The sequence below is a fragment of the Aeromonas sp. S13(2024) genome, assembly GCF_041402405.1.
In the GTDB taxonomy this organism is placed as follows: Bacteria; Pseudomonadota; Gammaproteobacteria; order Enterobacterales; family Aeromonadaceae; genus Aeromonas; species Aeromonas veronii.
Genome location: NZ_JBGLRA010000018.1, coordinates 1 through 57,671 on the forward strand (window position 1 = coordinate 1; position 57,671 = coordinate 57,671).

48 protein-coding genes, 1 tRNA gene and 1 riboswitch (1 of these 50 running past the window's edge) are annotated in these 57,671 nt (G+C 58.6%); of the genes, 28 read left to right on the plus strand and 21 right to left on the minus strand.

Features of this window, described 5'->3' with window-relative positions; all coding sequences use genetic code 11:
- The first annotated feature begins 33 nt into the window (after positions 1-33).
- From ACB042_RS18105 to hemB, 12 genes are all read left to right on the plus strand, one after another.
- Positions 34-109 (plus strand) — tRNA-Thr (locus tag ACB042_RS18105).
- Between the two features lie 252 nt (positions 110-361).
- Positions 362-1,606 (plus strand): cytosine permease, encoded by a 1,245-nt coding sequence (codB, locus tag ACB042_RS18110; protein ID WP_371178857.1) that lies wholly within the window; start codon positions 362-364, stop codon positions 1,604-1,606.
- A complete protein-coding gene (locus tag ACB042_RS18115) occupies positions 1,600-2,865 on the plus strand; it encodes a cytosine deaminase (protein WP_058056817.1) in 1,266 nt (421 codons plus the stop codon). The genes codB and ACB042_RS18115 overlap by 7 nt, the downstream gene beginning before the upstream one ends.
- 95 nt (positions 2,866-2,960) lie before the next feature.
- Positions 2,961-3,338, plus strand: a complete 378-nt coding sequence (gene crcB / locus ACB042_RS18120) for a fluoride efflux transporter CrcB (protein WP_005339378.1) — start codon at positions 2,961-2,963, stop codon at positions 3,336-3,338.
- Positions 3,339-3,403: 65 nt separating this feature from the next.
- Positions 3,404-4,156 carry a bifunctional demethylmenaquinone methyltransferase/2-methoxy-6-polyprenyl-1,4-benzoquinol methylase UbiE gene (gene ubiE, locus ACB042_RS18125; RefSeq protein WP_005342396.1) on the plus strand — a complete coding sequence of 251 codons (753 nt, stop codon included), beginning with the start codon at positions 3,404-3,406 and terminating at the stop codon, positions 4,154-4,156.
- Between the two features lie 8 nt (positions 4,157-4,164).
- Complete coding sequence (locus ACB042_RS18130) at positions 4,165-4,773, plus strand: SCP2 domain-containing protein (protein ID WP_005339380.1); 609 nt, start codon at positions 4,165-4,167, stop codon at positions 4,771-4,773.
- The gene (gene ubiB, locus ACB042_RS18135) at positions 4,773-6,413 is read left to right on the plus strand and encodes a ubiquinone biosynthesis regulatory protein kinase UbiB (RefSeq protein WP_371178858.1); all 1,641 of its coding nucleotides are present in this window, start codon (positions 4,773-4,775) and stop codon (positions 6,411-6,413) included. The genes ACB042_RS18130 and ubiB overlap by 1 nt, the downstream gene beginning before the upstream one ends.
- 42 nt (positions 6,414-6,455) lie before the next feature.
- Entirely contained in the window at positions 6,456-6,707 is a 252-nt protein-coding gene (gene tatA / locus ACB042_RS18140) for a Sec-independent protein translocase subunit TatA (RefSeq protein ID WP_005339385.1), read from the plus strand.
- 3 nt (positions 6,708-6,710) lie between these two features.
- The gene (gene tatB / locus ACB042_RS18145; protein ID WP_005342398.1) at positions 6,711-7,175 is read left to right on the plus strand and encodes a Sec-independent protein translocase protein TatB; all 465 of its coding nucleotides are present in this window, start codon (positions 6,711-6,713) and stop codon (positions 7,173-7,175) included.
- Positions 7,172-7,927, plus strand: a complete 756-nt coding sequence (gene tatC, locus ACB042_RS18150) for a twin-arginine translocase subunit TatC (RefSeq protein WP_005342401.1) — start codon at positions 7,172-7,174, stop codon at positions 7,925-7,927. Before tatB ends, tatC begins: the two co-directional genes overlap by 4 nt.
- 191 nt (positions 7,928-8,118) lie before the next feature.
- Positions 8,119-8,904, plus strand: a complete 786-nt coding sequence (locus tag ACB042_RS18155) for a TatD family hydrolase (RefSeq protein ID WP_371178859.1) — start codon at positions 8,119-8,121, stop codon at positions 8,902-8,904.
- 3 nt (positions 8,905-8,907) lie between these two features.
- Positions 8,908-9,924 (plus strand): porphobilinogen synthase, encoded by a 1,017-nt coding sequence (gene hemB, locus ACB042_RS18160; RefSeq protein ID WP_005357271.1) that lies wholly within the window; start codon positions 8,908-8,910, stop codon positions 9,922-9,924.
- 83 nt (positions 9,925-10,007) lie between these two features.
- On the opposite strand, the gene ACB042_RS18165 is transcribed toward hemB, so the two are convergent.
- Entirely contained in the window at positions 10,008-13,514 is a 3,507-nt protein-coding gene (locus ACB042_RS18165; RefSeq protein ID WP_371178860.1) for a hypothetical protein, read from the minus strand.
- 168 nt (positions 13,515-13,682) lie between these two features.
- Positions 13,683-15,872 (minus strand): immunoglobulin-like domain-containing protein, encoded by a 2,190-nt coding sequence (locus tag ACB042_RS18170; RefSeq protein WP_371178861.1) that lies wholly within the window; start codon positions 15,870-15,872, stop codon positions 13,683-13,685.
- Positions 15,873-15,922: 50 nt separating this feature from the next.
- Positions 15,923-16,008, minus strand: a riboswitch (cyclic di-GMP riboswitch).
- 437 nt (positions 16,009-16,445) lie between these two features.
- On the opposite strand from ACB042_RS18170, the gene prlC reads away from it, so the two are divergent.
- Together prlC and ACB042_RS18180 are read left to right on the plus strand one after the other, a co-directional pair.
- Entirely contained in the window at positions 16,446-18,488 is a 2,043-nt protein-coding gene (gene prlC, locus ACB042_RS18175) for an oligopeptidase A (protein WP_042054692.1), read from the plus strand.
- Positions 18,489-18,695: 207 nt separating this feature from the next.
- A complete protein-coding gene (locus ACB042_RS18180; protein ID WP_371178862.1) occupies positions 18,696-21,242 on the plus strand; it encodes a putative bifunctional diguanylate cyclase/phosphodiesterase in 2,547 nt (848 codons plus the stop codon).
- Positions 21,243-21,248: 6 nt separating this feature from the next.
- Here the strand turns inward: ACB042_RS18180 and ACB042_RS18185 are convergent, their stop codons facing one another.
- Positions 21,249-21,989, minus strand: a complete 741-nt coding sequence (locus ACB042_RS18185; protein WP_371178863.1) for a substrate-binding periplasmic protein — start codon at positions 21,987-21,989, stop codon at positions 21,249-21,251.
- A 76-nt stretch (positions 21,990-22,065) separates the two neighbouring features.
- Here ACB042_RS18185 and ACB042_RS18190 point away from each other — a divergent pair, with 76 nt between their 5' ends.
- Positions 22,066-22,815, plus strand: a complete 750-nt coding sequence (locus tag ACB042_RS18190) for a class I SAM-dependent methyltransferase (protein ID WP_201975869.1) — start codon at positions 22,066-22,068, stop codon at positions 22,813-22,815.
- Positions 22,816-22,886: 71 nt separating this feature from the next.
- On the opposite strand, the gene ACB042_RS18195 is transcribed toward ACB042_RS18190, so the two are convergent.
- Genes ACB042_RS18195 through rhlB form a run of 3 tightly spaced genes read right to left on the minus strand, consistent with a single transcriptional unit; the run spans position 22,887 to position 25,963 of the window.
- Positions 22,887-23,141 (minus strand): Rho-binding antiterminator, encoded by a 255-nt coding sequence (locus tag ACB042_RS18195; RefSeq protein WP_042054704.1) that lies wholly within the window; start codon positions 23,139-23,141, stop codon positions 22,887-22,889.
- A 30-nt stretch (positions 23,142-23,171) separates the two neighbouring features.
- Entirely contained in the window at positions 23,172-24,662 is a 1,491-nt protein-coding gene (gppA, locus tag ACB042_RS18200) for a guanosine-5'-triphosphate,3'-diphosphate diphosphatase (RefSeq protein WP_236303224.1), read from the minus strand.
- An 11-nt stretch (positions 24,663-24,673) separates the two neighbouring features.
- Positions 24,674-25,963 carry an ATP-dependent RNA helicase RhlB gene (rhlB, locus tag ACB042_RS18205; protein WP_139444416.1) on the minus strand — a complete coding sequence of 430 codons (1,290 nt, stop codon included), beginning with the start codon at positions 25,961-25,963 and terminating at the stop codon, positions 24,674-24,676.
- A gap of 113 nt (positions 25,964-26,076) precedes the next feature.
- On the opposite strand from rhlB, the gene trxA reads away from it, so the two are divergent.
- From trxA to ACB042_RS18235, 6 genes are all read left to right on the plus strand, one after another.
- Positions 26,077-26,403, plus strand: a complete 327-nt coding sequence (gene trxA / locus ACB042_RS18210) for a thioredoxin TrxA (RefSeq protein WP_005339416.1) — start codon at positions 26,077-26,079, stop codon at positions 26,401-26,403.
- 204 nt (positions 26,404-26,607) lie between these two features.
- On the plus strand, positions 26,608-27,873 hold the full coding sequence (gene rho / locus ACB042_RS18215) for a transcription termination factor Rho (protein ID WP_005339417.1): 1,266 nt from the start codon (positions 26,608-26,610) through the stop codon (positions 27,871-27,873).
- 108 nt (positions 27,874-27,981) lie between these two features.
- Positions 27,982-28,974, plus strand: coding sequence for a hypothetical protein (locus ACB042_RS18220; RefSeq protein WP_371178864.1), 993 nt, complete (start codon positions 27,982-27,984; stop codon positions 28,972-28,974).
- Positions 28,975-29,007: 33 nt separating this feature from the next.
- Positions 29,008-30,477, plus strand: a complete 1,470-nt coding sequence (ubiD, locus tag ACB042_RS18225) for a 4-hydroxy-3-polyprenylbenzoate decarboxylase (protein WP_005339421.1) — start codon at positions 29,008-29,010, stop codon at positions 30,475-30,477.
- Between the two features lie 146 nt (positions 30,478-30,623).
- On the plus strand, positions 30,624-31,322 hold the full coding sequence (gene fre, locus ACB042_RS18230; protein WP_005339423.1) for an NAD(P)H-flavin reductase: 699 nt from the start codon (positions 30,624-30,626) through the stop codon (positions 31,320-31,322).
- A gap of 219 nt (positions 31,323-31,541) precedes the next feature.
- Positions 31,542-32,555, plus strand: coding sequence for a GGDEF domain-containing protein (locus tag ACB042_RS18235; RefSeq protein ID WP_371178865.1), 1,014 nt, complete (start codon positions 31,542-31,544; stop codon positions 32,553-32,555).
- A gap of 54 nt (positions 32,556-32,609) precedes the next feature.
- Here ACB042_RS18235 and ACB042_RS18240 read toward each other — a convergent pair whose 3' ends face one another.
- The gene (locus tag ACB042_RS18240; RefSeq protein WP_005339429.1) at positions 32,610-32,867 is read right to left on the minus strand and encodes an accessory factor UbiK family protein; all 258 of its coding nucleotides are present in this window, start codon (positions 32,865-32,867) and stop codon (positions 32,610-32,612) included.
- Between the two features lie 300 nt (positions 32,868-33,167).
- Between ACB042_RS18240 and ACB042_RS18245 the strand changes: the two genes are divergently transcribed.
- On the plus strand, positions 33,168-35,612 hold the full coding sequence (locus ACB042_RS18245) for a VolA/Pla-1 family phospholipase (RefSeq protein WP_371178866.1): 2,445 nt from the start codon (positions 33,168-33,170) through the stop codon (positions 35,610-35,612).
- Positions 35,613-35,678: 66 nt separating this feature from the next.
- Here ACB042_RS18245 and glpG read toward each other — a convergent pair whose 3' ends face one another.
- The 7 genes from glpG to ACB042_RS18280 all read right to left on the minus strand — a co-directional run bounded on the left by glpG (position 35,679) and on the right by ACB042_RS18280 (position 41,923).
- Positions 35,679-36,512, minus strand: a complete 834-nt coding sequence (glpG, locus tag ACB042_RS18250; RefSeq protein ID WP_005342430.1) for a rhomboid family intramembrane serine protease GlpG — start codon at positions 36,510-36,512, stop codon at positions 35,679-35,681.
- Positions 36,509-36,832, minus strand: coding sequence for a thiosulfate sulfurtransferase GlpE (glpE, locus tag ACB042_RS18255; RefSeq protein WP_005355913.1), 324 nt, complete (start codon positions 36,830-36,832; stop codon positions 36,509-36,511). The genes glpG and glpE overlap by 4 nt, the downstream gene beginning before the upstream one ends.
- A 122-nt stretch (positions 36,833-36,954) precedes the next feature.
- Positions 36,955-37,656 carry an ABC transporter ATP-binding protein gene (locus tag ACB042_RS18260; RefSeq protein ID WP_005342433.1) on the minus strand — a complete coding sequence of 234 codons (702 nt, stop codon included), beginning with the start codon at positions 37,654-37,656 and terminating at the stop codon, positions 36,955-36,957.
- Positions 37,657-37,666: 10 nt separating this feature from the next.
- Positions 37,667-38,440, minus strand: a complete 774-nt coding sequence (gene livG, locus ACB042_RS18265) for a high-affinity branched-chain amino acid ABC transporter ATP-binding protein LivG (RefSeq protein ID WP_371178867.1) — start codon at positions 38,438-38,440, stop codon at positions 37,667-37,669.
- Between the two features lie 100 nt (positions 38,441-38,540).
- Positions 38,541-39,809 carry a high-affinity branched-chain amino acid ABC transporter permease LivM gene (locus ACB042_RS18270; RefSeq protein ID WP_043825923.1) on the minus strand — a complete coding sequence of 423 codons (1,269 nt, stop codon included), beginning with the start codon at positions 39,807-39,809 and terminating at the stop codon, positions 38,541-38,543.
- Positions 39,809-40,735: a high-affinity branched-chain amino acid ABC transporter permease LivH gene (gene livH, locus ACB042_RS18275; RefSeq protein WP_005339439.1), complete on the minus strand. Its 927-nt coding sequence runs from the start codon at positions 40,733-40,735 to the stop codon at positions 39,809-39,811. Before livH ends, ACB042_RS18270 begins: the two co-directional genes overlap by 1 nt.
- 66 nt (positions 40,736-40,801) lie before the next feature.
- Complete coding sequence (locus ACB042_RS18280; protein WP_005339442.1) at positions 40,802-41,923, minus strand: branched-chain amino acid ABC transporter substrate-binding protein; 1,122 nt, start codon at positions 41,921-41,923, stop codon at positions 40,802-40,804.
- Positions 41,924-42,357: 434 nt separating this feature from the next.
- Between ACB042_RS18280 and ACB042_RS18285 the strand changes: the two genes are divergently transcribed.
- Positions 42,358-43,362 (plus strand): substrate-binding domain-containing protein, encoded by a 1,005-nt coding sequence (locus tag ACB042_RS18285; RefSeq protein ID WP_005355925.1) that lies wholly within the window; start codon positions 42,358-42,360, stop codon positions 43,360-43,362.
- A gap of 64 nt (positions 43,363-43,426) precedes the next feature.
- On the opposite strand, the gene ACB042_RS18290 is transcribed toward ACB042_RS18285, so the two are convergent.
- A complete protein-coding gene (locus ACB042_RS18290; RefSeq protein ID WP_371178868.1) occupies positions 43,427-44,752 on the minus strand; it encodes a 6-phospho-alpha-glucosidase in 1,326 nt (441 codons plus the stop codon).
- Positions 44,749-46,338, minus strand: a complete 1,590-nt coding sequence (locus tag ACB042_RS18295) for an alpha-glucoside-specific PTS transporter subunit IIBC (protein ID WP_371178876.1) — start codon at positions 46,336-46,338, stop codon at positions 44,749-44,751. Before ACB042_RS18295 ends, ACB042_RS18290 begins: the two co-directional genes overlap by 4 nt.
- A gap of 282 nt (positions 46,339-46,620) precedes the next feature.
- On the opposite strand from ACB042_RS18295, the gene ACB042_RS18300 reads away from it, so the two are divergent.
- Together ACB042_RS18300 and ACB042_RS18305 are read left to right on the plus strand one after the other, a co-directional pair.
- The gene (locus ACB042_RS18300; RefSeq protein WP_005357335.1) at positions 46,621-47,325 is read left to right on the plus strand and encodes a GntR family transcriptional regulator; all 705 of its coding nucleotides are present in this window, start codon (positions 46,621-46,623) and stop codon (positions 47,323-47,325) included.
- A 219-nt stretch (positions 47,326-47,544) separates the two neighbouring features.
- Entirely contained in the window at positions 47,545-49,809 is a 2,265-nt protein-coding gene (locus tag ACB042_RS18305; protein WP_371178869.1) for a methyl-accepting chemotaxis protein, read from the plus strand.
- Positions 49,810-49,883: 74 nt separating this feature from the next.
- Here the strand turns inward: ACB042_RS18305 and ACB042_RS18310 are convergent, their stop codons facing one another.
- Positions 49,884-50,378, minus strand: coding sequence for a DM13 domain-containing protein (locus ACB042_RS18310; RefSeq protein WP_201948254.1), 495 nt, complete (start codon positions 50,376-50,378; stop codon positions 49,884-49,886).
- A gap of 481 nt (positions 50,379-50,859) precedes the next feature.
- Positions 50,860-51,747, minus strand: coding sequence for an endonuclease/exonuclease/phosphatase family protein (locus tag ACB042_RS18315; RefSeq protein ID WP_005357351.1), 888 nt, complete (start codon positions 51,745-51,747; stop codon positions 50,860-50,862).
- 590 nt (positions 51,748-52,337) lie between these two features.
- On the opposite strand from ACB042_RS18315, the gene ACB042_RS18320 reads away from it, so the two are divergent.
- Complete coding sequence (locus ACB042_RS18320) at positions 52,338-52,949, plus strand: biosynthetic peptidoglycan transglycosylase (protein WP_236297795.1); 612 nt, start codon at positions 52,338-52,340, stop codon at positions 52,947-52,949.
- Here ACB042_RS18320 and ACB042_RS18325 read toward each other — a convergent pair.
- From ACB042_RS18325 to glyQ, 3 genes are all read right to left on the minus strand, one after another.
- Entirely contained in the window at positions 52,893-53,546 is a 654-nt protein-coding gene (locus ACB042_RS18325; protein ID WP_371178870.1) for a hypothetical protein, read from the minus strand. The genes ACB042_RS18320 and ACB042_RS18325 overlap by 57 nt on opposite strands.
- A gap of 127 nt (positions 53,547-53,673) precedes the next feature.
- Entirely contained in the window at positions 53,674-55,743 is a 2,070-nt protein-coding gene (gene glyS, locus ACB042_RS18330) for a glycine--tRNA ligase subunit beta (RefSeq protein WP_371178871.1), read from the minus strand.
- 9 nt (positions 55,744-55,752) lie between these two features.
- The gene (gene glyQ / locus ACB042_RS18335) at positions 55,753-56,676 is read right to left on the minus strand and encodes a glycine--tRNA ligase subunit alpha (protein ID WP_005339464.1); all 924 of its coding nucleotides are present in this window, start codon (positions 56,674-56,676) and stop codon (positions 55,753-55,755) included.
- A 222-nt stretch (positions 56,677-56,898) separates the two neighbouring features.
- On the opposite strand from glyQ, the gene ACB042_RS18340 reads away from it, so the two are divergent.
- Both ACB042_RS18340 and ACB042_RS18345 read left to right on the plus strand, forming a co-directional pair.
- Positions 56,899-57,471: a DNA-3-methyladenine glycosylase I gene (locus ACB042_RS18340; RefSeq protein WP_371178872.1), complete on the plus strand. Its 573-nt coding sequence runs from the start codon at positions 56,899-56,901 to the stop codon at positions 57,469-57,471.
- A gap of 129 nt (positions 57,472-57,600) precedes the next feature.
- Positions 57,601-57,671: the 5' portion of an OmpA family lipoprotein gene (locus ACB042_RS18345; RefSeq protein WP_005339468.1), read on the plus strand. 586 nt of this gene lie beyond the right edge of the window; 71 of the gene's 657 nt are visible here — the first part of the coding sequence; it begins with the start codon at positions 57,601-57,603; its stop codon lies off the right edge, out of view.

The window sequence follows — 57,671 nt, forward strand, 5'->3', positions numbered from 1 at the left end:
ATTACGCCCAGCGTGGTCTTTACCGGTTAGTGTGCTGATATGGCTCAGTCGGTAGAGCGCATCCTTGGTAAGGATGAGGTCCCCAGTTCGATTCTGGGTATCAGCACCATTAAATAGAAAGCCTCCCTGAAAAGGGAGGCTTTTTTGCATCTGTCATTTTTGTGATATCCCCTTACATTCCCTATTCCCGCAACCCCCTCTGCTTGCAGCCGACACTGTTTATCTGCTGGTTTGAGTCCTAATGTGTTACTCATTTGACTGCTATTGATGGTTTTATCCAGAGATTTAACCATGATTGATTGACGTAAAACGTTTTACATGTAAAATCCGGCGCGTTTTGCCTATTACGTGGAGAGAGAGCATGGCGCAGGATAACGAATACTGTTTGGGGGCGGTACCCGCCAAAGGGCGCAAAGGTGTGCTTTCGCTGATGCTGGTGATGCTCGGCCTGACCTTCTTCTCTGCCAGCATGTGGACCGGTGGTGCGCTTGGTACCGGGCTGGTATTCGATGACTTCATCAAGGCGGTACTTATCGGCAACTTGTTGTTGGGTATCTACACCGCTTGTCTCGGTTATATCGGTGCTTCAACCGGTCTCTCTACCCATCTGCTGGCTCGTTACTCCTTTGGGGTGAAAGGTTCCTGGCTGCCATCTCTGTTGCTCGGCGGTACTCAGGTCGGCTGGTTTGGCGTTGGCGTGGCGATGTTTGCCCTGCCGGTACAGAAGGCGACTGGGATCGATGTGAACTGGCTGATCGCCATTTCGGGTATTTTAATGACGGTAACCGTCTACTTCGGGATCTCCGCCCTGATGGTGCTGAGCTTTGTGGCCGTACCGGCTATCGCTCTGCTTGGCGGCTACTCGGTCTGGCTGGCGGTGACCTCGACCGGTGGCATGGCTGTGTTGCAGCAGGTGCAACCAAGCAATCCTATCGAGTTCACCACGGCGCTGACCATGGTGGTCGGTTCCTTTATCAGTGCAGGAACTCTGACCGCCGACTTTGTCCGATTTGGTCGCAAACCCTGGGGCGCCGTCATGATTACCATGGTGGCGTTTTTTTTGGGCAACACGCTAATGTTCGTCTTCGGCGCAGCCGGTGCGGCGGTGACCGGTCAGGCCGATATCTCGGAAGTGATGCTGATGCAGGGACTGCTGATCCCCGCCATTCTGGTGCTGGGCCTCAATATCTGGACCACCAACGACAACGCGCTCTATGCCTCCGGCCTCGGTTTTGCCAACATTACCGGCCTCAAGAGCAAGCCGCTCAGCGTGATCAACGGCCTTATCGGTACGGCTTGCGCCCTCTGGCTTTACAACAATTTTGTCGGCTGGCTGGCCTTTTTGAGTACGGCAATTCCGCCGATCGGTGGCATTATCATCATGGATTTCCTGCTCAATCGTGAGCGTTACCGTCAATTTGCCGATCAGCAGTTCGAGACGGTGCGCTGGCAGGCGCTGGTCGCCACGGCAGTCGGGGTGGCTGTCGGCAAGTGGCTGCCGGGCATAGTGCCACTCAACGCGGTATTGGGCGCCGCCTTCACCTATTTCATTCTGGTTCGCCTCACCCAGCGGCCGGTTCTGGTACAGGAAGCTAACAAATGCTGATTCAACATATTCGTTTGGCCGATCGGGAAGGATTTTGGCAGATCCGCTGTCAGGATGGGGTCATCACCGCCATCGAACCCCATGACGAACATGCCGTCGCCGGTCGGGTGCTGGACGGGGAGGGCGGTCTGGCGATTGCCCCCTTTATCGAACCCCACATTCACCTCGATACCACCCAGACGGCGGGCGAGCCGAGCTGGAACCTCTCCGGCACCCTGTTCGAGGGGATCGAGCGCTGGGCCGAGCGCAAGGCGCTGCTGACCCATGAGGATGTGAAACAGCGCGCCATCCAGACGCTGAAGTGGCAGATCGCCAACGGCATCCAGTTCGTCCGCACTCACGTCGATGTCTCCGATCCCAATCTGGTGGCGCTGAAGGCGATGCTGGAAGTGCGGGAGGAGATGAAGGAGTGGGTCGAGCTGCAGATCGTCGCCTTCCCGCAGGAGGGGATCCTCTCCTACCCCAACGGCAAGGCACTGCTGGAGGAGGCGCTCAAGCTGGGTGCCGACGTGATTGGCGCGATCCCCCACTTCGAGTTTACCCGGGAATATGGGGTCGAAAGTCTGCACTACATCTTCGATCTTGCCGAGAAGTATCAGGTTCTGGTCGATGTGCACTGCGACGAGATCGATGACGAGCAGTCCCGCTTTATCGAGACGCTGGCGACCCTGGCCTACGAGCGGGGTATCGGCCATCGGGTGACGGCCAGTCACACCACCGCCATGCACTCTTACAACGGCGCCTATGCTTCCCGCCTGTTCCGGCTGCTCAAGATGGCAGACATCAACTTCGTGGCCAATCCGCTGGTGAACATTCACCTGCAGGGACGGTTCGATACCTATCCCAAACGTCGCGGCATTACCCGGGTGAAGGAGATGCTGGAGGCGAACATCAACGTCTGCTTCGGTCACGATGACGTGTTCGATCCCTGGTATCCCATGGGCACTGCCAACATGTTGCAGGTGCTGCACATGGGGCTGCATGTCTGCCAGATCATGGGTTACGAGCAGATCAACGACGGTCTGAAGCTGATCAGCAGCCACAGCGCCCGCACCCTGAATGTGCAGGATCGCTATGGTATCGAGGTGGGCAAACCGGCCAACCTGTTGATCCTGCCTGCCGAGAACGGCTTCGATGCGGTGCGTCGTCAGGTGCCAGTGCGTTATTCAATTCGTCACGGCAAGGTGATTGCCCAGACCCGCCCGGCCCAGACCGAAATCGTGCTGGGTCAGCCCGAGCCCATCGATTTTCGCCGCTGAGATTTCAATCAGGCTGGATGTCGATTAGTTCCGCCTCTGGGCACAAGGGCCGCCATTGCGACATAATGGCGGCCTGACCCTGAGGGAGTGACACCATGCAAACCTGGTTCTATGTTGCTGCAGGGGGCGCCATCGGCGCCTGCCTTCGTTTTGGAATTGCCGAACTGATGGCCTTGCTGCTGGGGCGCCACTTTCCTTACGGGACTCTGGTGGTCAACGTGGTGGGCTCTTTCATCATGGGGGTGGCGTTCGCCCTCATCAGTCATGGTCATGTGGTAGAACACCCGATGAAGCCGCTGCTGATGGTGGGGATCCTCGGAGCCCTGACTACTTTCTCTTCCTTTGCCCTCGATACGGTAGTGCTGGCTCAACATGGGGCCTATCTGAAAGCGCTGCTCAATATCGGTCTCAATCTCTTCCTCTGTCTGGCCATGGTGGTGCTGGGCATGCAGTTGGTTGCGAGCCGGGTTTAAGGTGTCCGGACGCCAGTGGCTCTGGTAAACTGGCGGCCATTCTTTGCTCTATGGGTGTTTAAGGGATGTCAGAACAAGCAACGACAACGCATTTTGGCTTTAAAACCGTGGCCGCGACCGAGAAGGAAACTCTGGTAGCAGGTGTCTTCCATTCGGTGGCAGCCAAGTATGATCTGATGAACGATCTGATGTCGTTCGGCATCCACCGCCTGTGGAAGCGCTTCACCATCGACTGTTCCGGTGTGCGCAAGGGCCAGAAGGTGCTGGATCTGGCCGGTGGTACTGGTGACTTGACCGCCAAGTTCTCCCGCATCGTCGGCGAGACCGGTCAGGTGGTGCTGGCGGATATCAACGACTCCATGCTGAAAGTGGGCCGCGACAAGCTGCGCAATCTGGGGGTCGCCAACAACGTCTCCTACGTGCAGGCTAATGCCGAGGCGCTCCCCTTCCCGGATAACCACTTCGACGTCATCACCATCGGCTTCGGTCTGCGCAACGTCACCGACAAGGACAAGGCGCTCGCCTCCATGTTCCGGGTGCTCAAGCCGGGTGGCCGTCTGCTGGTGCTGGAGTTCTCCAAGCCGGTCAGCGAAGTGATCGCCAAGCTCTATGACCTCTACTCCTTCAAACTGCTGCCGAAAATGGGCGAGATCGTCGCGAACGACAGTGAAAGCTACAAATATCTGGCAGAGTCCATCCGCATGCACCCGGATCAGCAGACCCTGGCTGGCATGATGGAAAATGTCGGGTTCGAGCAGGTGGAGTACTTCAATCTGACTCAGGGTGTGGTCGCCCTGCACCGCGGTTACAAGTTTTAAGGTTGCCTATGCCGATGGATGCCATGGTCACCGCGGTGATCGAAACCAGCCTCAACCAGTTGCTGGCGCTGGACAAACAGAGCCCGGAGCGGCTGCGCAAACTGGTGGGCAAGGTGCTCAAGCTGGAGCTGCGTGAACTCAAGCCGCTCTGGTTTGTCTTCTCCGAGCGTCGGCTGGATGTGCTGGCCCAGCATGAAGGGGAGGCCGATGCGGTGCTCAGCCTGTCGCTGACCGCCCTCGGTCTGCTGAAAGACCCGTCCGCCCTGACCCGCTATATCCGCGAGGAGAAACTGGATCTGAGCGGTGATCCCCAGCTGGTACAGGCATTCAGCGTGCTGCTGGGTGAGCTGGATATCGACTGGGAGGAGGAGCTGTCGCGCTATACCGGCGACGTGCTGGCCCACACCCTGTTCAGCGGTGCCCGTCAGGCGCGTCGCCTGGTCGGTCGCGAGCTGTGCCGCACCCGCAGCCAGCTGGCGGAATATCTGACCGAAGAGGCCCGCCTCGCTCCCGGCCCGCTGGAAGTGGCGAGTTTCAACGATGACGTCGAGGTGCTGGCCCAGCAGCTCAAGGCCGTCGAACTGCGGCTGGCCCGCTTCGAACAGCAGGTGACCTGATGACCCCGAAGGAGTTCAAACGCCTCTATCGCATCATCACCATCCTGCTGGAGCAGGGCATCGACGAACTGGTGCCCGCCCGCTATCAACCCTGGCCGGGTCGTCTGGCCCGTCGCTCCCTGTTCTGGCTCAAGAACAAACAACCGGATCTCAGCCGCGGTGCCCGCATCCGCCTCGCCTCCGAGGCTCTTGGCCCCATCTTCATCAAGTTTGGCCAGATGCTCTCGACCCGCCGCGACCTGCTGCCGCCGGATATCGCCGAAGAGCTGGCCCTGCTGCAGGACAGAGTGCCCCCCTTCTGTGGTCAGGCGGCGCGCCAGCAGATCGAGCTGAGCTTGGGTTGTCCCATCGAAACCCTGTTCGATGACTTTGACGAGACGCCGCTGGCGTCGGCCTCCATCGCGCAGGTGCATACCGCCCGCCTGAAGGAGAGTGGCCGCGAGATCGTCATCAAGGTGATCCGTCCCGACATCGAGCCAGTCATCGAGGCCGACCTGCGGTTGATGCAGGCGCTGGCCCGTCTGGTGGCCCGCTTCGTGCCCCAGAGCGCGCGGCTGCGCCCCATCGAGGTGGTGGAGGAGTATCGCAAGACCATCCTCGACGAGCTGAATCTGATGCGCGAAGCGGCCAACGCCATCCAGCTACGCCGCAACTTCACCGGCTCCGAGGCGCTCTATGTGCCTGAAATCATCACCGACCTCTGCCGCGAGCAGGTGCTGGTGATGGAGCGCATCTACGGTATTCCGGTCTCCGATATACCGGCGCTGGAAGCCAACGGCACCAACATGAAGTTGCTGGCCGAGCGCGGGGTCGAGGTCTTCTTCACTCAGGTGTTCCGCGACAGCTTCTTCCATGCCGATATGCACCCGGGCAACATCTTTGTCTCTTACGAACATCCGGAAAACCCACTCTGGATCGGCATCGACTGCGGTATCGTCGGTACCCTCAATCGGGAAGACAAACGCTATCTGGCTGAGAACTTCCTCGCCTTCTTCAATCGCGACTATCGCCGGGTGGCAGAGCTGCACGTGGAGTCGGGCTGGGTACCGGCAGACACCAAGGTGGACGAGTTCGAGTTCGCCATTCGCACCGTGCTGGAGCCCATCTTCGAGAAGCCGCTCTCCGAAATTTCGTTCGGTCACGTGCTGCTCAACCTGTTCAACACCGCGCGTCGCTTCCATATGACGGTGCAGCCGCAATTGGTGCTGCTGCAAAAGACCCTGCTCTATGTGGAAGGGTTGGGGCGTCAGCTCTACCCGCAGCTCGATTTGTGGCAGACCGCCAAGCCGTTCCTCGAAAACTGGATGCACGAACAGGTCGGGCCCAAGTCGGTATTGAACGCTATCAAGGAGAAGGCGCCATTCTGGGCGGAGAAGCTGCCGGAGCTGCCGGAGCTGGTCTATGAGACCCTGCGCCAGACCCGTCATCAGCAGCGTCATTTCGACCAGATGTTTGCCGAGTTCCGCCGTCACAGCCGTCGGCAGGGGCAGGCCCGCTACCTCTTAGGGGTTGGAGCCAGCCTGCTATTGGCGGGTGTATTCTTGCTGACCCAAAAACAACACATTGAGTGGGGACAAGCCAGTCTCGCCGGTGCAGCACTCTGCTGGCTGGTCGGCTGGTTGCGAACCCGTTCCCATTAATCAACAACCGCGCCGTCAGGCGCCTGTTCTGGAGAGAAAATCATGGGTGGTATCAGTATTTGGCAATTGTTGATCATTGCAGTCATCGTCGTGCTGCTGTTCGGTACCAAGAAACTGCGCGGGATCGGCGGTGATCTGGGTGCGGCGGTCAAAGGGTTCAAGAAAGCCCTCTCCGACGAGCCGGCTGATGCCAAGGCCGAGCAGAAAGATGCCGAGTTTCCCCCGAAACAGCTGAACGAAGCGGCCACTCAGAGTAGTGAGACCGCCAAACAGAAAGACAAAGACCAGGCCTAAGCCATGTTCGATATCGGTTTTTGGGAGCTGGTCGTTATCGGTGTGGTAGCACTGGTGGTACTGGGGCCCGAGCGGCTGCCGGTTGCCATCCGCACGGCTACCCACTGGATCCGCCTCATTCGTTCGACCGCGAACTCGGTCAAGTCCGAGCTGGAGCAGGAGCTCAAGTTGCAAGAGCTGCATAACGACCTCAAGAAGGCCGAACAGTTGCAGATGAGTAACCTGAGCCCCGAGCTGCAGGAGTCCATCGAACAGCTCAAGGCGGCGGCCCAGTCGGTCAATCGCCCCTATCAGGTGGAGAACGAGATCCGTCCGCCGCGCCCTGAGCCGGTCGCCCAGGCTGAGCCTGCCACGCCGGTGGAGCCTGCGGTGCAACTGAGCCACGACGTGCCGCCGGTCAACAGCCAGCGGGAGAGTGAGCCGGTGCCGGTCAGCGACTCCGCAGTAAAAGGGGAGGTGAAGCCATGAGTCAGGCCGAACAACCCCTGATCAGCCATCTGGTTGAGCTGAGAACCCGTTTGCTGCGCTCCATTACCGCCATTCTGGTGGTGTTTCTGGCGCTGATCTACTTCTCCAACAACATCTACGACTTCGTGGCCCAGCCGCTGCTCAGCCAGTTGCCGGAAGGGACCAGCATGATCGCGACGGATGTGGCGACCCCCTTCCTGACGCCGATCAAGCTGACCCTGGTGGTCTCCTTCTTCGTGGCGATCCCCTATCTGCTCTATCAGGCCTGGGCCTTTATCGCCCCCGGTCTGTACCAGCATGAGCGGCGCCTGATCATGCCGTTGGTGGTCTCCAGTGCCCTGCTGTTCTATGCGGGGATGGCGTTCGCCTACTACGTGGTGTTCCCGCTGGTGTTCGGTTTCTTCACCAGTACCGCACCCGCCGGGGTGACGGTGGCGACCGACATCGCCAGCTATCTGGACTTCGTACTGACCCTGTTCTTCGCGTTCGGGGTGGCGTTCGAAATTCCGGTGGCCACCATACTGCTCTGCTGGACCGGCGTGACCACACCGCAAAACCTGAAGGAGAAACGTCCCTACGTCGTTGTCGGGGTGTTTGTTGTCGGCATGCTGCTGACTCCGCCTGATGTTTTCTCCCAGACCCTGCTTGCCATCCCGATGTGGGCGCTGTGGGAGATAGGTCTGTTCTTCGCCCGTTTCTACGTGAAGAAAGAGGATGAAGAGCAACAGGAACAACCGGATGTAGAGAGCTGAGGCTCTGTTGTTCGTCACCTGTTTGCCAGACGGCGAGAGGATGACGAAGTCCGCAGGAATAGCAGAACGAGGGGAGCTGAGGCTCCCTTCCTCTTTTCATGCTCCCGTTCGAGGCGTATGGTAAGACCCCATTCGGTAGATGGTTTTCAAATACCTGATATGTATTCCTTTTGTTCGGAACGTCTCATCCCATGATCGATATCGGTTTAAACCTGACCAGCAGCCAGTTCGCCGGCGAGCAGGCTGAGCTGGTGGCCCGTGCCCGTGCCGCCGGAGTGGAAGCGCTGATCCTCACCGGTACCGATCTGGCTGGCAGCCGCGAGAGTGCCGGGTTGGCCGCCCGCTGGCCGGGCTACTGCTTCTCCACCGCCGGGGTACACCCTCACGATGCCAAGAGTGTCGATGAGGCGACCCTGCCCGCCTTGCGCGAGCTGGCAGCCTTGCCGCAGGTGGTGGCTATTGGCGAGTGTGGTCTCGACTACAACCGCGACTTCTCCCCCCGCCCGGTGCAGGATGCGGTATTCGACGCCCAGCTGGCGCTGGCCGCCGAGCTCGGGATGCCGGTGTTTCTCCACTGCCGCGATGCCCACGCCCGTTTTATCGAGATCCTCCGTCCCTGGTTGCCGAAGCTGCCGGGTGCCGTGCTGCACTGCTTCACAGGTTCCTACGAGGAGCTGGACGAGTGTCTGGCGCTGGGGCTGCATATCGGGGTGACCGGCTGGCTCTGCGATGAGCGCCGTGGTCAGCTGCTGCGCGAACAGGTAGCGCGTATTCCGGCCGGTCGGCTGATGATCGAGACCGATGCCCCCTATCTGGTGCCGCGAGATCTGAAACCGCGCCCGAAACGCAACGAACCCGCTTTTTTGCCGCACATCGCCCAGGTGGTGGCGGCCTGTCGTGGTGAAGCGCCCGAGGCCTTGCTGGCCCACACCCGGGCCACCTCCGCCGCGTTCTTCCAACTTCCTCTCCAGGAGTGATTCATGGCTACAACTCTTCCGGGCGCCTTTCCGGGCCGCCGCCTGCGCCGTCTGCGCAAACATGATTTCAGCCGTCGTCTGGTACGCGAGAACGTACTGACCGTCAACGATCTCATCTATCCGGTGTTCGTGCTGGAGGGGGAGAACCGTCGGGAAGCCGTTCCCTCCATGCCGGGGGTGGAGCGTCTCTCCATCGATCTGCTGCTGGAAGAGGCTGCCGAGCTGGTGGAGCTGGGCGTGCCTGCCATCGCCCTGTTCCCGGTGACCCCGCTGGAGAGCAAGAGCCTGATGGCGGAAGAGGCCTACAACCCGAACGGGCTGGCCCAGCGCACCGTGCGCGCCCTCAAGGCTCGCTTCCCGGAGCTGGGGGTCATCACCGACGTGGCGCTCGATCCGTTCACCACCCACGGTCAGGACGGCATCATCGATGACGAAGGCTATGTGCTGAACGACATCACCACCGAGATCCTGATCAAGCAGGCGCTCTCCCACGCCGAAGCCGGGGTCGATATAGTCGCGCCGTCCGACATGATGGATGGCCGCATCGGTGCCATCCGCGCCGCGCTGGAAGAGAACGGCTTCATCAACACCCAGATCATGGCCTACTCCGCCAAGTACGCTTCCTGCTACTACGGCCCGTTCCGCGATGCGGTCGGCTCTGCCGGCAACCTCGGCAAGAGCAACAAGGCCACCTATCAGATGGATCCGGCCAACAGTAACGAAGCCCTGCACGAAGTGGCGCTGGATATTCAGGAAGGGGCCGACAGCGTGATGGTCAAGCCAGGCATGCCCTATCTGGATGTGGTTCGTCAGGTGAAGGATCAGTTCGGCGTGCCGACTTTCGCCTATCAGGTCAGCGGCGAGTACGCCATGCACATGGCGGCGATCCAGAACGGCTGGCTGAAAGAGAAGGAGACCATCATGGAGTCTCTGCTCTGCTTCAAGCGGGCCGGGGCCGATGGCATCCTCACCTACTTCGCCAAGCGCGTGGCGCAGTGGTTGAAGGAAGATGCCCGTTAAGCCGGGTTGAAGAGAGAAACGAGAGAGGGAGCCGATGGCTCCCTCTCTGCCGTTATGGCTCTCTTTTGGTCACGATCGGCTGATTACAGCTTGATCCAGGCATCACTCCAGTGGCTGCCGGTACCCGGCGCATAGTGGCTGGCCACACCACCGCACCAGCCGCTGTAGGGCCAGGGTTTGCACTCGTAGTTGCCACCGTTATTGCTGACCCGTTCGCCACTCTGATAAGCGGTGCCCGCAACATAGGCCGGGTAGCTGCCGTTACCACCGTCACTGTCACCACCTGGAGCCTGTTCCACCAACGTCAGGGTGAAGCGGCGCTCGAAGCCCTGCTTGCTTCCCTCAGCCATGCCCGCCAGCAGCAGCTCGTAACTGCCGGCCGCTAGGCCCGACTGCGTCAGCTGCAGGGAACCCTGACCATCGATCAGGGCGCTGCCGGTGGCGACCGGATTGCCATCCTGCAACAGGGTCGCGGTGACGGTCACCGGGTTGGCGGTGGTCAGCGTCAGGCTGAAGTCGAGCGTGCCGTTGACGATGGAATATTCAGACGCCAGGTCGGTGACGGTGAAGTCACTGCTGCTACCGGTAGTGGGCAGGATGAAGTCTCCGCTCAGGTAGGTCAGACCGGTCCAGCCGGAGCTGGTCAGCCAGTGCTTGCCATTGGTCTGATAGACGTTGGGCAACTGGGTGCACTGTTTGTTGTCATTGACGAAGCCGATACCGTAAAAGCCCGCCACATTCTTGTAGCAGAGCTGGCGACCATTCTGGTGCAGCACTGGCTGGTCCAGCTTGCCCTTGTGGTGGAGTGACAGCCAGTCAAACTGGTTGATGGCCGAGACCAGCGGCACAAACTGGCCATCGGGCTGACGATAGCGGATCAGGGATCCGGCATCACAGAGCAGACCATCTGCCTGCTGTTCGACGTAGCCGTAGTACTGCTCGCCATCCTGGAAGGTGAATCGGCAGAGATTGCTTTTCTCCGACTCCTTGGGGATCCAGCCCATCAGCAGTCGCTCCTGATTGTTCAGGGCCGCCAGCTGCCCGGCACTGAAGTCGCTGCCGTTGGCTACCCAGCCTTGCGGCATGGTGGAGAATTGCATGAAGTAGTGGTCGGTATAGTACATGTGGCTATCAGCGCGATGCTTGCGAGCCCCCTGGCTGACCGAGTTGTAGCGATAGATGTCGTTTTCCGGCTTGTGGAAGCCGTTGAGATCATCGTCCAGATAAGGCAGGTCGCCCTTGCGGATATGGTAGTTGGCCATGCCCGTCATCAGCGGATGCCAGCCGTGGCTGCCACGGGCAAACGCGCTCTCATGGCTGTAGGACTTCCCATCGAAGCCGTGGCCAAATTCGTGGGCAATGATGCCCCAGCTGCCGTAGTAGTGGCTGACAAAGTTAAAGGTATCGACCCCGGTGATGCCACCACTCCCCAGCCCGCCCCCCATGGCGGTGATCCCCAGGTTGAGGTAGGGGCGCTTCATCAGGCTGTGGTAGTAGTAGTCATAATCGGCGGCCGTAAAGATCCCGTTCGGCACATAGCTGTTGCCGCCATTACCGAACATCTCGTAGCCGTTCACCGCCTTGAAGTTGTACCAGACGTGTTTGAACTCCTCGGTCGAGACCATGTAGGCCAGGTTGGTGGCGATGATCAGCCACTCGCGGGCGTAGAGGGCATTGATGGGGCGCCAGGAGCCGCTGGTGTTGGTGGCGAAGCGCACGTTCCAGCTTGGCTTGAGGCGTGCCAGCTTCTGGGCAAACGGATCCGAGTTGGAGCTGAACCTGTGCTCGAACTGGGCGGGCAGATTGATGCTGTTGTCGAGCAGGTTGTTGAGGTCAAACACGCCATCGCGGCTGGCGCTGTTGAAGCGTCCCTGCTCGCCAAAGGCGCTCAGTGGCAGGGTGATTTGGGCATAGGCGGGCAGGCGATCGAGCTGGCCCAGGATCAGCCACTTGTTGATACCGTTCAGGCGTGACTCGATATTGATGTCATGCAGCTCTCTGGCGGCATAGTTGGTGATGCGCACCGTGTCGTTATCAAGCAGCTCGGTCTTGACCAGCGAATTGATGTTGACCGAACGCTGGGCGCGATCGATCAGCACCTCGTAGGGTTCGTCATTGCGCAGTATGTAGCTGACTGCGGCCGGCATCAGCTGATCGAAGATCAGCGGGCGAGCCGGCAACTGCTCGTCGGCCGTGAAGCTGATCTCCTTGCTCAGCAGCTGGTTGAAACCCAGGCCGCGCTCGTTGGCGGTGACAAGCGCCGAGCCCGCCAGCTGGAGATCTTTCAGCGCCGCCACGGGCTGCTGGTTGATCTCCCGAACAGTAAAGGTCGGGTTCTTGAACTGAAAGTCGTTGGCGATCAGGGTATCGGCATCATGCCACTCGATGCGGTCCTTGAAGTTCACCACCAGCCGATCGCCATCCATGTCGATTTTTTGCAGATTGCTGTCGGCGATCACCTGCTCAGGCGCCAGCGGGATGTTGCTGGCGATGGCATCAGCCAGTTTGCGCAGGTCATAGATGTAGTAGTTTTTGCCGGCGGTGTGGGCCAGGAGATAGTCACCCACCTGATGGAGTTGCACCAGACGGTGGCTGTATTTTCCTTCAAAGGCGAGCCGACCGGCGATGGGGGTCTTGAGGCTGTTCTCCGGCGTCACATCCTGCTGGCGGTAGACCTTGATCTCGCTCAGCGCATCGGCCACCAGCACGTAATCCTGATTGGCAAAGACGGCCTGGGCGCGGTGCAGGCTGTTGCTGCCGGAATCCCGACCGGTTCCCAGGGTGGTGACATAGCGATGTTCATCGGCCAGATCGAAGATATCGACCCGGTGCGAGTAGCGCGAGACAACGTAGAGCAGGTTGTTGCGGACAAACAGTTCACTGACCTGATTGTAGGCCGTGGCACTGCCGGTTTCGGTGCCGCGGATCTCGCCAATCTGCTGGCGGCTCGGGATATCGATAATGGCCACATGGCCCGGATTGCCGTTCTGGCTGACATAGAGCCGATCCTGATAGCGCTCGACCGCCGTGATCAGGCTGGCGTCCAGCCCCAGCTGGTCGGCCGTCAGCTCCTCGCCTTTGTCCAGATATTGCAGCGAGGTGGCAAACGAGTTGACGCTGCAGGAGCTGGTCTCCATCACCACCCGGGTGCGTTCGCCATTCTGGATCTGGCCGTGGGGGAAGTACTCCAGCAGACAGCCGTTGCCGTAGTCATAGTTGCCAAAGCGTTTGTTGACCGCTACGACCCCACCGTCGTACCAGGTCAGCTCCCACTCCTCATCGAAGAAATCAAAGACGTTACGAATGGCTGTTTCGTCGAAAAAGTGGGGTTTGGGCAGATCGAACAGGATGTGGTTATCCGCCGTCAGCGGGTAGAGCAGGCCGTTGATGGCAAGGTGGCGCTTGCCATCCTTGATGATCACGTTCTGCTCGTCAGCCGCACTCTGATGCAGCGCGGCGAGGCGTGCCGTCATCTGCTCGTAGTGCTCCTGATAGGTTTGTTTGAAATAGGCTTGTTCGCGCTCATCGGCCACGACATGGGCCGACAGCAGCAGACCGAGCAGGGTGGCAAGCTTGGTGGTTCTTGGCATGGTGATTTCCTTATCTTGGTTGTTGTTGGACGTTTTTTGGTGGTTGGCAAGCATGTAAAAGAGAGGGGCTAACCCGTCCGGGTCAGAGCATCCTGCCCATCGGCGGCGTGGCCGACGGGCAGGATATGGGCGGGGGCCTGTCGGCCCCCGTTAGTGGTTGGGGCAAGGTCAGAGCTTGATCCAGGCATCGCTCCAGGCAGAGCCGGTACCCGGCGCATAGTGGCTGGTCGAGCCGCCACACCAGCCGCTGTATGGCCAGGGTTTGCACTCGTAGTTGCCACCGGCATTGCTGACCCGATCACCGGACTGATAGCCGGTGTTGGGGGCGTAGGCCGGGTAGTCACCTTCGCCACCCCCGCTGTTCTCTTCGGTCAGCGCAACCGGGAAGCGCTGTACCACCGGCTGCTGGCCGTCAGCCAGACCGGTGATGACCACTTCGTAGCTGCCATCGGTGACGTTGCTGCCCTGCAGTACCAGGGTGCTGGTGCCGTTCACTTGGCTGCTGGTGGTACCGTGGCTGTGGCCGCTCTGCTCCAGAGTCGCGGTGATCTGTACCGGGTTGGCGGTGGTCAGGTTGAAGCGGATGCTGACCTGACCGTTGACTATGGTGTACTCGCTCGCCATGGCGCTGACGGTGAAGTCGCTGCTGCCTTCGGCGGGTGGCGTTGTGCCGCCGCAGTCGCTGTCGCCCTGTACGCGCCAGACGCCCCAGTCACCCGTGGTGCCCGGCTCTTCGTTCTGGGTCCACCAGCCTGCCAGCCAGTTCTTGCCGTTGTGGCTGACGATGTCGCCGCCCACGTAGACCTTCTTGGCATCCCAGCTGTTTTCACAGACGGCGCCCTGCTCCCTGACGGTCACGTTGCGCTGCTGGGTTACCTGCTGACCGGCGCTGTCGCTCACCTGATAGGTGAGGGTGTAGCGGCCGACCTTGCTGCTGTCGACGTTGCCGCTGACCTTGATTTGGGTGGTCAGGTCGCCATCTTCTTCATCATGGGCGCTGACGCCGGTCATCGGATCGAAAGCGGTACCCAGTTCCAGCGTGGTGTCGGTGACCCCACTGAATACCGGCTTCATGCTGTAGACCTCGATGGTGCGTACCTGCTCGGTGACGTTGTTGTCGCGATCGCTCACCTTGTAGGTGAGGGGGTATAGGCCGATGCGCTGGCTGTCTACCGAGCCTTCTACCTGGATCTGGCCAGTCAGGTCGCCATCTTCCTTGTCGTTGGCGCTGACACCGGCCAGCGGATCAAAGGCGGTACCCTGCTTGATGCGGGTATCGCTCAGGCCGCTGAACACCGGCTTGCCGTTGTCGACCGGCGGCGTGATCTCCTGATCGTGGATGAAGGGGCCGTAGCTCTTGATGAAGGATTCGTTGTAGGACTGACCGGCAGCGTTGCGGCCCATGTCCCAGTTGATGGACCAGGTCATCACGCCACGCAGCGGTTGTCCCTCGCTCTTCAGGCGGTTGAAGGCGTTGTAGAGCTTCTGCGGATCCTGCACATAGCCGGTGGCGGCGGCGTCGATGTTGGTCGGAATGCCGAACACCAGCTTGTCATGGGGGATCTTGTAGAAGCCGCGGGTACCGTTGCTCAGCGAATCCGCCATGTAGTAGATGAACTCTTCTTTCAGGGCATCGTTGTTCTGGGCAATCCAGCCGATGCCATCGATGTAGATACCGTCGCCACCCTGGTTGTAGAACTGAGGGTTGATCCAGTCGTAGTAGCCTTCCAGATTGCGGATATAGGGGATGTAGGCGCCAGTCTGGGTCAGATAGGGGAACTCCGGCGCCATGGTGATGAGGAAGTTTTTCCCCTGGGCGCGGTAGTGATCCTTGACCAGACGCAGGGCCGCCGGGATCACGGTCTGGTTGTCGGCGGCGGTGATGGCGGCCTGTTCCAGATCGATATCCAGCCCGTCGAAGCCATAGGTCTCCACCAGACGGATGATCTCGTCGGCAAAGGCCTGCTCCTGACCCTTGCGCAGCTCGATGTGTGCATCGGCACCGCCCAGCGCCAGCAGCACGGCACGGCCCTGACGGTTCAGCTCGGCGATCTGCTCGATAAACTGGCTTTCGCTCATGCCGATGGCCGGGTCGAGCTTGAAGGTGGGGATGGGATCGCTGCCATAGACCTTCATGAAGGAGACATCGACCACGTTGTATTGCGGGTTGACCTGATCGAGCTTGACGCAGGGGGCGATACCGCCCTTGTAGCCCGAGCCGTCACACCAGTTGTGCCAATAGCCGACTACTACGCCGGACTGGGGGTTGACCATCGCCTGACCGGCACTGGCGGCATATGCCATGGGGGCACCCATGCCGAGCAGGCAGCCAAGCAGGGATAATTTGAGTTTGTTCATCGTCTCTCCGTACGGTGCAAATGGGGCGTCGGTTGTGACCGGACGTCCCCGGGGGCAGCCCCGCTGTCATAGGTGTTTTCCCTTAGACCGGTGGCTTTGCGTCGCGCCCTTTCGGGTCACTTTGCCTTTTTCACCCGATTTCTGTGCAGCACAGAGAATCAAGTGACCTGCATGGCAGGTTGCCTATGATAGATGCTTGAAAATAAATTAATCAATAGTTGGTTTTGATTCTAATTGACTGAAAAATATTGATAATTTGTTACAGCTACCACATTTTGTCCGTTTCCATGATTGAGCATGACGGTACTTGGCTGGCAGCTGTGGCGCCGGTAAATGGCGATTTTTTGCCCCTTGAAAATAGCAGTAAGAGCCAAAAAAGGCCCACATATTCATCCTGTTACTGGCTGTTGATGGCAAAACTGCAGCAACGGCAGAGATCCGGGTCGCAATGGCTGGAAAAGTACAGGGTTGCGGCGGATTCCCGCTTGATTATTGCGTGGCTTGGCCACATGTTAGAAAGCCATACAGAGCTGCTAAAGCGGTCTGTTCAAGACCAAACAAGAGGTAACCGGGATGAATAACCCTTTGCTGACAATGGATTCGCTGCCCCCTTTCAGCCAGATCAAGCCGGAGCAGGTTCAGCCTGCCGTGATTCAGGCGATTGCTGACTGCAAGCAGAAGATCAGCGATGTGCTGGCCCAGCGTGATCCCCATACCTGGGATAGCCTGATTGCCCCGCTGGAAGAGGTAAATGACCGTCTGTCACGGATCTGGTCACCGGTCAGCCACCTCAACTCCGTACTCAACAGCGAAGCACTGCGCGAGGCCCATGACGCCTGCCTGCCGCTGCTCTCCGAATTCCAGACCTATGTCGGTCAGCATGAAGGGCTCTATCAGGCCTATCTGGCCCTCTCCCAGAGCGATGATTTCCCGCTGCTGAGCGGCGCCCAGCGCAAGGAGATCCAGAATACCCTGCGTGACTTCCGCCTCTCCGGCATCGGTCTGCCTGCCGAGGCGCAGCAGCGCTACGGTGAAATTCAGGCCCGCCTCTCCGAGTTGGCCTCCCGTTTCAGCAACAACGTGCTGGATGCGACCCAGGGCTGGCACAAGCTGGTGGCCGATGAAGCCGAGCTGGCCGGTCTGCCCGACAGCGTGCGTGCCGCTGCCCGTCAGATGGCTGAACTTAAAGGCAAAGAGGGGTGGCTGTTCACGCTGGATATCCCTTCCTACCTGCCGGTGATGATGTATGCCGACAACCGCGAGCTGCGCGCCGAGATGTATGAGGCCTTCACCACCCGCGCCTCCGATCAGGGCCCCAATGCGGGCAAGTGGGACAACTCCGCCATCATGAGCGAGCTGCTCACCCTGCGCCGCGAACTGGCTCAGTTGCTGGGGTTCGCCAACTATGCCGAGCTCTCCCTGGCCACCAAGATGGCGGACAAGACCGAACAGGTGGTGAGCTTCCTCACCGATCTGGCGGCCAAATCCCTGCCGCAAGGCAAGGCCGAGCTGGAGGAGATCCGCGCCTTCGCCGCCGAGCAGCATGGTCAGAGCGAGCTGGCCGCCTGGGATCTCGCCTACTACGCCGAGAAGCTCAAACAGCACAAGTTCTCCATCTCCGACGAGCAGCTGCGCCCCTACTTCCCCGCCAGCAAGGTGGTGAAGGGGTTGTTCGAAGTGGTGAAGCGGGTATTCGGCATGAAGGTGCGCGAGCGCCTCGGCATCGACACCTGGCACCCGGACGTGCGCTTCTACGACATCTTCGATGCCGACGACGAGCTGCGCGGCAGCTTCTACCTCGACCTCTACGCCCGCGAGCACAAGCAGGGCGGGGCCTGGATGGATGTCTGTCTGGGTCGTCGCTACCGTCAGGATGGCTCGCTGCAAAAGCCGGTGGCCTACCTGACCTGCAACTTCAACGGCCCGGTGGATGGTAAACCGGCGCTGTTCACCCACAACGAAGTGGTCACCCTGTTCCATGAGTTTGGCCACGGCATCCACCACATGCTGACCCGCATCGATGTGGCCGGTGTCGCCGGTATCAACGGCGTGGCCTGGGATGCGGTGGAGCTGCCGAGCCAGTTCCTCGAGAACTGGTGCTGGGAGTCCGAGGCGCTGGCCTTTATCTCCGGCCACTACGAGACCGGCGAGCCGCTGCCTGCCGATCTGCTGGAGAAGATGCTGACCGCCCGCAACTTCCAGGCGGCCATGCAGATGCTGCGCCAGCTGGAGTTCGCCCTGTTCGACTTCCGTCTCCATCAGGAGTTTGACCCGGCCAATCCGGCACAGCTCCCGGCGCTGCTGGATGAGGTACGCAGTCAGGTAGCAGTGATGACGCCACCGGCGTTCAATCGCTTCCAGCACAGCTTCTCCCACATCTTCGCGGGCGGCTATGCGGCGGGCTACTACAGCTACAAGTGGGCCGAGGTGCTCTCTGCCGATGCCTTCTCCCGCTTCGAGGAGGAGGGGATCTTCAACCCGGCCACCGGCCAATCTTTCCTGAAGAATATTCTGGAGAAGGGTGGCTCGAAGGAGCCGATGGAGCTGTTCCGAGCCTTCCGTGGTCGTGAGCCCAAGGTGGATGCGCTGTTGCGACACAGCGGGATCGCCGCCTGAGATTCCTGACCCGCCGCCTGTGTGAGCTTCAAGCAGGTACACTGTTTTGCGGCATAGTGGGATCGAGTCGTGATTTCTGCGACAAAAAGGGACCTTTTGGTCCCTTTTTTCAAGGCTTTTTAATATCTTGCTGATTGCATATTTGCACTGCTCACAGCTCTTCAGTAGAGTCGTGTTCTAACCTTCAAGGAGAGAAAGCCACTTGCCATGAGGCGAGCACTCGATTCCGTCTATCAAATCATCTCAAGTCTGGCTCATTCGAGCGGCCAGGGATATTTCGATACCTTTGTGAGTGAAATCGCCGCTGCTGTGATGGCTGATGTCGTCCTGATCGCCAGCAGGGAATCAAATGCTTCCCACCTTACGGTTCAGGCTGCCCATCCCTCCTCTCTTGACCCCGATACCCTGACGCTGCCACTGACTGACTCTCCCGATGCCATTACCTGGCAGGAGGGGGAAGCCTGGTTCAGCGATCGTCTGTTGCAGCTGTTCCCCGCGATGCCGCTTGCCGATGCGTGGCAGGCCCAGGCCTACGCCGGGATCGCCCTCAAGGATGCGGATGGCGAGACCATAGGTATCTGCTGCCTGCTCTATCGTCAGCCGCAGGCCAATATGACCAAGGTGATGGGGCTGCTCCGGTTGCTGGGGCCGCTGGCCGGTCGCGAACTGGCGCTGATGCTGCAACGCCAGCTGCCGCAACTCTTGCCTGATACCCCCCATGTGCTGCAGAGCATGCTGTTTCAGGCCCCGGTGGGGATCGGCAAGCTCGATCTCACCGGCCGCATTCTCTGGGCCAATCCGGCTATCGAAAAGATGTTGGGCTATCCCCTCGACGAGCTGCTTCATCGCTCCATCTCCGACATCAATCACCCGGAGGATTGGCAGCGCAGCCTTGAGGGCTACGAAGAGATCCGGCGCGGCGAGCGCAGCAGTTTCACCCAGGAGAAGCGCTACTTCTGCAAGGGGGGCGAGATCCTGTGGGGGCGGGTAACGGTCACCCTGATCCGCGACGAGCAGCAGCAGCCGGACTACCTGATGGTGCTGCTGGAGAATATCGATCCCCTCAAGCGTCATGCGGAGCAGCTCAAGCTCTCCCACCGGGTCTACGACAACCTCTCCGAAGCGATTCTGGTGTGCGATGCCGACAGCCGCATCATCTCGGTCAACCCGGCCTTCGAGCAGATCACCGGCTACAGCAGTGACGAGGTGCGGGGCCAGCGTCCCAGCATGCTCAAGTCCGGGCTGCACGATCAGACCTTCTATGCCGACATGTACCACGCGCTGGAGCGGGTGGGGGTGTGGCGTGGCGAAGTGTGGAACAAGCGCAAGAACGGCAAGCTCTATCCGCAGCAGCTGATGATCAGCACCCTGCGTGAAGCCGGCAAAATCCAGCAATATATCGCCATTTTCAGCGATCTTTCCCAGACCAAGGTGGCCGAGCAGAAGATCGCGACCCAGGCCAACTACGACAATCTTACCAGCCTGCCCAACCGCTGGCTGTTTGGCCGCTGCCTCACCCGCTTCTGCGAGCGGGGCGAGCGCTTCGCGCTCATGGTGCTCGACCTCAACAACTTCAAGGCGGTCAACAACAGCATGGATCACCATGCTGGCGATGCCCTGTTGCGGGAGGTGTCGGATCGACTGGTGAGCCGGGTGCGCACCGAAGATTTGGTGGCCCGCATCGGTGGCGATGAGTTCGCGTTTCTGGTGCCCGGCATCGTCACCCGCCGTCAGGCCGAGGTGTTTGCCAAGCAGGTGATCGGCAGTTTCGCCCGCCCCTTTATGCTGGCCAACCAGCACCTCTATGTGACCGCGACCATCGGCATGACTCTCTGTCCGGTCGATGGCAGCGAGAGCGACGAGCTGCTGCGCAATGCCGAACAGGCGCTGTTTGCGGCCAAGCGACAGGGACGGTTGCTCGGTGCCTACTGCTCATCCATGCGGGAAGAGGTGCGCCAGCGCCACCAGATGCAGCAGGATTTGGCCGAAGCGATCAAGCTGGAGCAGCTGACCATGGCCTACCAGCCGATCTGGGACAATCGCAGCGGACGAGTCGCCAAGCTGGAGGCGCTGGTGCGCTGGTATCACCCCCACTGGGGGCAGGTATCCCCTGCCGAGTTTATTCCGCTGGCGGAAGAGGCGGGATTGATTCAGGGGCTGGGTGCGCTGGTATTGTGGCAGTCGTGCCGGGATCTGGCGCGGTTGCAGCAATCCGGCTTCCCGGATCTGCAGATGTCGATCAACCGTTCCACCATGGAGTTCCAGACCATCGACCCAGAGGCGAGCGAGTGGCTCAAGGTGATCCAGCATTTCGGACTCGATCCTGCCGACATCGTCATCGAAATCACCGAATCTCTGCTGATGGAGAGCAGCGATCAGCACAGGGTACGGATCGATGCCCTGCGCGAGGCGGGCTGCAAGCTGGCCATCGACGATTTCGGTACCGGCTACTCGGCCCTCAACTATCTGCGCACCTTCCCGGTCGATCTGGTCAAGATCGACCGCTCCTTCGTGCGCCATATCCCCTTCAATGAGCAGGATCGGATGCTGCTCGACGGCATCATCAACATAGTGCACAACCTCGGCATGCAGGTGGTGATCGAGGGGGTAGAGACCCGCGAGCAGCTCAACTTCCTCTGCCAGAAGGGGTGTGCCTTCACCCAGGGTTATCTGCTCAGCCGCCCGCTGGCCTATGACGATCTCACCGAATATCTGCAGCTCAATGACAAAGGGATGTTTCTGCAGATCAGCTAGTGGTGCTTACTCCTGCGATGTCATCTTTTCCTGTTTGGTTTTCAATGTCCGGTAATCTTCGCCGAGATAGCGCAAATAGATGCGATCCAGTACTCCCTCATCCTGCATCTCTTGCAGCGCCTTGTTGTAGGCAGGCAGCAGGTCAGCCTTCTGTTTGCCAAAACAGAGGTAGAGCGGCGTCGAATCGATAAAGGGGCTGAGGGCGCGGATCCTGACGTCCTGCTCCCTCGACAGAATGGGGGCAGAGAAGTAGTCCAGGATGATCATATCGACCCGACTCTTTTCCAGCATCAGTAGCAGCTGTTTGTCGGAGTGAACCTTGATGGGCTCCCAGCCGGTGAAGTTCCTGATCTTGGCCGTGTAGTCATACCCCCTGACCATCCCTACTTTCAGCCCCTTGGCCATCTCCCACGAGAAGTTCTGTAACGGACTGTCGGTACGCACATAGGCGGCCAGAGGATAGAAGGCGGTGGCAAGGTCAGAGTGATAGCAACCGGGGAGAGGGGCATTGTCGAGAATGCCATCCGCCAGCTGGGTGCTGACATACTGCTCGCAGCGTCCCCAAGGCAGTTCAAGCAGGGTGAGGTTCATGCCAAGGCGGCGCGCCACCTCTTGATGGATCTCCACCGAAATGCCCTCTTTCAGGTTGCCCTGTTCGGCATAAGAAAAGGGAGGCCAGTCTACGCCGCAGACCTTCAGGTTTGTGCCGCTCTGGGCGGCGAGGAGCAGGGCAATGAACAGGTTCATGGGATTTCCTCCCTACAGCGACTTGAAGGGGCTGTGGTACACTCGGTTCACTGAACTTAGAACGCATCCAAAGACCATGCAAATCCTCCTCGAAGACCCCGCCAAGGCCGCGCAGGCAGACGCTCTGGCCAGCCAGCTTGCCCAGCTCGACCTTCCCCAGTTTGCCCTGGTGTTTACCCCGGAACGGTTGGAACTGCGCAAGCTGGATGAACCCAAGCTGGGGGCCGTCTATGTGGACTTCGTGGAAGGGGCGGTGGCGCATCGCCGCAAGTTTGGCGGCGGTCGCGGTCAATCCATCGCCAAGGCAGTGGGGCTCAAGGCCGGTGCCACACCAACCGTGGTGGATGCCACTGCCGGGCTGGGGCGTGATGCCTTCGTGCTCGCCTCCCTCGGTTGCAAGGTGACCCTGATCGAGCGCAGTCCCGTGGTGGCCGCCCTGTTGCAGGATGGGCTGGCGCGGGCGGCACAGGATCCTGAGATTGGCCCCTGGGTCAGTGAGCGGATGCACCTGCTGCAAGGCCCGGCGGTGGACAACCTGCTGGCGCTGCCGGAGCGGCCCGAGGTGATCTACCTCGACCCCATGTTCCCCCACAAGCAGAAGTCGGCGCTGGTGAAAAAGGAGATGCGGGTGTTCCAGTCGCTGGTGGGTCCGGATCTCGATGCGGATGCCTTGTTGCCTGCTGCGCTCAAGATGGCTGATAAGCGGGTGGTGGTGAAGCGGCCGGATTACGCCGGCTGGCTCAACGAGCATAAACCCAGCATGGCCATCGAAACCAAGAGCAACCGCTTTGATGTCTATGTGATGGCGGCGCTGGCGGCGAGTTAACGGCCGGTGCGAGTTGCGGATGCAAAAAAGGAGGGCCAACGTCATGTTGGCCCTCCTTTTTCGTATTGGATTCAGTTGGTTGGCGCGAAGCGGATCAGCTTCTCTTCCCCTTGCCAGTTCAGGCGCAGGGTCGCCAGTTCTGCCAGACTGAGCCGCTCGCCACTGTGCAGCAGCAGATACTCGACCCCTTCGCTGGCTTCGATAGTGCGGATCTTGTCATCCCATTGGCGATCATCGCGGCTGGTGAGGGTCACCGGCAGTTGCCAGCTGGCAGCAATTTCGAGCCAGTCGTAGAGATCGCAGCTGATGGGTTGATAATCCGGCATGATCGGCTCCAAAACAGGCAGGTTGCTGAGTCAGGCTTCCTGTACGCGGGTAGGCCAGCCCATTTTTTGCTGGCGTTCCACTTCAAAGCGCAGCTCGCTGGCACGCAGGTAGTGTTCATCCATCCAGCCCTTGGGCAGGGTCAGGGTCAGTGACTCCTCTTCTGCCTGCAGGGTGAAGCTGGGCACTGTGCCCTGGGTGCGGCGCATGCAGAGGATCAGCGCGATGCGCAGGATACGGGCCAGCCTGATCGCCTGACGAGCGGTGACGGCACCCTGTTTCTCCAGTGGTTCCAGCTTGAATTCGTCCCGCTGGTTGAACAGCAGGGCCGACAGCAGCTTCTTTTGCGCAGGGGTAAAGCCCGGCATGTCGATGTTGTCGATGATGTAGGCGGCGTGTTGCGGCGCCTTCTTGTATTCGATACAGAGGCCGATCTCGTGCAGCAGGGCGGCATAACGCAAGATCGGACGACCGTAGCGTTTGGAGAGTCGCCAGGCCGGTTGCAGCTGGTTGAACGCCTCGACGGCGGTATCGCGCACCCGTTCGGCGTGCTCTTTATCCAGCTGATAGCGGCTGATCAGGCTGTCGGCGGTGCGATCCCGGGCATCACAGTCGTGATTGTTGCCCAGCAGACCGTAGATCAGTCCTTCACGCAGGGCGCCACCCGCGAGGGTCATGCTCTCGATATCGAGGGTTTCGAAGATGGCGATCAGGATGGCGAGGCCGGAGGGGAACACGGTCAGCCGCTCGGCCGCCAGCCCTTCCAGTTGCAGCCGGTCGAGCTTGCCGCAGGCGATGGCCTGACCCATCAGCTCCTGCAGTTTCGGCAGGGTGACCCGTTCGCTCTTCCCTTGCGCCAGCATGATCTCTTGCAGTGCCTGCACCGTGCCGGAGGCGCCGACGCAGGTGCGCCAGCCGAGGGCGCGGTAATCTTCCGCCACCTTCTCCAGCACCGCCTTGGCGGCGGCAATCGCCTGCTCGAAACGGGCTTCGGAGAGCTCGCCATCACCGAAGTGATTGTTGAGCCAGGTGACGCAGCCCATGTGCAGGCTGTTGAGCAGTTTTGCTTCGCTATGTTCGCCGATCACCAGTTCGGTACTGGCACCGCCGATGTCGATCACCAGCCGGTTGCCTTCCCCGGCAGAGGTCCAGGAGACCCCTTCATAGATGGTCTTGGCCTCTTCCTCGCCCGAGATGATCTCGATGCTGTGGTTGAGTACCCGTTCCGCTTCGCTGAGGAACTCATCGACGTTGGTGGCAAGTCGTAAGGTTGCGGTGCCCACCACCCGGATATTGTCGGCCGGAATGTCCTGCAACTGTTCGGAGAAGAGACGCAAACAGTCCCAGCCCCGCTCCATGGCGGCACGGCTGAGACGAAATTCCGGATCGAGCCCGGCTGCGAGGCGAACCTTGCGCTTGACCTTGGCGACGGTGCGCAGGGCACCGGCGACCTCGCGCACCACCAGCATATGAAAGCTGTTGGAGCCGAGGTCGATAGCGGCATAGAGAGGCGAGTTGTGCAACGGGCCTGTCCTTAGCTCTTGCGCGGCGGACGACGACGGTTGTTGCTGTTGCCACCGCCCTGACGATCCCGCATGTTGCGGTTCACCGGCTGACGGTTGCGGAACACCCGTTTCGGCGGGGTCACGTCATCCAGCAGCGCTTCGCGATCATATTTGCTGACCGGAATGGCGTGGTGGATGTACTCCTCGATGGCCGGCAGGTTGAAGGCATAGTCTTCACAGGCCAGGCTGATGGAGTGACCGCTCTTGCCGGCACGACCGGTACGACCGATGCGGTGTACATAGTCTTCGGCGTCGTCGGGCAGGTCATAGTTGAAGACGTGGGTCACGTCAGGGATGTGCAGACCACGGGCGGCCACGTCGGTGGCGACCAGAATATCGAGCGCACCCTTGGTGAAATCCTCGAGGATCTTCATCCGCTTCTTCTGCGGCACGTCACCGGTCAGCAGACCGACGCGGTGGCCGTCGTTTTCCAGCCAGGCATGGACGTCTTCACAGACGTGCTTGGTGTTGGCGAAGACGATCGCTTTTTCCGGCCACTCCTCTTCCATCAGGGAGAGCAGCAGCAACATCTTGTCTTCATTGGAGGGGTAGAACAGCTCCTCCTTGATCCGCACGCCGGTCATCTGCTCCGGCTCTACCTGCACATGTTCCGGGTGGTTCATGTGTTCGTAGGCCAGCTCCTGCACACGCAGGGAGAGGGTGGCGGAGAACAGCATGCTCAGACGCTCGGTCGCGGGCGGCATGCGGCGGAACAGGAAGCGGATGTCCTTGATGAAGCCCAGATCGAACATGCGATCAGCTTCGTCCAGAACCACGACCTGAATGTTGCCGAGATCGATCACCTTGGACTTGAAGTAGTCGATGATGCGGCCAGTGGTGCCGATCAGGATGTCGACGCCCTGCTCCAGCACAGCCAGCTGCTTGTCGTAACCTTCGCCACCGTAGGCGAGGCCGAGTTTCAGGCCGGTAGAGGCGGCGATGCTGTCGGCATCGTTATAGATCTGTACTGCCAGTTCCCGGGTGGGTGCCATGATGATGGCTCTGGGTTGGTTAACCAGACGGGGCTTGGTCAGCGGGTGAGTCAGCAAATAGTTGAATGTCGCGGCCAGGAAGGCAATGGTCTTGCCGGTTCCTGTCTGGGCCTGACCGGCGAGGTCATGACCTTCTACCAGCAGTGGCAGAGACAGTGCCTGGATGGGCGTGCAATAGTGAAATCCCTTTGATTCCAGACCAGCCAGAACTTCGGGTTCGAGGCCCATTTGGGCGAATTTGTCGGTCGTTAAGTGTGTTTTGCTCATGGCGGTAGGTTATCAGGTTAGGCTTGCAATAATAAACAGGATCATTTCAAATAGGGCAACTATTGCCTTTGTTGATATGTCAATAAAGCCTTAATTACTGACTGGAGTTGGAGATGAGTGACAAGATTGTTCAGCTGAGCGATGCCAGCTTCGAGGCAGATGTAATCAAAGCCGATGGCGCCGTTCTGGTCGACTTCTGGGCCGAGTGGTGTGGTCCGTGCAAGATGATTGCCCCGATCCTGGAAGAAGTTGCCCAAGAGTACGAAGGTCGCGTGACCGTAGCCAAACTGAACATCGACCATAACTCTGATACTCCGCCCAAGTACGGCATTCGTGGTATCCCGACCCTCTTGCTGTTCAAGAATGGCGAAGTGGCAGCGACCAAGGTCGGTGCACTGTCCAAGACTCAGCTGAAAGAGTTCCTGGACGGCAACCTGTAATAATTAAAGAGGAGCGCATTGCAATAATGCGCTCCTTGTGTTTTATCACCTAGACGCTCATCCCGATTGGTGCTAGTTTATCGCTCGTTTGCTAACCTTTTTGCCTGACTCTTTGCTAACCACAGCCTGGCAATCAAATCCGATCAGCATCAATCCAGCAGACTGTCTCCTCATTTCAATCCTTGCTTACAGACTTTCACCACTATGAATCTGACTGAATTAAAGAACACTCCTGTGTCCGAGCTGGTCAAGCTTGGCGAATCCATGGGGTTGGAAAATCTGGCTCGGGCGCACAAGAAAGATATTATTTTTGCAATCCTCAAGGCGCACGCCAAGGGTGGTGAAGATATCTTTGGCGACGGTGTGCTGGAAATCCTGACCGATGGTTTCGGCTTCCTGCGCAGTGCAGACGGCTCCTATCTGGCAGGCCCTGACGATATCTACGTCTCCCCGAGCCAGATCCGCCGCTTCAACCTGCGTACCGGCGATACCATCTCCGGCAAGATCCGGCCACCGAAAGAGGGCGAACGCTACTTCGCACTGCTCAAGGTCAATGAGGTCAACTACGACCGTCCGGAAAACTCCCGCAACAAGATCCTGTTTGAAAACCTTACCCCCCTGCATGCCAACGAACGTCTGCGTATGGAACGGGGTAACGGCTCTACCGAAGATATCACTGCCCGTGTACTGGACCTGGCTTCCCCCATCGGTAAAGGCCAGCGCGGCTTGATCGTGGCGCCGCCCAAGGCCGGTAAGACCATGCTGCTGCAGAACATCGCCCAGAGCATCGCCTACAACCACCCGGACTGTGAACTGATCGTTCTGCTGATCGACGAGCGTCCGGAAGAAGTGACCGAGATGCAGCGGATGGTGAAAGGTGAAGTGATCGCTTCCACCTTTGACGAGCCAGCTTCCCGTCACGTTCAGGTTGCCGAAATGGTGATCGAGAAGGCCAAGCGTCTGGTCGAGCACAAGAAAGATGTGGTGATCCTGCTGGACTCCATCACCCGTCTGGCCCGTGCCTACAACACCGTCATCCCGTCATCCGGCAAGGTACTGACCGGTGGTGTGGATGCCAACGCCCTGCACCGTCCGAAGCGCTTCTTTGGCGCCGCGCGTAATGTTGAGGAGGGCGGCAGCCTGACCATCATCGCCACCGCGCTGATCGATACCGGCTCCAAGATGGACGAGGTTATCTACGAAGAGTTCAAGGGTACCGGCAACATGGAACTGCACCTCTCGCGCAAGATTGCCGAGAAGCGCGTCTACCCGGCTATCGACATCACCCGCTCAGGCACCCGTAAAGAAGAGCTGCTCACCTCAGGTGACGAGCTGCAGAAGATGTGGATCCTGCGCAAGATTGTCCACCCGATGGGCGAGATCGATGGTATCGAATTCCTCATCGACAAGCTGGCGATGACCAAGACCAACGACGAGTTCTTCGACGCCATGCGGCGCCAGCAGAAGTAAGTCCGGTCAGAAAATGACGAAACCGCGGCCCTGGTCGCGGTTTTTGTTTATCTGTTTTCCGGTCGCCCTAGTAGTATGAGATCCCGATGTCACATGGATGGAGACGTCATGAAGCCTGTTTTCTGGTTATTGTTGGGGTTGCTGAGTGCAATGCCTGCCTGCGCGCAGAGTGCTCCGGTCGCGGTGACAGCCGAGACGTTGCAGACGCACCAGCGCTATCTGGCGGGCCGTCTGCAGGAGGGGCAATTTGCAGCCATCGACTCTCTGCTGGCGACCCTGAGTCGCGAGCGGCGGGAGTTCCTGCTGTTGCAACTGCTGCGGGATATTCCCGCGACCACCCCTGCATCTCCTGCGTTGCAACAGTGGGTCGCGGCTCAGGCCGACAAGGCCCCCGAGTGGCTCATGGAGCAGCAGGTCGACGGTTTTCTGGTGCAGCAACCTGTCTATGATTTTGCCGCGCAGGCCCGTCAGTTGCTGGGGGAGTGGCAGCTGCAATCACTGGTGCAGCGCTATCGGCAGCAGCTTGCCCAGGGCAGCTTCCAGCTAAAGTCCATCTACTACAGCAGTAACCCCGATCTCGCCATGCAGCAGCAAGCCCTGTTGCTGGCTCTCGACACTTTGCCGCAACCGATCTGGATGCGGGAGGCGCAAGCGCTGGCCAGCCAGAATATCTATCTGCCCGACAATCATTTGTTGTTCCATCTGTTGCAGCGCACCGGCGAACCGGCGCTCTATAGCATGCTGTGGCGGCGGCCGGCAGATCAGGATGCGCTGCGTGCTCTCTCTACCATCAACCGCTTCCATCACGGCAGCGCTGCCAGCGATCTGCTGATTGCCGCCAGTGGCAACGAGGGATTGAAGGGGGCCGCCCTGCGTCAGCTGAGCGCGCTCTCCCCCTTGCCGCCGCAGGCCCAGAAATACCTGCTGGCGGAACTCTCCAACCGTCAATACGGGGCGCTGGTGGCCGGTCTGTTGATGGAGGTGGACGAGCCCCAACTGCTCTCTGCACTGGCCAGACGCCTTGGCCAGCGTGACATGCCACCCATTGCACCGAGTCTGCTGCCCGATTCGGGTACACCCGATGGGCAGCCAGGGTTATAATGCGTGACCTCCTGAACCCGGTTGGGAACTTGCATGAAATACAAGGATTTGCGTGATTTCATCGCGCAGCTGGAACAAAACGGACAACTCAAGCGCATCACCCGCGAGATAGATCCCTATCTGGAGATGACCGAGATCAGCGATCGCACCCTGCGTGCGGGTGGCCCGGCTCTGCTGTTCGAAAATCCCAAAGGCTACACCATGCCGGTGCTGACCAACCTGTTCGGCACCCCGGATCGGGTTGCCATGGGCATGGGGCAGCCCGATGTGGGTGCCTTGCGTCAGGTCGGGGTCTGGCTCTCCTATCTCAAGGAGCCCGAGCCGCCCAAGGGATTCAAGGAGCTGATGGAGAAGCTGCCGATCTTCAAGCAGGTGCTCAACATGCCGACCAAGCGCCTCTCTTCCGCCCCCTGCCAGCAGGTGGTGCAGGAGGGAGATGCGGTCGATCTCGACCAGATCCCGATCCAGCACTGCTGGCCCGGCGATGTGGCGCCGCTGGTCACCTGGGGCCTCACCATCACCCGTGGCCCCTACAAGAAGCGGCAGAACCTCGGCATCTATCGCCAGCAGAAGATCGCCAAAAACAAGCTGATCATGCGCTGGCTGGATCACCGTGGCGGTGCCATCGATTTTCGCGAGTGGCAGGAGGCCCATCCCGGTGAGAGATTCCCGGTGGTGGTGGCGCTCGGTGCCGATCCGGCGACCATTCTCGGCGCGGTGACGCCAGTGCCGGATACTCTCTCCGAATATGCCTTTGCTGGTCTGCTGCGCGGCAGCCGTACCGAGGTGATCAAGGCCATCAGCTGCGATTTGGAGGTGCCCGCCAGCGCCGAGATTGTGCTGGAAGGCTATCTTGAGCCGGGCGAGATGGCCCCGGAAGGCCCTTATGGCGACCACACCGGTTACTACAACGAGGTGGACGAGTTCCCGGTCTTCACCATCACCCACATCACCAAGCGGCGCGATGCCATCTATCACAGCACCTACACCGGCCGTCCGCCCGATGAACCGGCGGTGCTGGGTCTGGCGCTGAACGAGGTGTTCGTGCCGCTGCTGCAGAAGCAGTTCCCCGAGATTGTGGACTTCTATCTTCCGCCGGAGGGGTGCTCCTACCGGATGGCGGTGGTGACTATCAAGAAGCGTTACCCGGGCCACGCCAAGCGGGTGATGCTGGGGGTCTGGTCCTTCCTGCGCCAGTTCATGTACACCAAGTTCGTGGTGGTGTGTGACGATGACGTCAACGCCCGCGACTGGAAGGATGTGATCTGGGCCATCACCACCCGGATGGACCCGGCACGGGACACCACCTTGATCGAGCACACCCCGATCGACTATCTGGACTTCGCCTCGCCGGTCTCCGGCCTCGGCTCCAAAATGGGGCTGGATGCCACCAACAAGTGGCCGGGCGAGACCAATCGGGAGTGGGGTCAGCCCATAGTGCAGGATGAGGCGGTGAAGCAGAAGGTTGATGCCATCTGGGATGAGCTCAATATCCTCGGATGAGGCAAACATGACAGCTTTGCTGCAAAAAGTGATGCGATCCGCACTGATTTGAGTATTCTCGACTGACGGGGCCAGGGCTGCTGGTCGTCACTCCATAGTGAAACAATGAGCGAAGCGGGCCGAGCGAGCCCGCCACAAGGACAAGAATGCAACGTATCAAATGCCGCGTAGAGGAACTGCGCGAATATGTCGACACCATCTGGCATGTGGCCCTGACGCCGCAGCAAGCGATCAGCTTCAAGCCGGGCCAGTATCTGCTGGTGGTGATGAGCGATTCGGACAAGCGCCCCTTCTCCATCGCCAACTCGCCGACCCGCCCGGGCGTGCTGGAGCTGCAAATTGGTGCCACTCCCGAAAACGCCTACGCCGGTCAGGTGCTGGCCCGCATGCGCGAGCAGGGCGAGATCGAGGTCGAATTGCCGGCTGGCAAGGCGTTCCTGCGCGATGAATCTCCCCGTCCGCTGATCCTGATGGCGGGCGGCACCGGCTTCTCTTACGCCCGCTCCATTCTGGAGTATCTGATCGACACGGGCAGCAAGCGCCCGGTGTTCTTCTACTGGGGTGTGCGTCAGGCTCACTGGCTCTATGAGCTGGAGCAGATGCAGCAGTGGGAGCGTGACTATGCACCGCTCACCTTCATTCCGGTGGTGCAGGAGCCGGAGGCTGACTGGACTGGCAAGAGCGGGCTGGTGCACAAGGCGATCATGGATGACTTCGTCAGTCTCCACGACTACGACATCTATGTCGCCGGCCGTTTCGAGATGGCGGGTGCCGCGCGTGAGGAGTTCAAGATCCTTGGCGCCGAGCCGGAGCGCATCTTTGGTGACGCCTACGAATTTATCTGACGGGATCCCCGTCTGGATGACGCAGCCCCCGGTTTTGCCGGGGGCTTTTGTTTTTAGGGCTCCCGCAGTACCTGATCGTACCGAATGGTTGGATTATCGCGGAGTTATCCCATTATTTTTCAATATTTTGGCTATGAATGGCTACTAATCGAACGTAGCTGATGGCATCTTTGTGGGGGATTGACAAGAGCATCCATAGAGCAAGCACAAGGAGGCGCAGTGTTGAGTGAAGAGGGCAGGGCATCTGCGGAGGATGACAGGGGAGAGACTGGCTCTGTCAAGCGGGTCGCAACGCTGATCCCGTCCCCTCATGGCGGTGAAATGGCCCGTTTGCAGGCAGAGATCGCCGCTTTGAAGCATGAAAATGGCCTGTTGCAGGAGAAGCTCAATGCCGCCCTCGATGGCACCGGCATCTGTCTCTGGCAGGGCACTATTCCCACTGGCGAGCTGCGGGTCTTCAATCTGCAGAACTTTCAGGCCGGTGACATGGCCCCTCATTTCGATCAGTGGAGCGCCAAGCTCCATCCCGACGATCGCGCCCATGCCATGGGCAGCTACTTTGCCCACCTTGAGGGTAAAACCCTCTTCTATGAAGCCGAATACCGCACCATCAATCCGCAAGGCGAGGTCACCTGGCTGTGGGATAGGGGACGGGTCGTCGATCGGGATGGAGATGGCAAACCGCTGCGGATCATGGGCTCCCATATCGATATCACCCAGCGCAAGGCTTATGAGCAGCGACTGGCGGAGCGCGCCAACAGCGACGCGCTGACCGGCTTGCTCAACCGGCAGGGGTTTGGCAAGGCGTTTGCCCAGCTGCAGCCGCAAGGGGCGGGGGCGCTGCTCTTTATCGATCTGGATGATTTCAAGGGGATCAATGACCAGCTGGGGCACGCCTGCGGCGATCTGGTGTTGCAGCAGATGGCGGATTGGCTGCGCCTCATTATGCCGGGCTCGGCGCTATGTGGCCGTTACGGCGGCGACGAGTTTGTGGTGCATCTGCACCGGGATGTGTCGAGCCATGGCCTGGCGCAACTGGCTGACGCCCTGATCAGCCGGATGCACGGCTATGTGCCCAAACCCGGTTGCCCGCAACGGGTGGGGCTGAGTATCGGCATCGCCCTGTGGGAGGAGGAGCCATTGAGCTTCCGGCAGGCATTGGAGGTTGCCGACCGTGCCATGTATGAGGCCAAGGCACGCGGCAAGCGGGCCTGGTATCTGCTTCAGGTGTGATGTTTTTTACAGGTTCAATACAAAGCAAAAACCCCAGCCGAGCTGGGGTTTTTGTTATTCGCCTTTGGCGCCGAGCTGCTGCTCGAGCTGAGCCAGCTTGCTTTCGAGGGCGGCCAGTTTTTCACGGGTACGCAGCAGCACCTTGGTCTGCACGTCGAACTCTTCGCGGCTGACCAGATCCAGCTTGCCCAGCTGGGCCTGCAGTACCTGACGCATCTTCTTCTCGGCCTCTTCACCCATGCTGCGAATGCCGGGCGGCAGGGAGTTGTGCACCTGCTTGGCGATCTCTTCCAGTTTCTTCGGGTCGATCATGATGTCCTCCTTAAGCGTTGGCGGACATTCTACCGACAATTCCCTCACTTTGCCGAGATCGCGGCGGCTTTTTAGTCGTGATGGTGCCCGCTGGCTGGTCGGGTCTGGTGATGGGGCTACAACTGCTACCCTTGCGCCCCTTTGTTAACCTGAAACTATGACATGCACCACAAAGCTGAGCCAGAACTGTCCGGCATGAGTCTTATTTGGTGTTGGTTTTATGTTAACGTTTTGCAGTCGAGGTCGTGATGACCCCGTTGGCTTGTGATGGATAACAACCCTATAAAAAGAGAATAAAAAATGAAGAAGAAGCTAATTTATGCAGCTGTTGTCAGCGCCCTGCTGGCCGGATGTGGTGGAGATGACAACAAGGGAGACACCACCAGCTCCCTCGACTACGTCCTGAGTGGCGCCAACGGGGTGCGCCCGAGCGTGCTGGCCCCCCGTGCCAGCGATGGTACCCTGAAGTTTTCGACAGAAACGGCTGATCTGTCGAACCCGGTATCTGCCCTCTCCACTCTGGATGGTTGGTCAACCACCCAACCCATCCAGCTGGTACCGGCGACCGTGACCGGTGTCTCTGTGCCGGCACCGGCGGCCAGCGAGTATGCTTCTGCCGTTGCGCCCCTCTACCTGCTCGAGCTCACGCTGGATCCGGTCACTCTGCAACCCAACGGAGTCAAGGGCGGCAAGCCACTGGTTTATGGGACCGACTTTGTGGTCACCGGTGGGGACGGCAAGCTTAATCTGGTTCCGCTCAAGCCGCTCAATCCCTCTTCTTACTACATGATCGTGGCGACCGATGCCCTCAAGGACAGTCGCGGCACACCGCTCAAGGCGGGAGGCGATTACAGCAGCTTCAAATCGACAGCTGGCGCAACTACTCAGGAGCAGACCATCAACGGCCTGATCTCGCTGCAGGAAGGTCTGTTCAAGGCGGCCACCGGGATCACCAGCGATCGGGTGATCTTCTCCGACTGGTTTGCCACCCAATCTGGTGCCGATGTGCTGCTGGCAGTGAAAAGTGCCGCCGCTTCGGTGCTGAAGAGCCCGAGCCTGGACGCCGCGGCGCTGTGGAAACAGGATGCCAGAGGCAACACCAGCCTGCCGGCAACCTATACCATCAATGGTCTTAATGGCGGGGTGGATTTTCTGACCCAGCTGGCGAATGAGCCATTCTTGCCGCAGGATCAGAAAGATGCACTGACAGCCGCCTTTGGGGTTGGTACGCCGCTTAACGGGGTTGCCCAGCTAACCAAGGTGTATACCGGTACCGTCAAACTCCCTTACTTCCTCTCAACCCCGGCGATAGCCGGCTCCTGGGACAAGGCCAAGACCCAATCCTGGCACGGCGCCATTCCCAGCCTCTATGCCATCGCCAACGCGCTGAAAGCGGGCGATACCGAGGTGATCGGTGGACTGGTCGGGGCGGGCGTGGACCCCGCATTGCTGGGTGAGCTGATCGCCGACCCGAGCCGTCAGAGTGAACTGCTGACCGAGGCGAGCAAGCTGATCGGGGTGACCCTCACCTCCGGTGGCAAGCCGCTGGATGCCGAGCGCAATATCGGTCGTTTCAACCCGTTGCCGACTCTGACCGAAGTACAATCGGTACCGCTGCGGATCTTTGCACCGACGATCAACTTGAGCACTGTCACTGATGTGATCATCTATCAGCACGGAGTCACCTCCATCAAGGAGAACGCCTATGCGCTGGCGCTGGGCCAGATAGGTGCCGGGTTAGACCCATCAGTGAACAAGGTAGTTGCTGTGGTGGTGATCGATCATCCGCTGCACGGCGAACGTGGCTATGCCTTGAGCGGCAGCATGGATACCGTCACCACCTCCGAGAATCCGACTCCCTATCTGAATCTGGGCTATCTGACGGTGGCGCGGGACAACCTGAAACAGAGCGTGGCCGATCTGCTGGGACTGCGACTGGCTGTCGGTCTGGCCAACACCCAGGGATTGGGTGGCCAATTGGGTGGTGCCGGTCTGAAAGTTCACTTCCTTGGTCACTCACTCGGTGCCATTACCGGGGCCAATCTGCTGGCTGTCGCCAACCAGACCACCGGCAGTGCTCAGGCTGATGCCCTGTTCAAGTTCGATACCGGTGGTCTGGCGATGCCGGGTGGCGGCATCGCGCCGTTGTTGCTCAACTCGCCGAGCTTCGGGCCGACCATCAAGATGAGCGTGCTTACCTCGGGTAGTCCGGCGCTGAAAGCGGGCTTTACCGCCTATGCACCGAATTGCAAAACGGCTGCCGCCACTTGCTTCGTCAACGAGTTCCTGCCCAGTCTGGATGCGGCCACGCAGGCGGGTGCGGCGAGCACCTTGCAGAGCTATACCTTTGCCGCCCAGTCAGTGCTGGACTCTGCGGACCCGATCAATCTGGGCAGTGGCGTCGCCAAGAGTTTCCCGCTGTTCGCCACCGAAATTGTGGGTGATGGTGCGCTCAGCTTGCCGGATCAAGTGATCCCCAACAGCATCGCCTCTGCGCCGCTGGGTGGCACCGAGCCACTGTTCCGGGTGTTGGGTTTGCAAGAGCTGAAGGGTTCCGGCGTGCTCCCGGCGGGTCACCATGCTGCGCGCTTCCTGAAAGGGGGCCATAGCTCGCTGCTGGCTCCTGACGAGAACTTCGATCAGGCTGGCGCGGTCACCACCGAGATCCAGACCCAGTTCGCCAGCTTCTTTATGAGTGGCGGTGCGGCGGTCAAGGTGACTGACGACACCCTGATCAAGCAGTAACTGCCTATCGCGTAAAAAAACGCCGCCCTTCGGGGCGGCGTTCTCGTTTCTGCGGCTGCTGAAAAATCAGCCCGGCTGGTGGTTGCGATCCAGCCAGCCTTGCAGCAGGCCGACCAGCAGACCGGTCAGGTGGGCGATGTTGGCGGTGCTGGTTCCGAGCATGTCGAAGAAGCCGAGCACCATCCAGAACAGCATAAAGCCCATCAGTGCCGGTGGCAGAGTGAGGCCACAGGCCGGTTGCAGCTTGCTACGCAGCCAGCAGTAGCCGAGCAGGGCATAGACCACGCCGGAGAGGCCGCCAAACAGCGGGCCGCTGGCAAAGAACTCGGCGATATTGGGCAGGGCGGCGCCCACCAGCAGCAGGATCAGCAGCTTGCCGCTGCCGAGGCGCTGCTCTATCTGGCCCCCCAGATACCACCACCACAGCAAGTTGAACACCAGATGGAGCACCGAGAAGTGGATCAGGGCGGGGGTGAAATAGCGCCACGCCTGCCAGTCGGTGAACTGGGCCAGTGTCGGGTGGAATGCCAGTTCGTCGTAGATGGGCAGGCCGATGGCCTCGATCCCGTAGATGGCGAGACAGGCGATGATGACCACCAGCGTCAGTGGCCCTGCCTGATGGAGGAAGTCGGTGATGGGATCCGTCATCCCCTTGCTGTAGTCGATGCGGGCATCGGCGCGGCCGGATTGCCAGGAGGCCTCCATGTAGCGCGGGTGGCCCGGCTCGGCCAGAAAGCGCTTCACCTCCAGCTGGGCCTGCGCGAGGCGCTGCTCGTCCGCCAGCCAGATGGTGACCCCCAGCTCGGACTGGGTCAGCTCGCAGGAGATGCCCAGGGTCGCCAGATAGTCCACCAGCGCCTGCGCCATGCGGGCGTTGTCGAGCACCAGCAGCTGGATCATGCCTCGCCTGCCTCGATGGGAAACTCCCGGCGCCACGCTTCGAAGCCGCCATCCAGACTGTAGACCTCGTCATAACCCTGTTGCAGCAGGTATTGGGCCGCCCCCTGACTGCTGTTGCCGTGATAGCACATCACGATGACCGGGGTATCGAAATCCACTTCGTTCATAAAGCGCACCAGGGTGCCGTTGGTGAGGTGGAAGGCGCCGACCGCGTGGGCTGCTTCAAAGGATTGCGGGTCGCGAATATCCACCAGACGGGCTTCACCCGCGCTCAGTTTCTGGTGGGCATCATGGGCATTGATATGGGCAAACTGGTCCATCGGGATGTCCTGCGAATAGGTTGATTACGGGCCAGTGTACCGCAAGCTTGGGCGCAAACTAACCCCACAAAAGATAAGGGAGCCAGCGGCTCCCTTGTTGATATGGCATGCGAGTCAGTGGGTTAACCGCCCAGATAGGCCTGCCGCACTGCCGGGTTGGCCAGCAGGGCGGCGCCCGTGTCTTGCAGCACCACGTGGCCGTTCTCCAGCACATAACCGCGGTCGGCCAGCTTGAGCGCCTGGTTGGCATTCTGCTCCACCAGAAAGATGGTCATCCCCTTCTGGCGCAACTGCTCTATGGTGTCGAAGATCTGCTGGATGACGATGGGGGCCAGCCCCAGCGAGGGTTCATCCAGCAGCAGCAGGCGCGGCTTGCTCATCAGGGCACGGCCGATGGCCAGCATCTGCTGCTCGCCGCCGGACATGGTGCCCGCCCGTTGTTGCAGGCGCTCGTGCAGGCGCGGGAACAAGGTAAACACCTGATCCAGCAGGCCATGCTGCTCGGCCTTGTCGACGAAGAAGGCGCCCATCAGCAGGTTCTCCTCCACCGTCAGGCGGGCGAAGATGCGGCGCCCCTCCGGCACCACGGCGATATCTTTGCGCATGATGCGGGCGGTGGTGAGGGAGCTGATCTGTTCCCCCTCAAACCAGATGGAGCCGCTGCTGGGCTTGGGTTCGCCGCAGAGGGTCATCAGCAGGGTGGTTTTGCCAGCGCCGTTGGCACCGATCAGGGTGACGATTTCCCCCTCTTTCACCTCGACGCTGACATCGTGCAGTGCCTGAATTTTGCCGTAGTGGGTCGATACGTTGCGAAGTTCTAACATCTTTTTGTCCTTACGACTCGCCCAGATAGGCCTTGATCACTGCCGGATTATTGCGGATCTCATCCGGCCTGCCATGGGCCAGCGGGGTGCCCTGGCTGACCACGAAGATACGGTTGGAGATGCCCATCACCAGCTTCATATCGTGCTCGATCAGCAGCACCGAGACCCCGAACTCGTCCCGCAGGCTCATGATGAGCTCATCCAGCTCGTCGGTCTCCTTCGGGTTGAGGCCGGCAGCCGGTTCGTCCAGCATCAGCAGCTCGGGACGGGTCGCCATGCAGCGGGCGATCTCGAGGCGGCGCTGCTGACCGTAGGCCAGGTTGCCGGCGGCGCGGTTGGCGAGATCCTTGAGGCCCACTTTATCCAGCCAGAAGGCGGCCCGCTCCAGCCCCTCCTGCTCGGCACGGCGAAAGGCCGGGGTCTTGAACAGACCGGCGATAAAGCTGGTGTTGAGGTGCTGGTGCTGGGCAACCAGCAGGTTCTCCACCGCTGTCATCTCCTTGAACAGCCGCACGTGCTGGAAGGTGCGCACAATCCCCTTGCGGGCGATGAGGTGGCCGGGCAGCCCCTGGATCTCCTCACCCTTGTAGCGGATGGTGCCGCCGCTCGGGCTGTAGAAGCCGGTCAGGCAGTTGAAGATGGTGGTCTTGCCCGCGCCGTTGGGGCCGATGATGGAGATCACCTCGCCCTTGTCGATATCCAGTTTGACCCCGTTGACGGCCAGCAGGCCCCCGAAGCGCATCGACAAATCAGAGACTTCCAATAACTTTTGATTAGTACTCATTTTCTCAGCTCCCGTTTCAAGGTGGAGCGAGTCACTACCAGCCATTCAGCCACATAGCGCATCGACAGATCAGAGACATCTATGAACTTCTGATGAGTGCTCATTTCTTCAACTCCAGATGCGGACGGGTCATCGGCAGCAGTCCTTGTGGCCGCCAGATCATCATGAACACCATCAAGAGGCCGAACATCAGCATGCGGTACTCGTTGAATTCGCGGGCCAGCTCCGGCAGCACCGTCATCACGATGGCAGCTAGCACCACCCCGATCTGGGAGCCCATGCCACCCAGCACCACAATCGCCAGCACAATGGCCGATTCGATAAAGACGAAGGATTCCGGGCTGATAAAGCCCTGCCGCGAGGCAAAGAAACTACCCGCAAAACCGGCGAAGGTAGCGCCTATGGTGAAGGCGGTCAGCTTGATGATGGTGGGGTTGAGCCCCAGCGATTTGCAGGCGATCTCGTCTTCCCGCAGCGCTTCCCAGGCGCGGCCAAGGGGCATGCGCAGCAGGCGGTTGATGACAAACAGGGTCACCACCACCAGCACCAGCGCCATCAGGTAGAGGAAGATCACTTTGTGGTTGGCGTTGTAGGTAATGCCGAAGAAGTTGTGGAAGGTATCAAAGCCCCCATCCTTGACGGTGCGGTTGAACTCCAGCCCCCCCAGCGTCGGTTTGGGAATACCGGAGATCCCGTTCGGGCCGCCGGTCAGGGTGGTCATGTTGTTGAGCAGGATGCGGATGATCTCGCCAAAACCCAGGGTGACGATGGCCAGATAGTCCCCCCGCAGCCGTAGCACCGGGAAACCGAGCAGGAAGCCGAAGGTCGCGGCCATCAGCCCGGCGATGGGCAGGCACTCCCAAAAGCTCAACCCAAAGTAGGTGTTGAGCAGGGCATAGCTGTAGGCGCCGACCGCGTAGAAGCCGACATAGCCGAGATCGAGCAGACCGGCGAGGCCGACCACCACGTTCAGCCCCAGCCCCAGCATGATGTAAATCAGGGTGAGGGTGGCGAGATCGATGGCGCCGCGAGAGGCCATAAAGGGCCAGCTCACCGCAAACAGCAGCACCAGCACGGCGGTGAGGTTATAGAGCTTGGGCGCCTCTTCCGGGCTCGGCAGCACCAGCTTGGTGAAGCCGACCGAGAAGCCGCTGATGGAGGCCTGAAACAGCTTGGCGATCTGGCCGCGCAGCATCTGGAACCAGAAAACAATGGTGGCTCCCCCCAGCAGCCAGGCCAGCGACACATCGAGGCGGCTCACTACCTGCAGGCTGGAGCCATCGGTCTCCAGCTTGAAGCCGAGCAGCCAGAAGGAGAGCACCAGCAGCACCAGGCTGGCGATACAGGCGTGGATAAATTGATGTTTCATCACACTTTCTCCACTTCCGGACGACCCAGGATGCCAGTGGGCATAAAGAGCAGCACAAAAATGAGCAGGGCAAACGCCATCACATCCTTGTACTCGGTGCTGAGATAACCGGCGGTGAGCGCTTCAACCACGCCGAGCAGCAGGCCGCCCAGTACGGCGCCCGGAATGCTGCCGATACCGCCCAGCACTGCGGCAGTGAAGGCCTTCAGACCGGCCATAAAGCCGAGGTAGGGGTTGATGACGCCGTAATACATGCCGAGCAGCACCCCGGCGACGGCGGCCAGCGCGGCCCCCAGCACGAAGGTGATGGAGATGACCACGTGGGTGTCGATGCCCAGCAGGTTGGCCATCTTGATATCTTCCGAACAGGCGCGGCAGGCGCGGCCCATGCGGGAGCGGCCGATGAACTGGGTCAGCGCCAGCATGGTGATGAAAGTCACCACGAAAATGATCAGCTGCATATAAGAGAGGCTGGCCTGAAAACCATCCTCCCCCCCCAGGGTCCAGCCACCGGAGATCAGGCTGGGCATGGCGATATCCCGCGAGCCCTGAGCCATCCGCATCATGTTCTGCAAGAAGATCGACATGCCGATGGCGGAGATAAGGGGGATCAGCCGGTTGCCACCGCGCAGTGGCCGGTAGGCGACCCGCTCGATGCTCCAGCCATAGGTGCCGGTGATGATGATACTGACCAGGAAGGCGCCCCCCAGCAGTAGAAAGGTGCTGTCGATGCCCATCATCATGAGCCCCGCCATCACCATAAAAGCGACATAGGAGCCGATCATGTACACCTCGCCGTGGGCGAAGTTGATCATGCCGATGATGCCATAGACCATGGTGTAGCCAATGGCGATCAACGCATAGGTGCTGCCTATGGTTAATCCGTTCAGCAGTTGCTGAACCAGATAGAGGAGGTGTTCGGACATACTGCGTTCCCTGTACTTGCCCGCAAAGAGAGGAGGGGGTGAGCGTACTCACCCCCGATAGGCAGATTATTTGACTTGGCTGGAAGTACCGTCAGCGTGCCACTGGAACACACCGAATTCGAAGCCTTTCAGGTCACCGTTCGGTGCCCAGGTCAGGGGGCCCATCACGGTATCGATCGGCGCAGCCTTGATGGCGGCGGCAACGGCGGCCGGGTCATCTTCACCCGCCTTGGCGATACCGGCTGCCAGGGTTTGCACCGCGGCATAGGTAGTCCAGACGAACGGGCCGGAGGAGTCCTGACCCTTGGCCTTGAACGCCGCTACCAGCGGGGCGTTGGCAGGCACCAGATCGTATTTGTTCGGCAGGGTCACCAGCAGGCCTTCGGAAGCCGGGCCACCGATGGCGGAGATATCCTTGTTACCCACTCCTTCCGGGCCCATGAACTTGGCTTTCAGCCCCTTCTCGCCAGCCTGACGCAGGATCAGACCCAGCTCAGGGTGATAGCCGCCGTAGTAGACGAAATCGACGTTCTCTTTCTGCAGCTTGGCGATCAGGGCGGAGAAGTCCTTGTCACCGGCGGTGATCCCTTCAAAGGCCACCACTTTCACGCCAGCCTTGTCGAGCGCCGCTTTGACGCTGGAAGCGATCCCTTCGCCGTACTGCTTCTTGTCGTGGATAACGGCCACGCGCTGGGGTTTGACCTGCTCGATGATGTACTTGGCGGCAGTCGGGCCCTGATCGCTATCCAGGCCGATGGTGCGCAGGGTCAGCTGGTAACCGCGCTCGGTGATCTTGGGGTTGGTGGAGGCGGGGGTGACCATCAGGATCCCCTCGTCTTCATAGATGTCGGAGGCGGGCAGGGTGTTGTCGGAGCAGAGGTGGCCGACCACGAACTTGACGCCATCGTTCACCACCTTGTTGGCGACGGCCACCGCCTGTTTGGGATCGCAGGCATCGTCATAGACGACCGCTTCGATCTGCTTGCCATTGATGCCGCCAGCCTTGTTGATCTGCTCGACCGCCATCTTGCCGCCGGTGAACTGCATGTCCCCGTACTGGGCAACCGGGCCGGTGACCGGGCCTGCGATACCTATCTTGATGGTGTCTGCCGCGTGGGCGATGGAGATCGATCCAAACAGAGCCAAAGAAACCGCTGCGCCAACTGTGATTTTGCTCAACTTATGCATTGATTCGTCCCTTAATCAGTGGATTGTTTCATTTCCGTGTGCCATTCCGGATCTACATCCCGTGCATCCGGCTATAGGTATGGTTCTATCATTCCTCACGGGGCAATAACAAGCTGTTAAAGATACTAACCAGAGGGGGTTGGATGGGTGGATTTTGAAATAAATGACCTGTTATTTTCGGCTAATTAGAGCTTAATTTTGATTTGTTGACTTAACATCTTGGTAACGAGAGGCGATTATGACAAACGCCAGAGGATTAATCTGGCGATATTTTACTCTGACAGCGCTCCCATTTTGACCAGAATCCATTTGCGCAAACAGAAATGAGCGCCTAAATTAGCCGGCATTGACAATTCCGTGGCAGAGCTCGTTAAAACCAAGCCTTTATTCGGGAAATCTGCTAATGTTCCGCCTTTGACAGTCAGGAGACAGAGATGGCCACTATCAAGGATGTCGCCTCGCGCGCAGGCGTATCCATCTCCACCGTCTCACATGTGCTCAACCACACTCGGCGGGTCAGCGAAGACGCGACCCAGAAAGTGATTGAGGCGGTGGCAGAACTCAACTACGCGCCCAACTCGGTAGCGCGCAGTCTTAAAATAAATTCGACCAAGACCATTGGCATGCTGGTGACCACCAGCGTAAACCCCTTCTTCGCAGAAGTGGTGCAAGGGGTTGAAGCGTACTGCTTCGAACAGGGCTACAGCCTGATCCTCTGCAACACCGAAAACCAGCCGCCTCGCCAACAGCATTACCTGAGAATGCTGATGGAAAAACGGGTGGATGGACTGCTGGTATTGGGTACCGATATCGACACCCCGTTGCGCGACATGCTGCGCATCCACAAGAACGTGCCGCAGGTGGTACTGGATTGGGGCACGGAGTGCGATTTCGCCAACGTCATCAACGACAACGCCCGCATCGGCGCCCGCATGGCCGTACGCCATCTGCTGGAGCTGGGGCACCGCGACATCGTCTGCATCACTGGCCAGCTCTCCAAGCCGACCACCCAGCAGCGGCTGGACGGGGTACGTGATGCGCTGGGCGAGCACGGTCTGACCCTCAAAGATGAACAGGTCTTTGAAGGGGACTACGAGAGCCAGAGCGGCTTCGATGCCATGCAGCGCATCCTGGCCCTGCAGCCTCGTCCGACCGCGGTCTTTGCCTTCGACGATCCCATGGCGATCGGCGCGATTTGCGCTGCCTGGGAAGCGGGAGTCAAGGTGCCGGACGATATCTCCATCATCGGCTACGACGATGTGGAGATGGCGCGCTTCTCCAGCCCGCCGCTGACCACCATCCGCCACCCGAAGGCCGAACTGGGCCAGCTGGCGGTGAAGCATCTGGTCAGCCGGATCCGCAACAAGGAGCTGGAAGTGGAATCGATGACGGTACAGCCCGAGCTGATCGTCCGTCGCTCGGTCAAACCTCTGCGTTAATCCGCACCCGTTGCCAACACGAAAAACCCCCTCTGTCACGAGGGGGTTTTTGTTTATGGGCGGTTTATTTCAGTTTCGGCCAGTAGGCTTTGTTGGCCTCTATCAAGTCATCGAGAATGGACTTGGCCACCAATGCACTGGGCACTGTCTTGGAGAGGGTGATGGCTTGCCACAGTTTCTGGTAAGAGTGCTCAACCCAGGCTTCGACCACCAGTTTCTCGACCGCGACCTGCTGGCCCATCATGCCCTGCTGGAACAGCGGGATGCTGCCCACCTGCAGCGGCTCAGGTCCGCTGCTGCCGACCAGGCAGGGGATCTCGACCATGGCTTCCGGGTCAAAGTTGGGGATGGCGCCGCGATTGGGAACGATCAGCAACATCCGCTCTTGGGTGTTGAAGGCGATAGCGGTTGCCAGGTCAACGATATAGGAGGCGTGTTCATCGATCTCCAGCTCGCCCGCTGCTGAATTGCCTGCCTTGACGATGTCGGTACAGGCGGTGAAGACCTGCTTCTCGCGGTGCTCCATCACCTCGTTGGCGCGGGTGTGTTCCGGGTTGGAGTGGGCCACCACATAGTCCGGGTAGAGGTAGTACTTCAGATAGGTGTTGGGCAGGGTATCCGGGTCGAGCGCCCACACATCCTTTGCCTTGGCGAAGGTATCGTTCCAGCTTGCTTCGGCATGGCTGGCGCTATTGGGCACATAGCCGTGGCGGGCGACGTGCTCCTTGATCTTCGGCATCAGGTCGTTACCTTCCAGATCCTCGATGCGGGTCCACCAGCCAAAGTGGTTGAGGCCGTAGTAGCGTACCCGCATCTCTTTGCGGGATTTGAGACCGGCAATCTGGGCCATGCGCCCCTCGATCCCGATCGGCATGTCGCAGATGTTGAGGATTTTGGCGTTGGGACGCAGGCGACGGGTCGCTTCGGCCACAATGGCGGCCGGGTTGGAGTAGTTGAGCATCCAGGCATTGGGTGAGTACTGCTCCATATAGTCGACCAGCTCCAGCACTCCGCCGATGGAGCGCATGCCGTAGGCGATACCGCCCGGGCCGCAGGTCTCCTGACCGACCACGCCATGACGCAGCGGGATCTTCTCGTCCAGCTCGCGCATCGGATATTTGCCAACCCGGATATGGGCCATGACGAAATCTACATCGCTAAACGCTGCTTTGGGGTCGGTGCCATAGCTGAAGGCGATCTCGGGAGCCTTCTCTTTCAGCAGGATTTTGCAGGCTTCGGCGATGATCTCCTGACGGGCACCATCGTTGTCGTAGAATTTGATCTCCTTGAGCGGGAAGCGATGTTGATTTTCCAGCAACATCAGAACGATACCAGGAGTAAAAGTGCTGCCACCACCGGCAATGACTACAGAGAATTTTTTCATGATCATGACTCCATTACTAAAGACGATTGTTGATGACTGTTGTTCATAATCGATTCCATATTTTCACGTACCTGAGGTACATGCAGACCGATAATTACCTGGATACTATCGCCATGGCGGACGACACCATGGGCCCCTAATTTAATAAACTCCTCATCTGCAGCGGCTAGCTTGCTGTTAACCAGCGATATTCTTAAGCGGGTGGCACAATTATTCAGACTGCGTATATTTTTGACTCCACCAAGCGCTTCGATAATTTGTGTTGCACTATCACTACCACGCTGGTTTTTGGCTGCCTGATAATCTGACTTGGAATAAAGCTTTATTTCACTGTCTTCCCGGCCCGGTGTTTTAAGATTGAGTCTGATAATCAGCGCGCGGAATATCAGGAACCAGATTCCGGTAAAGACCAACCCGATAGCGATCTGGGTGAACATCATTCCCGCATGGTTGTGGAACATGGGTATCCAGTTCTGCGGCAGGAACTGGTCGAGCAGACCTCCACCCATGTTGCCGACCACACCAAACAGGTACATCACAGTCGACATGGTGGCTGCCAGCAGGGCGTGGATGGCAAACAGCAGCGGCGAGATGAAGAGGAAGGTGAACTCCAGCGGCTCGGTGATACCGACCAGAATGGCGGTCAGGGTGGCCGGGATCAACAGGCCTGCCACCTTGGCCTTGTTCTCTTTGGCTGCCGTGGCATAGATGGCCAGAGCAATCCCCATGGCACCGAAAATCTTCGAGTTGCCGTGCAGGGCAAAGCCACCCTGAGGGAACTGTTCAATCAGCGGGCGAGTGCTCTGGCTGAACTCCAGCATGTGCTGTGCCCAATAGAGCTGAATGCCCCCCTCTACTGCCGCTGGACCGAAGATGAAGGGGCCGTAGATAAAGTGATGCAGGCCGGTCGGGATCAAAATCCGCTCGAGGAAGGTATATACCCACACCCCGACCGGACCCGAGACCAGCATGAAATTCTGCAGGGAGGCGATACCCATCTGTACTTTTGGCCAGCCAAGCAGGGTCAGCCAGGCGCAGGGGATCATCACGAAGAAGGCGACGATAGCGACAAAGGAGCTGCCCTGAAAGATGCCGAGAAAGACCGGCAGTTGGCGATCAAACAGGCGGTTGTGCAGTGCCGTCACGATGCCGGAGATGACGATGGCCCCTATGATGCTGGTATCCAGGGTTTTGATCCCCGCCACCATGGCGAGGCCACTTTCCCCCCCCACATCCTGACTGAAGTCGACCCCGAAATAACTGCCCCAAGTCATTCCCATGGCGTTGATAAAATAGTTCCAGGTCATGAAACTGACCAATACAGCCAGACAGGCTCTGGCTTGAGCCTTATTTGCCAGACCGATTGGCAGGCCAATGGCAAATATCAGCGGCATATTCCTGAATACTGTCCAGCCACCCTCTTCAATAATATGGATGATCTGGAAGAATAATCCTTGTGGGTTTGCCAGTGATTCACCGACAAACATCGGGTTTTTCAGCATAATTGCAATGCCTACTACCATACCTGCAAAAGGAAAAAGCAGTACAGGAGTGAACATTGCTCCGCCAAAACGTTGAATTTGACTGAGCATATATTGTCCCTTGGTTGAAATAGCTAATCGAATCCTTGCCGGTGTTGCCAGATGCAAATTAGCAACGATAAAAAGAGACCTCATGAAATATCTTGGAATAATGTGATCTGACGCATGCAGTTATTTAGACAAAGATGTCTAACTTTTGCGATATTGTTGTACCTCTTGGTTTTGTGATGTTTTTGCAGCTTTAGTTGAAAGTTAAGTTATTGTTTTTAAGCAATTTAGCCACTTCATTGAGAATAAGATGGTTGGCGTTGTGACCACAGGAGATGTCTAGCAGTGATCTATAAATCGGTGGCTGATCGACTCAGGATCAGGGTAAACGGTGCCGAGTGCCGGGTGGGAGATGTGTTGCCGGGCGAAAAAGCGCTGGCAGAACAGTATGGTGTCTCCCGCATGACCATTCGCAAAGCGGTAGACATGTTAATCGAGTGGGGATTGGTCGAGCGGCGCCACGGCAGCGGCACCTATGTGACGAAAAAGGATGTCCAGCATGAGACCAAAGGGCTGAGCGGGTTTACCGAACTGATGCGCGAGCAGGGGCGCACGTTGACCAGCCAGGTGTTGGAATTTCGCACCATGCCTGCGCCACCGGCCATCGCCAGTCAGCTGAGGGTGAAGGTGAATGAACCCGTCTATTACTCCAGCCGGATCCGCTCGGTGGATGGTCGGGCTCTGCTGCTGGAAGAGAGCTATATGCCGGTCAGACTGTTTCGCAATCTGTCGGTCGCCCATCTGGAAGGGTCCAAATTCGACTACATCGAACGGGAGTGCGGCATCGCGATTGCGGGTAACTATGAGTGCTTCAGTGCCGTGCTGGCGGATCGGGTTACTGCCGAGCTGCTCCATATCGAGCAGGGGGCCCCTATCCTGCGGCTCACCTCGCTCTCATACAGCGAGAGCGGAGAGTTCCTCAACTACTCCATCATGTTCCGCAATGGTAACGACTACCATGTCGACTACCACCTGCACCGTTTTCGTTAATCCGCTCGCCAGCCTGCGGGTTGGTTATTGGCTGGATGCAGGGCCTCTCACGAAGCAGGGAATGGCCCTCTATCTGGTGGATATTCCCCCCATTTGACCCACCTCGCATTTTGCCTGTTAATCGTTTGATCAATATCAACAAAGGGTTAAGTTCTGATGGACTCCCGACTTAACCGTTCCATCCTGTAGGTTGGGTATGACTGTCAAGGATGGTGTCTTATGTTCCCCCCTCGCAAGCTGGGTCACCAGATCACGCTGCTGGCAATTGGCGGCATCGTATTGCTCGCCGTGGTGCTGCTTACCTTTAACCTGTTTGAAAATCGCCAGCGGGCGCTCGCGGCCGAGCAGGCTGCACTGCGGAGCCAGCTCCAGAACGTGGAAGCGGTGATCAAAAACACCAGCCATGAAACCGTGCTGGCGGCGACCCTGATCGCCCAGCGGCCGGATGCAGCCAGGGCGGTGGCCGACCAGGATTGGCAGGCCCTCGCCAATCTGTTTGATCCGCTCTGGCCTGCCATCAAGGCGCAGGGGATCGAGCAGTTCCAGTTCCACTTGCCGCCAGCCACTTCCCTCTATCGGGTACACAAGCCTGAAAAACACGGTGATGACCTCTCTGCCATTCGCCCCACTGTGGTTGAGGTGAATCGTGAGCATCATGCCGTTGGCGGGCTGGAGATTGGCGTGGCTGGTACCGGTTTGCGCGGGGTCGTGCCGGTCACCTTCAACGGGCAGCCGGTCGGTTCGGTGGAGTTCGGTCGTGCCCTGGATGAAAAGCTGTTTGGCCAACTGCTGGACAAGCAGGTGCAGCTCGCCATCTATCTGTTTGAACAGGGCAAGCTGGTGACGCTGGTTGGCACATCCCGGCTTGGTGAGGCGATGGAGTGGTATCAGCCGGTACTGGCCGGTGAGGAACGCTTCGTCAATATGACGCAACAGGGGAGTGATTTGCTGGTGATGGCGGCACCCCTGCGCGATTACTCCGGCAAGGCGGTCGGTATCATCGAATTGACCCGGGATCACAGTCTGGTCGTGGCCGATCTGGCGCGTCAGGGCTGGCAGATGGCGATCATCTCTCTGGTCGGGGCTCTGGTGATTGCCATGGTGATGGCGTTCGCACTCAATCGCATCAATCGACCGCTGCTCGACAGCGTCAAGGCGCTGGAGGCGCTGGCCAATGGCTCCGGCGATCTCGGCAGCAAGCTGCCGGTGGCGGGGCCGGAGGAGATCCGCCGCCTCGGGTCGGCGTTCAATGGCTTTGTTGCCAAGATCCGCGACACCATCAGCCAGCTCACCGCCACTCTGGGGGAGCTGGCTGGCGAGAGTGAGCGGTTGTCGCGCAGTGCGGCGGGCAACCTTGGCAGCATGACGCGCCAGCAGGAACAGACCACCCAGCTCGCCACCGCCATGACCGAGATGACCAGCACGGTACACGAGGTGGCCAACAACACGGCACAGGCGGCCGAAGCGGCCAACGAAGCGGACAATCAGGCGGTCACCGGCGATGAGGTGGTGCAGCAGAGCGTCAACATGATCGAACAGCTGGCGGAGGAGATCGCCAGCGCGGGCAACACGGTGAAAGAGGTCGCCAAAGCCAGCGAGCAGATCGGCTCTGTGCTGGCGGTGATCCAGTCCATCGCCGAGCAGACCAACCTGCTCGCTCTCAACGCTGCCATCGAGGCGGCCCGGGCCGGTGAACAGGGACGTGGTTTTGCGGTGGTGGCCGACGAGGTGCGCTCGCTGGCCGGGCGCACCCAGCACTCCACCGCCGAGATCCGCGGCACCATCGAGCAGCTGCAACGGGCGGTAGGCACCACGGTGACCATGATCGAACACAGCGTTTCGCGGGCGGGGGAGTCGGTGGAGCGGGCCAATCAGGCGGGGGAAGCCCTCGGCCGGATCAAGGGGGCGGTCAACAGCATTCGCGACATGAACACCCAGATCGCCGCCGCCTCGGAGGAGCAATCCTCGGTGAGCGACGAGATCACCCGCAATATCGTCAGCGTCCACGAGATCTCCCAGGCCACCACGCTGGTAGCGCGGGATACCGCCCATATCGCCAGCCATGTGGCGACCCTGGTGGACAAGCTGGGGGATCTGGCCGGGCAGTTCCAGGATGGTTCCAACGTGCGGATGGTGCTGAGTCGCGCCCGCGCCGCTCACATGGGCTGGAAGACCCGGGTGCGTGCCTATCTGGATGGGCAGGAGGGGCTGTCGCGCAGCGAGGCGGTCAGTGACAAGGAGTGCCGCCTTGGCCACTGGTACTTCAGTGAAGGTCAGGCATGCTGCGGCGATCAACCCGCCTTCAGGGCGATGGCCGCCCCCCACGCCAGATTGCATCAGGTGATCCAGCAGATTATCGAGCTGAAAAACCAGCACAAGCACGAAGAGGCGGAGGCGCTCTATCGCGAGATCGAGCAGAACTCAGAGCAGGTAGTGGGCTGCATCGATCAGTTGCTGCGGGAGATGACCAAGCCGGAGCGTTAATGACGAGCGGGCCGGATAGCAAAAGGGCTGACAGCGATGTCAGCCCTTTTGCATGGTGCGGGCCTGGGGCGAGGTTACTGCTCCGGACGCAGATCCTGATAACGGGCGGCGGTGATGAACTGGCCGAAGGTTTCACACCAGACGATCACGCTGCTGTAGCGGGCCGGATCGATCGTGGCGGGCAGCGGCACGATAAAGTTGTCGAAGGTCTTCACCGGCCCGACTCGCACCATCTGATCCTTGAGGCGGGCAAAATCGGCTTCGGTCTCGACAAACTCGGGGGAGAGGTAGAGCTGGTAGTCCGGCCCGGGGGCCAGCTTGCCCATCAGGCTGACGGCATCCGGCCCTATGCTCACCTTGCCTTCCCCCCAGTGCAGACGATCGCTGTCTTTCAGATCCCGGCGAAAGGTGCCGTGGAATCTCGCTTGCTGCTGGCTGGCCGCGACCAGCTCGGTATCAGGGGCGGGTGGCGCGATCAGGATCGGCAGGGTGTAGACACCGGCGGCAAAGCCTGCCGCCGCGACCAGCAGATGGGTGCCCAGCAGCAGGGCCATGGTTTTGCGTTTCATGATATCTCGGTCGTTGATGAACAGGTGCCAGCATCATAGCAGTGGTGCTGGCTAAAGCGCTTGTCGTCCAGCGCAATGGAGCCGGATGTTTGCGCAGCCGCGGTTGATATGGCTTACAGGCTGGCGAAATCTACCTCGGGCAGGGTTTCGAAGCCGGGGCCATGATGGATTCGACAATGACCAATCAGTACCAAGTTGCATACTCCGCAGGCCTGTAGGTTCGCTTAGTGCAGCGAAATCGGACTCGCTAGGGGGGTTGTCTCGGCTGTTTCAGTGAGTAAGTTGCGGCCAGCCGGAGGGGGGAAATCGGGGATAGCTGTAGAGGAAAGAGCGATATACAACAAGTTAGATCTTCAGCTAATCAATGGCTATGGGTTGGCAAGAGGGATATGTCTTAGCCCCGAGAGTATTTTCCTCTCGGGGCGTGATATCCAGAAGAGCATGCTATAAAAGCAAAAAGCCTCAGGAATTGACCACCAAATTACTGTTCGGTTAATTGCAGTGTCGCCATAATTGGCAAATGATCGCTGACGGTTGGCCAATTGATACCAGCATAAACACCAGTCTTGGCTGGAATGGTGACATTTTTGATATTCCAGCGCTGCGCATTGCTGGTAAAAATGTAATCAACCCCGATTTCAGGATTATTTGCAGGCCATGTACGATGCTCCCGATTTAGTGGGGTGATCGAGTTCCAGTATTTTGTGACTTCCTTGATGCTGGTGGTTTCTGGCGTGTCATTAAAATCACCCATGAGCACTTTTATGCCACGAATTTCAATTGTCCGGTCATTAAGCTCCTGGATTTGGCCAATCCGTATTTCTGGATTCTCCTTGGTATCCAGATGGGTGTTGATTGCGGTAATAGTGGCCGGGAAGCCCGGCACGGAAACTTCGGTGATCAGCGCTATTCGTTGTTCTCTGTTACCGGATGGCAGTTGTACAATTTCTTTGGTTTTGATCGGATATTTTGACAAGAATGCCAAACCATATTTACCACCATCAAAGTCAATTGCTGCACCAAACACACCGTTCATGCCGGTGAGTTTTTTTAATTCAGCCAAGTGATCGATATTACCACTGCGCTTTGTTAGTTGATCAACTTCCTGCAATGCAACAATATCAGCTGAACTAGCCTTTATTGCTGCTGCAATAGAGCTGATATTTGACACTTTTGCCGCACCAATATTGAACGTGGCAACAGTGATGGATGGGCCTTTATTTTGTGCAAACACCTTGTTGGGTAACCCGTTCATGGCGCTGGCCACTTCACGGCTGTTCTGGTTGTTGTTGGCTCGCCCATCCTGAGCATTGGCACAGAGTGGAAGTGTTAGCGCCCCAATGAAAAAAAGACTGTATAGTTTGTTCATAAATATCTCTATAGAAAATGCTGTCTTTTGCGTGATTTTTTATCGGAAAAGGAATGATTTTATGGAGGTTTTTATATTCAACCTCTGATTTTTATACACTAAGTTTTCGATGAGAATTAACCAAGTTGTTTTTGCTGTTATTGTGATGCAGCCCACTATTCAGGAGTTTCAATTGCCCCATTATTAAGCAGGTATTTATAAAGAAAATAATAGCAGTGTGAATGGTGCCAGCCATAGTTGATCGGCGTCAGGCAGACATACCACAAGCTACCACTTTCTGTAGGTGCGATTAGCTCAGCGTAATCGGACGAACGAGAAGCTTTGATTGCGGTTGTTGCCGTGCAACAGCGTCGGCCAGCCGGAGGTGGAAATTCGGCTGGCTGTTATGGCGGGAGAGTCTATTTACGAGAACGTCCGATTACGCCTGACGGCTAATCGAACCTACAGGTTTCGTGATTCTATGAGTTATACAAACATAGTTTATGTGATGGTTAACTCTATCTCTATGAGGTGTAACGGATTGTTTTTAATAAATCTGTGAAGTAATATAAGACTCATTTATATCATGCGTGTTATAACAGGTTATAAATATGACTGCCCAACCATTTAATACTCGACATTATAGAAAATTCAGAAATCTATTAATTGATTTAAACAGAGACCTGTTATCTATTTCACATAAAATGTGCGAGTCAGATAAGTATGGGGAGTTTACCGAACTAGAGCGTTATGTGATGGCCTTGGAAGACCGTCGATTTGTGAATCATTGTGGTTTTGATATCAAGGCATCTGCAAGAGAGCTGATCAAGAAAATACGAAGAAAAAAACATGGAGGTGCTAGTACTATAGATATGCAAATGGTTAGAACCATTACCGGATTTAAAGATATGACAATATATAGAAAGTTATATGAAACGCTACTGTCTTGGCTGGTCAATTTTCATTTCACAAAAAAACAAATAATACGCTGCTACTTAAAAAATGCTTTTTTTGGCTCTCGTCTCATAGGTGCAGAAAATGCAGCAAATGCACTATTTAATAAAGATCTGTCTATGCTAGAAAAGGATGAAAGTGCATTTATTGCGGCTATGTTATTGAGACCAAAGCCTTTAAATCCAAAAAATGAATGGTTTGAAATTGTTAAATCAAGAGCGTCTTATGCGCAGAGCGTTCGGGTTCTTGTTGAAGAGGGATCGAAATAGAGTCCAAGTTGAAGCTTTTGTTAGATTATGCTCGGCCAAAGCTTCAGTATCGCCATCCATAATCTGTTTCCAACGACTATTGGAGTGTTTAATTATTTCTGAAGATATTCTTCTGGTTTCTGTAAAAGCAGAATCAAGATGTCTTTTACCCGAAATTATAGAGTCTATAGAGTGACCGTCTTTTATTAATTTGTAAATCGAATTGTGAGCATATCTAAAGTTATCATGAATATTTCTTTCAATATCTCTAGCGTAGTCATACATATCAATGCTGTAAAGCTCTATGAATAAAGGGTTTAAGTTTTCATTCCAATTGTCTTTAGCCTTTTTATATTCTTCCCTAGCTTGTTGTAATGTATCACTATTTTTTTTAAATTCTTTATCAGCCAGAGAGTCGAGAAGCAGGCGGCTATAATAAATGCGCTCGCCAGACATTTTTTCTAATGACTTAGCTATTTCACGCAGCTTATCAATTTCTCGCTCTGAACGATTAGTCTTTATTTGATGTAGAAAGTTCTTCTCTTGGAAGCGACTTGATACATATAGACCAACGACACCGGTTAGAAAAAAGCTCACGATTATATTTGCTAGTTCCATCTTTACGGCTCATCCTAATTATATTTTGAACACTATATCTTTAGTTAAACGTATATTCAATATCATAAAGTGTTCAAAAAAAGGCGCCTTAACGGCGCCTTTTTTAATATCACCTACCCAACCAACATCACTGCAACAGGGAGATATCCGCCACTTGCAGGAACAGGTTGCGCAGATTGTTCAGCAGCGCCAGACGGTTGGCCTTGAGGGCTTCGTCGTCGGCCATCACCATGACTTCGTTGAAGAAGGTGTCGACTGGCTCGCGCAGGGCGGCCAGACGGGTGAGGGCGGCCTGATAGTCACCGGCAGCGAACAGCGGGGCCAGTTCGCCTTGCAGTTCGGCAACCTGGGTGGCCAGCGCCTTCTCGGCGGCATCGACCAGCAGTTCCGGTTTGACGGCAGTCGGCAATTCGCCTTCGACCTTGGCCAGAATGTTGCTCACGCGCTTGTTGGCGGCGGCCAGTGCCAGTGCGGCATCCAGCGTGCGGAAGTGGCTGACGGCCTTGACGCGACGATCGAAGTCGAGCGGACGGGTCGGGCGGCGGGCCAGTACGGCCAGCACCACGTCGGCACCGATGCCTTCGTCCTGATAGGCGGCGCGGAAGCGGCCCAGCATAAAGTCGACCACGTCGGTGACGACGGTTTTGTTGGTCAGCTTGTCGCCGTAGACGCGTACCGCTTCTTCAACCAGTTCAACCAGATCCAGATCCAGCTGCTTCTCGGTCATGATGCGCAGGGCCCCGATGGCGGCGCGACGCAGGGCGAACGGGTCTTTATCACCCTTCGGCAGCATGCCGATGCCGAAGATACCGGCCAGGGTGTCGAACTTGTCGGCCAGCGCGACGGCGCAGGCAACCAGACCGGACGGCAGGGCATCACCGGCAAAGCGCGGCATGTACTGCTCGTTGAGGGCCACGGCCACTGCTTCGTCTTCGCCATCGTGACGGGCGTAGTGCATCCCCATGACACCCTGGGTGTCGGTGAACTCGCCGACCATGTTGGTCATCAGGTCACACTTGGAGAGCAGACCGGCACGCTTGGCCTGAGCCACGTCGGCGCCGATACGCTCGGCGATAAAGCCGGCAACGGTCTCGATGCGCTCGACCTTGGCCTTGACGGTGCCCAGCTGTTGCTGGAACAGCACGGTTTCAAGGCGCGGCAGGCGGGAGGCCAGAGTCTGCTTGAGGTCGGTCTTGAAGAAGAACTCGGCATCAGAGAGACGGGGGCGAACCACCTTCTCGTTGCCGCTGATGATCTGGCTCGGGTCTTTGGACTCGATGTTGGTGACGAAGATGAACTTCGGCAGCAGCTTGCCGTTCTTGTCGTAGACCGGGAAGTATTTCTGGTCACCCTTCATGGTGTGCACCAGCGCTTCAGCCGGCACGGCCAGGAACTTCTCTTCGAAGTTGGCGGTCAGCACCACAGGCCACTCGACCAGTGCGGTCACTTCTTCCAGCAGGGCGTCGTCCAGATCGGCCACGCCACCGAAGGCGGCAGCGGCCGCTTCGACGTCAGCCTTGATCTTGGCCTTGCGCGCCATAAAGTCGGCAATCACCATGCCGCGCTCCTGCAGGATCTGCGGGTACTGGCTGGCGTTGTCGATGGTGAACTCGCTTTCGCCCATAAAGCGGTGGCCGCGGATGGTGCGGGCAGAGTCGATACCCAGAATGTGGGCGGGAACCAGCTCGCCATCCAGCAGCAGGGTCACGGTGAAGACCGGACGCACGAACTGGATGGTCTTGTCGCCCCAGCGCATCATTTTCGGGATCGGCAGCTTGGCCAGTGCGGAGGCGACCAGTTCGCCCAGCAGGTCGACGGCCGGACGGCCTTCGACCTTGGCGGTGTGAACCAGCCATTCACCCTTGTCGGTGACCAGACGCTCGGCCTGCTCAACGGTGATGCCGTTGCCACGGGCCCAGCCTTCGGCAGCCTTGGTCGGCTTGCCTTCGGTATCGAACGCCTGCGCCACGGCCGGGCCGCGCTTCTCGACGCTCTTGCTCGGCTGTTCGCCGGCCAGCTCGCTTACCTTCAGCGCCAGACGGCGCGGTGAAGCAAACCACTCGACGTCGCCGAAGGCCAGATCGGCCTTGGTCAGTTCGGCTTTGAAGTTGTCGGCAAAGGCTTCGGCCAGGGAGCGCAGGGCTTTGGGCGGCAGCTCAGCAGTACCGATCTCTACCAGAAATGTATGTTGTGCCATGTCCGTTCCTTAACCTTGCTTGTTCTCACTGCGCTGACACATCGGGAAGCCCAGCGCTTCGCGGGAGGCGTAGTATGCCTCTGCCACGGCCTTGGTCAGGGTGCGAATGCGCAGGATGTAGCGCTGACGCTCGGTGACCGAGATGGCCTTGCGGGCATCCAGCAGGTTAAAGGAGTGAGCGGCCTTGAGGATGCGCTCGTAGGCAGGCAGCGGCAGCGGTTTTTCCAGTGCCAGCAGATTCTGGGCTTCCTTCTCGTACTGCTCGAAGCAGTGGAACAGGAACTCCACATCGGCGTGTTCGAAGTTGTAGGTGGATTGCTCCACTTCGTTCTGGTGGAACACGTCGCCGTAGGTGGTCTTGCCCAGCGGGCCGTCAGACCAGACCAGATCGTAGACGCTGTCCACGCCCTGAATGTACATGGCCAGACGCTCGAGACCGTAGGTGATCTCGCCGGTGACCGGCTTGCACTCGAGGCCGCCAACCTGCTGGAAGTAGGTGAACTGGGTCACTTCCATGCCGTTCAGCCACACTTCCCAACCCAGACCCCAGGCACCCAGAGTCGGGTTTTCCCAGTTGTCTTCCACGAAGCGGATGTCGTGGATTTCAGGATCCATGCCCAGCTCTTTCAGGGAGCCCAGATAGAGTTCCTGAATGTTGTCGGGGGAAGGCTTGATGATCACCTGAAACTGGTAGTAGTGCTGCAGGCGGTTCGGGTTTTCACCGTAGCGGCCGTCAGTCGGACGGCGGGACGGTTGCACGTAGGCGCAGGCGATGGGCTCCGGGCCCAGGGCACGCAGACAGGTCATGGGGTGGGAAGTACCGGCACCCACTTCCATATCCAGCGGCTGAATGATGGTACAGCCCTGGCGGGACCAATAGTCCTGCAGCTGCAGGATCAGGCCCTGAAAGGTTTTGACATCGAATTTTTGCATAATTTTTTTCGCGCGAAGTGAAAATCAGAGCAAGATTTGCTGAATGTGAACCGAGGGAGTATACCGTCTGGCATGGTCGGATAATAGGCGAAATTGCAGCGGATTCGCGGGATGGTGCTGCGCCCTGGCTGGTCGGGCGGGATGTCCGGTATATGATGTGAGCAGTGCCGCCTGCAGAGTGGGCAGGGGCGGGTACACCGCTGAAATAACGAGGGAGAGGAAATGGAACTGCGCTGCGCCTGGGTGACCAAAGACCCGGAATACATTGAATACCATGACAAACAGTGGGGCAGGCCGGTCTATGACGCCCGCGAGCTGTTTGCCAAGCTCTGCCTCGACGGCCAGCAGGCGGGGCTGTCGTGGATCACCATCCTCAAGCGCACCGAAAGCTATTACCGCGCCTATGCGGACTTTGATCCGGTGCAGATTGCCCGGTTCGACGAGCAGGATGTGGAGCGGTTGATGCAGGACTGCGGCATTATCCGCAACCGGCTCAAGGTGCAGTCGATCATCAGAAATGCCCGTGCTTATCTGGCGTTGCAGGAGCAGGGGATCGACTTCGCCGATTACCTGTGGGGCTTTGTGGGCGGCGCCCCCATTGTCAACCAGCGGCAGGGCAACGGCGATATTCCGGCGACCTCACCGGAGTCGGATGCCATGTCGAAAGCGCTCAAGAAGCTCGGCTTCAACTTCGTCGGCAGCACCATCTGTTACGCCTTTATGCAGGCGGTGGGGATGGTGAACGATCATCTGGTCAGCTGTCCTTGCCACGCCGAGTGTCAGTTACCGCGCTGACAACCCGCCGATTGCCCAAAAAAACACCACTCTCGCCATCTGTTCAGGCTTGCGTCAGACAATGGCGTGCCAGCGCGTTACAATCCGGCCCCCGGCATGGTGCCGGATTGTTTTCACAGAGGTTTTTTCATGCGAGCCAAGATCCTGGTGCCTGCTCTGGCACTGACCGTTGCCCTGAGCGGCTGTACCACCAACCCCTA

Excerpts from the sequence above, each read along its gene's own strand:
- ACB042_RS18190 (WP_201975869.1), top strand. The coding sequence starts at position 22,066 with ATGCAAATCCTCCTCGAAGACCCCGCCAAGGCCGCGCAGGCAGACGCT.
- glyQ (WP_005339464.1), bottom strand. The coding sequence starts at position 56,676 with ATGCAAAAATTCGATGTCAAAACCTTTCAGGGCCTGATCCTGCAGCTG.
- livG (WP_371178867.1), bottom strand. The coding sequence starts at position 38,440 with ATGAGTACTAATCAAAAGTTATTGGAAGTCTCTGATTTGTCGATGCGC.
- ACB042_RS18220 (WP_371178864.1), top strand. The coding sequence starts at position 27,982 with ATGAAGCCTGTTTTCTGGTTATTGTTGGGGTTGCTGAGTGCAATGCCT.
- crcB (WP_005339378.1), top strand. The coding sequence starts at position 2,961 with ATGCAAACCTGGTTCTATGTTGCTGCAGGGGGCGCCATCGGCGCCTGC.
- glyS (WP_371178871.1), bottom strand. The coding sequence starts at position 55,743 with ATGGCACAACATACATTTCTGGTAGAGATCGGTACTGCTGAGCTGCCG.
- ACB042_RS18180 (WP_371178862.1), top strand. The coding sequence starts at position 18,696 with ATGAGGCGAGCACTCGATTCCGTCTATCAAATCATCTCAAGTCTGGCT.
- ACB042_RS18185 (WP_371178863.1), bottom strand. The coding sequence starts at position 21,989 with ATGAACCTGTTCATTGCCCTGCTCCTCGCCGCCCAGAGCGGCACAAAC.
- ACB042_RS18260 (WP_005342433.1), bottom strand. The coding sequence starts at position 37,656 with ATGTTAGAACTTCGCAACGTATCGACCCACTACGGCAAAATTCAGGCA.
- ACB042_RS18295 (WP_371178876.1), bottom strand. The coding sequence starts at position 46,338 with ATGCTCAGTCAAATTCAACGTTTTGGCGGAGCAATGTTCACTCCTGTA.
- ACB042_RS18155 (WP_371178859.1), top strand. The coding sequence starts at position 8,119 with ATGATCGATATCGGTTTAAACCTGACCAGCAGCCAGTTCGCCGGCGAG.
- rhlB (WP_139444416.1), bottom strand. The coding sequence starts at position 25,963 with ATGAGCAAAACACACTTAACGACCGACAAATTCGCCCAAATGGGCCTC.
- codB (WP_371178857.1), top strand. The coding sequence starts at position 362 with ATGGCGCAGGATAACGAATACTGTTTGGGGGCGGTACCCGCCAAAGGG.
- ACB042_RS18325 (WP_371178870.1), bottom strand. The coding sequence starts at position 53,546 with ATGGAACTAGCAAATATAATCGTGAGCTTTTTTCTAACCGGTGTCGTT.
- livH (WP_005339439.1), bottom strand. The coding sequence starts at position 40,735 with ATGTCCGAACACCTCCTCTATCTGGTTCAGCAACTGCTGAACGGATTA.
- ACB042_RS18115 (WP_058056817.1), top strand. The coding sequence starts at position 1,600 with ATGCTGATTCAACATATTCGTTTGGCCGATCGGGAAGGATTTTGGCAG.
- ACB042_RS18270 (WP_043825923.1), bottom strand. The coding sequence starts at position 39,809 with ATGAAACATCAATTTATCCACGCCTGTATCGCCAGCCTGGTGCTGCTG.
- ubiD (WP_005339421.1), top strand. The coding sequence starts at position 29,008 with ATGAAATACAAGGATTTGCGTGATTTCATCGCGCAGCTGGAACAAAAC.
- ACB042_RS18165 (WP_371178860.1), bottom strand. The coding sequence starts at position 13,514 with ATGCCAAGAACCACCAAGCTTGCCACCCTGCTCGGTCTGCTGCTGTCG.
- ubiB (WP_371178858.1), top strand. The coding sequence starts at position 4,773 with ATGACCCCGAAGGAGTTCAAACGCCTCTATCGCATCATCACCATCCTG.
- hemB (WP_005357271.1), top strand. The coding sequence starts at position 8,908 with ATGGCTACAACTCTTCCGGGCGCCTTTCCGGGCCGCCGCCTGCGCCGT.
- ACB042_RS18285 (WP_005355925.1), top strand. The coding sequence starts at position 42,358 with ATGGCCACTATCAAGGATGTCGCCTCGCGCGCAGGCGTATCCATCTCC.
- ACB042_RS18340 (WP_371178872.1), top strand. The coding sequence starts at position 56,899 with ATGGAACTGCGCTGCGCCTGGGTGACCAAAGACCCGGAATACATTGAA.
- prlC (WP_042054692.1), top strand. The coding sequence starts at position 16,446 with ATGAATAACCCTTTGCTGACAATGGATTCGCTGCCCCCTTTCAGCCAG.
- glpE (WP_005355913.1), bottom strand. The coding sequence starts at position 36,832 with ATGGACCAGTTTGCCCATATCAATGCCCATGATGCCCACCAGAAACTG.
- trxA (WP_005339416.1), top strand. The coding sequence starts at position 26,077 with ATGAGTGACAAGATTGTTCAGCTGAGCGATGCCAGCTTCGAGGCAGAT.
- tatC (WP_005342401.1), top strand. The coding sequence starts at position 7,172 with ATGAGTCAGGCCGAACAACCCCTGATCAGCCATCTGGTTGAGCTGAGA.
- ACB042_RS18245 (WP_371178866.1), top strand. The coding sequence starts at position 33,168 with ATGAAGAAGAAGCTAATTTATGCAGCTGTTGTCAGCGCCCTGCTGGCC.
- tatA (WP_005339385.1), top strand. The coding sequence starts at position 6,456 with ATGGGTGGTATCAGTATTTGGCAATTGTTGATCATTGCAGTCATCGTC.
- rho (WP_005339417.1), top strand. The coding sequence starts at position 26,608 with ATGAATCTGACTGAATTAAAGAACACTCCTGTGTCCGAGCTGGTCAAG.
- ACB042_RS18130 (WP_005339380.1), top strand. The coding sequence starts at position 4,165 with ATGCCGATGGATGCCATGGTCACCGCGGTGATCGAAACCAGCCTCAAC.
- ACB042_RS18170 (WP_371178861.1), bottom strand. The coding sequence starts at position 15,872 with ATGAACAAACTCAAATTATCCCTGCTTGGCTGCCTGCTCGGCATGGGT.
- ACB042_RS18240 (WP_005339429.1), bottom strand. The coding sequence starts at position 32,867 with ATGATCGACCCGAAGAAACTGGAAGAGATCGCCAAGCAGGTGCACAAC.
- fre (WP_005339423.1), top strand. The coding sequence starts at position 30,624 with ATGCAACGTATCAAATGCCGCGTAGAGGAACTGCGCGAATATGTCGAC.
- ubiE (WP_005342396.1), top strand. The coding sequence starts at position 3,404 with ATGTCAGAACAAGCAACGACAACGCATTTTGGCTTTAAAACCGTGGCC.
- ACB042_RS18305 (WP_371178869.1), top strand. The coding sequence starts at position 47,545 with ATGTTCCCCCCTCGCAAGCTGGGTCACCAGATCACGCTGCTGGCAATT.
- ACB042_RS18280 (WP_005339442.1), bottom strand. The coding sequence starts at position 41,923 with ATGCATAAGTTGAGCAAAATCACAGTTGGCGCAGCGGTTTCTTTGGCT.
- ACB042_RS18195 (WP_042054704.1), bottom strand. The coding sequence starts at position 23,141 with ATGCCGGATTATCAACCCATCAGCTGCGATCTCTACGACTGGCTCGAA.
- ACB042_RS18290 (WP_371178868.1), bottom strand. The coding sequence starts at position 44,752 with ATGATCATGAAAAAATTCTCTGTAGTCATTGCCGGTGGTGGCAGCACT.
- ACB042_RS18320 (WP_236297795.1), top strand. The coding sequence starts at position 52,338 with ATGACTGCCCAACCATTTAATACTCGACATTATAGAAAATTCAGAAAT.
- glpG (WP_005342430.1), bottom strand. The coding sequence starts at position 36,512 with ATGATCCAGCTGCTGGTGCTCGACAACGCCCGCATGGCGCAGGCGCTG.
- ACB042_RS18310 (WP_201948254.1), bottom strand. The coding sequence starts at position 50,378 with ATGAAACGCAAAACCATGGCCCTGCTGCTGGGCACCCATCTGCTGGTC.
- tatB (WP_005342398.1), top strand. The coding sequence starts at position 6,711 with ATGTTCGATATCGGTTTTTGGGAGCTGGTCGTTATCGGTGTGGTAGCA.
- ACB042_RS18315 (WP_005357351.1), bottom strand. The coding sequence starts at position 51,747 with ATGAACAAACTATACAGTCTTTTTTTCATTGGGGCGCTAACACTTCCA.